This is a genomic window from Leptospira interrogans, from assembly GCF_900156205.1.
Lineage (GTDB): Bacteria > Spirochaetota > Leptospiria > Leptospirales > Leptospiraceae > Leptospira > Leptospira interrogans.
Genome location: NZ_FTNA01000002.1, coordinates 115,344 through 173,014, shown reverse-complemented (window position 1 = coordinate 173,014; position 57,671 = coordinate 115,344). Strand labels below are relative to the sequence as shown.

Sequence of the window (57,671 nt, the reverse complement as noted above, 5' to 3'; positions counted from 1 at the left end):
CTCAACTCGCAACGATGAAGGTAGATATTATTGAAGCCGGATTTCCAGTTTCTTCCCCCGTTCAATTTCAAGCAGTGGAAAGAATCGCAAGAGAAACCGAAGGGCCCATGATCGCGGCACTCGCTAGGGCAATGAAGGCGGATATTGAAGCCGCATCTAAAGCGCTTCAGCCTGCGAAAAAAAGAAGGATTCATACTTTCATTGCATCTTCTCCGATTCACATGAAATATAAACTCGGAAAAGAACCGAAAGAAGTTTTAAAGATGGCTGTAGAAGCGGTGACACTTTGCAGGCAATTTGTGGACGACGTGGAATTTTCACCCGAAGACGCAACTAGGAGCGAACCTGAATTTTTAAGAGAACTTTGTGAAGCGGTAATTGCAGCAGGAGCTACTACGATCAACATTCCTGACACTGTAGGTTATACCACTCCTGCAGAATACGGTGGTCTTTTTAAATTTCTGCTCAGCAACGTAAGAGGAGCCGAAAAAATTATCTTTTCTGCTCATTGTCATAACGATTTAGGACTTGCTACCGCAAATTCCTTGGCTGCGGTTCAAAACGGAGCTAGACAAATTGAATGTACGATTAACGGTATCGGAGAAAGAGCCGGTAATACAGCAATGGAAGAAGTAGTTATGGCAATGCGTACTAGAAAAGATACGTTCGGAATTCAAACTCAAATTAAAACCGAAGAAATTGCCCGCGCCTCTTATCTTGTAAAAACGATTACCGGAATGCTCGTTCAACCGAACAAAGCAATCGTAGGAGCAAACGCATTTGCACATGAATCTGGAATTCATCAAGACGGAGTTATCAAACATAGAGAAACCTACGAGATTATGAAACCGGAAACCGTCGGTCTTTCTTCCAATAGAATGGTTTTGGGAAGACATAGTGGTCGCGCCGGTTTTAAAGATAGAATTGTTAAACTGGGTTTTTCTCCTCAAGTAGAAGAATTGGAAGCCGCTTATCAAAGGTTTTTAGAAATTGCGGACAGAAAAAAAGAAATCTATGATGAAGACATTCGAGCGCTTTTCTCCGAAGAAGCTAGAAAATCAACCGGAGATCGTTTTCAATTAGAAGGTTTTACGGTTTCCACCGGAACCAAAAGTACTCCCACTGCGGGTGTTAGAATTTTAATTGATGGTCATGTAAGAGAAGAGTCTGCAACCGGAGACGGCCCGGTAGACGCAATCTACAAAGCGATTCAAAAAACAACCGGAATGGATCCGGAAGTCTCCAGACTTGTAATTTCTCCGGTTACCGAAGGACAAGATGCAATGGCTGAAGCCTCCGTGACTTTAGAATATAAAGGAGACCGTGTCGTGGGAAAAGGAAGTTCTACAGATATTATCGAAGCCTGTTCAAGGGCTTATATTTCCGCACTCAATCGACTTTGAATATATTCTTATTTAAGAATATATTCAAATAATAATTATATAATATCTAATTACTAAATTTTAAAACTATTTAAAACTACATAATAAAATACTTATTTGATAGTTAACATTTTAATCCTATAAATTCAAAGAAAGAAAATTGGGTCGTTCGAGAAACTCAACATCTCACTCCCTATGGGTCGTTCGATGGGTCGCGTTTTAGTTTTCACATAAGAATCGTTTTCGTATTGTTATATGAAACGGCACTTTATGATAGACATTTAGGTTCTCAATTTTATAGAGATCAGTAATGAAAAAATTTACAAAAATTATCTTTTGAACTCTAATTTGGTTTTTTTAATAAATCTCCTACCCTTTTTTTAAAACGAATCCAGTCTTCGGGATGAGTATTATACCAACGGGGACAATCTTTCCAACCTACAATTCCTTGATGTGTCCATAGGTCATCTATTCCTAAATTGTATTGAGAGCATAATTGGGCCGTAAGTTTCGCCGCGCTGTCTAAGGTTTTTTTTGTAAATTTTCCGATCCTATCTTGAACACATTGTTCAATTCCAATGGTATAAAAATTAGGGCTATCTGGTCCTAAAATTTTTTCTTTTTCAGGAGTATATGTTTTACTCCCGCAATGATAAGCTATTTCATCTAAAGGAATACATTGTACAATTTCTCCTACGAGCCCTACTGCATAATGTGCACTTGCAAATCGACCATCAGGCGCTTTTAGGCTTTCAAAATAATCTCGAATGTTTTGGGCGGTTGCTTTAGGTGAAGCTGTCCAATGTAATACGATTCCCTTTACTTCTTTTATTTTTGTTCCAGGCCTACTGTGTGGATTTGGAGTTAAAAAGTCTTGCTTAATGTTTAAATTGAATGTAATCACTAGGCATTTTCCTATTTAAATTTTATCTATATTTAAAATAAATAATATTCTAAATATAGATAAATTTTTATATAAAAAATTGATATTGAATTTATTTGTATTTATAAAATTTTAATACATTTTAAAATCATTGAAAGTAATTTAATAAAAATAGTTTATCATAAATTACTTAAGTATTATTTTTAATTCTATTTAAGGAATAAGGATTCAAGAAAATAAATTTAAGGATTTTTGTAAAATTTAAAGAAAAGGATTTTTCAAGAACTATACAATAGAATTTATTTACTGCAAAGACATATAAAAATAATACTATGAGTTTGTTCTGAAAGTTAGAACACTATGGTATTTGCGAAGATGTAGAAATTTTTCCAAATATACTTACTCGGAATTTAAGGAAATAATACGTTGTTCATTTTCCAGATTTGTAATAGTTCCCACATTTTGAAAGAATATCCATCCCAATAATTCTCTTGCCGGTTTACCAATCTGTTTTCAACATGAGGAAAAGATTCACTATAAAAAAGGTTTGTTATGAAATATTCCGAAATTTTCCAACCAATTCAAATTGGTTCCATTGTTCTTCCGAACAGAGTCATAATGGGATCAATGCATTTAGGATTAGAAGGGATGCCTATGACCGCAGATAGAATGATCGCATTCTACGGTAGACGTTTTGACGGGGGCGCAAGTTTTATTACTACGGGCGGAATCGCAGTCAACCACGAAGGAAGAGGATCCAATATCTTTTTTAATTTTCAAAGAGAAGAAGACTGTAAAGAGTTATCTGTTGTCGCTAATTCTCTCAAGTCCAAAGGTATTTTTTGCGCACAGTTATTTCACGCTGGAAGATACGCTTATCATAGAGAGCTCGTAGCACCTTCTGCATTGAGGGCACCTATCAACCGTTATGTTCCAAAGGCTCTTTCCGAAGAAGAAGCTTGGAAAACCGTAGAAGATTTTGGAGATTCTGCGCTCAAAGCAAAAGAAGTAGGTTTTGGTGCAGTAGAAGTAATGGGAAGTGAAGGTTATTTAGTAAATCAATTTTTTTCTCCAGTAACCAACCATAGAGAAGATTTTTTTGGCGGAAGTTCCGAAAAAAGAATGAACTTTGCAATCGAAGTGATGAAGAACATACGCAAGAAGGTAGGAAAAGATTTTCCAGTAGTTTATCGTATGTCTGGAATCGATTTGATTCCAGGGAATCCAACTTTTGAAGAAGTGATACTTCTTGCAGAAAAATTAAAAGAAGCGGGAGCGGATGCTCTTAACATAGGAATTGGTTGGCATGAATCCAGAATTCCTACAATTTCTATGCTCGTTCCTAGAGGTGCTTGGGCAAAAATTTCCGGAAAAATCAAAGCAAAAGTCAAGGATATTCCAATCATCGCATCGAATAGAGTCAACATGCCAGAAACCATGTCTAGGATACTCAAAGATCAAGAAGCGGATATTTTGAGTATGGCCAGACCTTTTTTAGCAGATCCTGATATTCTAAATAAAATCAAAGCTAATCAGGAAGAAAGAATCAATACTTGTATTGCTTGTAACCAAGCTTGTCTGGATCATACGTTCAAAGAGCAGATGGTTTCTTGTTTAGTTAATCCTTCCGCAAATAGAGAATTAGAACTTAGTAAGTTAAAAAAAGCGGATAAAAAACACGTGGTTGTAGTAGGTTCTGGACCGGGAGGACTTGAGTCTGCAAGAATCAGTGCAATTCGAGGTCACAAAGTAACCGTATTAGAAGCCACAGATAAAATTGGAGGACAACTCAATCTGGCCGCTCAGATTCCAGGAAAATCTGAATTTTTAGAAACGATACGTTATTTCAAAAATGAACTCAAAAATCTAGGAGTAGAAATTCACTTTGGCTATCAAGCAACGTTAGACAGCATTCTCGCGTTAAAACCAGACGCGGTAATTTTTGCGACCGGAGTAAAACCTAGGGAATTTACGTTACCCGGAATAGAAAAAAAGAAAACAGCTTCTTATGCAGATTATCTTTCCGGAAAATTTCAACCAGGAAACAAAGTGGTGGTTATCGGAGGTGGAGGAATTGGTTGTGACGTGGCTCATAAACTTACAGAAGAAGATTCTTCTACTATCGATTCCTATTTTCATCGTTACAATGTAACGTCTTATACAAACGCACAAATTCAAAAAGAAAAACCGAACCGCAAAGTTTCAATCTTTCGAAGATCCGGAAAAATTGGTTCCGGATTGGGAGCGACTACCGCTTGGGCTTTACTTCAAGAATTAGAATCAAAGGAAGTAGGATTTTATACTTCTTTAAGTTATAAAGAAGTTACAGATCAAGGGCTTGTGATAGAAACTAAAAAAGACGGCGCACAAACGATTGAATGCGATTCTATTATTCTTTGTGCGGGACAACTGAGCGAAGTTTCTCTTTACGAAGAATTTAAGTCTAAAGTTCCGGAAATTCCATCGTATTTGATCGGAGGCGCCAAGGATGCTTCTGGAATTGATGCAAAACGTGCTATGTTAGAAGGATTTGAAGCTGCAATTGAGATCGGAGTCAATTGAATGATTTTTGGGTTAAAGTTTACATCAAAAATAAATTAAGTTTAAAAACAGTATTTGTAAAAATGAGTAAACTATTGCAGATAAGTAAGTTGAGAATATAAGAAAGTATTAATTTTCCTATTTTCGAAAATCGAGCGTAATATGAATTTTTAATAGACTAACGATTGCAAAAAAAACATGGAGAAGCTAAAATTGAATACTTTATTCTATTCGTATTTTATAGAAATACTTAAAATGAGAGTTCGTGAAGAAATTTAAGTTTTTCTTAAAAAGTTGTCTCGAAACCCAAAAATGTAGTAACTACTATGTTTTTGGGTTTTACTAAAAAACATAAAAATTTTTTAAACTTACGGCTGAGTTCCAAAACTCATTTTGCCCTATTGCTTTATCTTTATAAAAATGATACTATTAATTTACTTATCTGAGCACAAAATATTCGTGTTCTATTATATAGTTATGAATAAAAAATTTCTTCAATTGTTTCGCTCAATAGATTTTTGATAAATTAGAGATTTTAAATAGTTCATTCTAAGTCTGAGATTTTTGGTTCAAACTTGCATTAAGAACTTTTCTCAAACCTCAAAGAATTCACGATCATTTCTTTAGAAATTTTGAATCAAATGCAGTAGTTCCTACAAACTAAGTCGCATTGGCAATTTGCGAAATTTCGAGCAGATCTATACTATTAAATTTTCGTAGTAGTTCCTACATTTTTGTGAAATTCAATCTCACTTTATAAGGGTTGTTCGAAAAACTAAAGTGTCTCGCTTCTATGGTCGCTCTGCAGGTCGGTGTTTAGGATTTAGACAAGCCTAATTCACTTTTTTAAAATCAATTTCAAAATTTTTCAAATTCAAGTGCTCCTTCAAACGGTACTAAGAACCGTATAAGAAACAGGAGGAGAATTCCTTGTTTCAAAAAATCATCATTACACTCTCACTCTTATTGTATTACAATTGTCTTTATAAAATCCAAGAAGAAAACTTTCAGGACCTTTCGGGTATATGGGAAGTATACGTAAGTCTTGTCTCGGAAGATTTACAAACAAATAAAAACTTAAAACAGAAATTGGATCGTTGGGAGCCAATTCCAATTCCTTCCAATCTCAAAGACTTTATAAAATGGAATTCGTCTAACGAAGAAATTTTACTTCGAAAACAATTTGATTTTAGAAATGTCGCAGATACATCGTTTTCTATTTCTTTAGGAAAAATTTCAGATCAAGTTCGAGTGTTTTGGAATGGACAGGAACTTTCAGAAGAATTATTTACTGAATATAAAAATTCAATTCCACAAGGTTATGATCGAACTAGAATTTATTCGATTTCTGAAAATAAAATATTCAAAAAAAATGAAATACTAATTTATATAAAACCTTATTTTGATTACGAATACGGAATATTATCAGGGCAATTAGAAATCGGACCTTCGGCGATTATCTGGAAAAGATTTTATCTGCGTGAAATCGGGGGACTTTTAATTTTTGGTTCCTTTTTATTGATTGGAGGTTTCTTTTTGTTTCTTTCTTGGAGAGAAAAAAAATACGGAGAAAATTTTTATTTCGGATTTTTTTTAATCCTATTTGCGTTGTTTCAGGTTTCTCTTTCGGATCTAAAATATTTCACCGGTTTTAAAATTATATATTTAAAGAAAATAGAATATTCATTTCTTGTGTTTTTATTTCCTTTGTTTTGCAGATTCTTAAACTCACTGTTTGGAAAAGCTATAGGCCGATTTCAAATTTTTTTGGAAATTATGGTATTATTTCTATTCTTTTGGATTTTAAATGCGGAAAGCGTTTTTGTCTTGGACGCAATTAATCGATATGCTCTACAAATTTCTTGGATAGGATTTGTATATTTGAGTTTAAAAATTTTAATTCCAAATTTAAAGAAAAGTTTCGAATCCAGAACCATTTTTTTAGGGATCATATTTTTACTGATTTGCGTGGGAATAGACGTACTTTCTCAAAGAGGAATGTTGAAAATGATTCGACTTTCTGGTTTGGGTGTTTCCGGATTTTTAGGATTTTTGACTCTTATACTCGCAAATAAATTTGTGAAGATGAAGGAAAAATTAAAGTCTTGGAATTCCGTACTAGAAACTGCAATTCGAGAAAGAACTAAGGAACTTTCTTCTAGTTTGGAAGAAGTAAAAAATCTAAAAGAACAACAAGACGGAGATTACTTTTTAATCACACTTCTTTTCCAACCCTTTTTATCCAAAAATTTAGAAACTAATTACGCACAAATAGATATACATAGAAAACAATATAAAAGTTTTCAATTTAAGAATCGGTCTTATGAGATTGGAGGAGACGTAGTACTTAGAGAGAGCGTATTTATATCCGGAGTTGAATATCAGGTTTTGATCAACGCGGATGCGATGGGAAAATCTTTGCAAGGTGCAAGTGGAGCGTTGATTTTTTGTTCGATCGTAAAAAGTTTTTTACAAACACAGGATTATGAATTTAGAAATCCTGAAAATTGGCTTTTCCTTCTTTATTCTAATCTTCAAGCGGTTTTTGAATCTTTTGATGGTAGTATGCTCGTTTCTGGAATTCTATCCTTGTATCAAATTTCTACAGGTGATTTATTTTTTATTAACTGTGAACATCCTCCAATGGTTCTTTCTCGTAATGGTAAAACAAGTTATCTAAAAGAAACCGCGGTCTTAAGAAAGATAGGTTTTCCGGGTTCAGATTCTAAAATAAAAGTTGAATATTGTAAACTTTTACCAGGGGACACCATTCTTTATGGTTCAGATGGTAGAGAGGATTTATATATACAAGATCCGTTTTATTCTTCTCAAAAACAAAAGTCTTCGGTTCCAGATCTATTTTTTAAACTTATTCAAAATTCTATTCCAAAACTTGAGGATTTAGAATTCAAGATCCAAGAAAAAGGTACTCTTTCAGACGATCTAAGTTTTTTAAGAATTCAAATTGGTCCTGAAACCGTTTTTAAAAAGAATTTCTCCGAATTCGAGGTTTTGATTCGAAAAGGAAATGAATTCTTACAAAGCGGAAATTTTCAGAAAGCGTGTTTTCAATATGCAAGGGCTTCAATTTTAAATCCAGGGGATTTGAAATTGTCTAGGTCGGTTCTACTTTTGGCCAAAAAGTCTGGAAATTTTAAGCTGATTCGTTTTTTTTCCGAAAAAATTCTTTTAAGAACAGATGGAATTCAAATTGGAAAGCATCCATTTCACAAAACAGCATCATTGAGACTTAAAAGTGCATACAATAACAACATAATCCATAATTTAATCAAAAAATAGAAATTAATACAATTTTATGTAAAAATATTGTTGAATTTATTTCAAAACTATGTAATAATTATATTCAATCCATTCTTTAGCGAAGAACCGGGCTCTTTGCAGGAATGATTCCGGGACAGCATTCTCCTCAAGTACCCTTGTTTTTCCGGAATATCTTTCAAATGCTAGCTCGTTTGCTGGGATAGGGTCCGAATCAAAATCGATAGATGATGGTTCGGATTCCGTCCCGGAATTTTTAGTCTTTTTAGGGGAGGATGTATGAAGATATATTCAGGCGACATTATTTCCTCAAAGCTGGAGAAGCCCTTTTTATTTGTAACAAAAAATGGATTTAAAAAAAAGATTCTAATTCAAGAACCTCGTAAAGTTTTAGAAACTTCTTTGGCTAACAGTTTAGAAAAAAACGTCTTAATTATTTCTTATAATTTACTTTTAGATCATACGGGAGATTCAAAACTTGCAGAAAACGATTGTCTTTCGTTTTCCAATCGATTTCGGGAAATCTTTGCTCAGGATTCTTGGTTTTTTTTATCTAATCGAATTGAAACATTTCTTAAAGAACGAGAACAAGATAAATTCTACTTTCATTACGATTCTAAAATAAAATTCTGATTGAGTTAAACTGCACTCAATTTACTCTGAAACGATTCAGATTCCTACCAGAATTTTGACTTTATCCCCATTTGGAGCTCTCCATGAAATCTAGAGTAGTTACTTTTCATTACACACTTCACGATACTGAAGGCAATTTGATCGATTCTTCCGAAGGTAAGACTCCACTTTCTTATTTAGAAGGGGTTGGAAATATCATTTCCGGTTTAGAAGAAGAGATGAAAAAAATGGAAACAGGCGAAAAGAAAAAAATCAACGTCTCTGCAGAAAAAGCCTACGGCATAAAAGATCCAGATCTTATTTTTGACGTTCCTAGATCTCAATTTCCTCCCAATGAAGATTTACAAATAGGAATGATGTTTCAAACCGACGAACCGGATAAGGTTTTTACCATTACGGAACTCCAAGAAGAGTCTGTCATTGTAGATGGAAATCATCCACTTGCTGGTGTAGATTTAGTTTTTGATGTAGAACTTACAGGAATTAGAGAAGCTACTCAAGAAGAAATTTCACACGGACACGTTCACGGAGAAGGTGGGCATCACCATCATTGAAGTGTCTTGGAAAGAAGAACTAAATCCGGCTCAAATGGAGGCGGTACTGACTCTAGACGGGCCAGTACTTGTTTTAGCCGGTGCGGGTACAGGCAAAACTAAAACCATCGTTAGTCGGTTGGCGCAATTAGTTGCCTCCGGTATCCCTGCTTCTTCTATTTTGTTACTTACATTTTCTAGAAAGGCCGCCAGAGAAATGATTCTCAGGGCTTCTATGATCGGTAATAAAAAATGCTCCGAGGTTCAAGGCGGAACCTTTCATTCTTTTTGCAACGGAGTTTTGAGAAAATTCGCTCCCGTTTTAGACATTTCTTCTGGGTTTACGATTCTAGACGAATCTGATTGTTTGGATGTATTTCAATTTTTAAGAAACGAAAAAAATTTCGGTAAAACTAAATCTAGATTTCCTTCCAATGAAACCCTAGTATCTATCCACAGTGAAATTCAAAATACAGGAAAACCGCTTTATAGTATATTAGAAAAAGATTATCCTTTATTTCTACAAAAAGCAAATGATATTTCTCAAATTTTTGAAGATTATAAATCTTATAAAAAAGAACAATCTCTTTTAGATTACGACGACCTACTCTATTTTACCAGAGAGCTTCTGACCAATCATCCAGGGGTCAGAAACGCACTTTCCGAAAAATACAGATTTATCATGGTGGATGAATTTCAAGATACAAATAAAATACAAGCGCATATAGCGTGTCTTCTTGCTTCAGAACATTCCAATTTGATGGTGGTTGGAGATGACGCTCAGTGTATCTATACGTTTCGAGGGGCTTCCGTCAGAGGTATTTTAGATTTTCCTAAAATATTCCCAAATACAAAAACAATCTTTTTAGAAAAAAATTATAGAAGTACACCCTCTATTTTAAATCTCGCAAATGAAGTACTTAAAAATTTTTCGGAAAAATACGACAAATATCTTTTTACAGATAACGAAAATGGTCCGCTTCCGCAAGTTTTACAATTCGAAGACGAGTTAGAAGAAGCGGAAGGGATTTCTAAAATCCTTTTGCAAAAAAGAGAGGAAGGAATTCCGTTTCAAAAAATGTGTGTTCTTTTCCGTGCTGGGTGGAACTCAAATCAACTCGAACTTGTACTCGCAAAACGGAATATTCCTTTTGTGAAATTTGGTGGAAAAAAGTTTATTGAAACCGCTCATATCAAAGATCTACTTTCTTTGTTAAAGTTGCTCGTAAATCCTCTAGATTCTGTTTCTTGGATTCGAACGTTAAAATTAATTCCAGGAATTGGAAATGCGAAGGCAAATTCTATTTTAGATAAGATTCGAAAATCATCTGGTTCTTTCGAAGTACTTTCTGAAGAAAACGGAACTACAATCGATAAATATATTTCCCCTCTTTATCATCTTTATCAAAAGTATAAGGAAACCCACTCTGAAGTAAAAAAGATGGTTTCTGAGTTTATAGATTACTACCGGGTTCTTTTGGAAAAAAATTACGATGATTCCAAACGAAGATCGGAAGACTTGGATGCGGTTTTAGGATTTTCATTGAAATATAATTCTTTGAGTGATTTTTTATCGGATCTTACAATGGATCCTACTTCTTTAAGTTTAGATAAAATGAAACCGGACGACACAGATTCAGACCTACTCAATTTATCTACGGTTCATTCTGCAAAAGGATTAGAGTTCGATCTTGTGTTCGTTTTAAATACGACCGAAGGTATTTTTCCTTCCAGTAAAAATACGAATATTGAAGAAGAAAGAAGACTTTTTTACGTAGCTATCACAAGAGCCAGAAAGGAATTATATCTAACCAGACCTTCTTTGGCTCAATCTAGATCTGGACCGTATTATACAAAACTTTCTCGTTTTTTAAGTGAAATTCAATTTCCAGAAAAGATTTACGAATTAAAGTTGATGTCTGGAAAATCCGTTTCTAAAAATCCTTTTGCAAATCAAGGTTCTTTTGTAAAAAATACAAACGATTCTTTTTCTAGAATTCAAGATTACTTTGGAAACTAGAAACTTTATGTTTTCTAAGTTTCAAAATCGAACCGAAAAAATCGAACCCACTTTTGTTTTAGACATTTTAGAAAAAAGAATATTTGAATTTTGTAAACTTCCAAACGGAAAGTTTTTGAAAGGAAAAAAATTTGAAATTAAATTTTATCCTTACTCTAATTTAGGAAGTTCGATTCGAGTTTCTTCCGAAAAATTAGAATTTAAAATTCATTCTTCTTATTTAAGTTCTGAACTGGAAAATTTAGAAGCGGTTATCGATTTACTTTTATTTAAATTATTAAAATATCCTATTCCGGATCAATTGGAAGAGACAATCCGGAAGTTTTACGAAAATTATACTGATCAAAAAATAAGCTCGGATAGAAATCGGAAACGAGTTCAACTGTCTTCTTCTCAGAACAAAAAACTGAGAGACATTTTAGAAAAACTCAATGATTCTTATTGGAAGATAGATCTTTCTAATTTGGAAATTTTTTGGGGAAAATATAGATCTACCACAAGACTTGGACACTACGATCCAACACATAATATGATCGTAATCAATCCCATTTTATCCGCCCAATCTGTTCCGGATTTCGTTTTAGAATACATAGTATTTCATGAATTACTACACGTTTACTTTCCGGTTGTCAGAAAAAAAGGCAGAAACATTATCCATGGAAAAGAATTCAAAGAATTAGAAAAAAAGTTTTTGCATTATAGACAAGCAAACTTTTGGCTTAAATCTAAACATTTTAGAAAAATGATTTTGCATTGAAGTTTTTTGAATTTTCTGATTTTATTATATTCTAAAAAAGAGGTAAACGATGCATCCAAAAGTATTCGAAACTCTATATATTCGTAAAAATTACGTGGACGAAGAATTGAGAAAATATTTAAAAGAAGTACAAGGTTTAAACTATCGTTCTTTGAATGACTATGACCGTGGAGTTTACGACGGTTACGTGCAAGCTATTACTGAAATTTTAAAAAAGATAGAAAGAAAATTTTCACAGGCGGGATGATTTGTTTCGAATTTTAGTTTTAGGTTCCGGTGCTATCGCCGGTCTATACGCCGGTAAACTTGTACAAGCGGGTTGTAAGGTTGATTTTTGGGTTCGAAAAAATTCTTACGAATTAAAAAGAAATGGCTTTCAAATTGAAAGCGTTCCTTGGGGAAATTTTCATTATAAGGTAGAAAAGATTTTTGAAAGTATTCCCAAAAACTTAAAAGAATACGATCTGATTTTAAATTGTTTAAAATGTCTTCCTGATATTAACCTGAAAAAAATTCTAGGGGAAAAAATCCCTCCGAATCTACCAATTTTACTTTTACAAAATGGAATTGGTATCGAAGAACCGGTTTCTATTCTTTATCCCGAAAATGAAATTTTAAGCGGACTTGCTTTTGTATGTGCCAATCGGCTTGATGCTGGAAAAATTCTTCATTTAGATTATGGAGAATTGACGATTGGATCTTGGAACAGAAATCCTTCTTTTATCTGTGATCAATTAGTAAATCTTTTTAATAGCGTGGGAGTTCCCACACAAAATACAAATACAATCCGTCAAGCTTGTTGGAAAAAACTGATGTGGAACGCGCCCTTCAATCCTATCAGTGTTCTTTGTGGCGGTAAAAATACTTTAGAAATTTTAGAAAACCCACATAGTTGTAAACTCGTAATTGAAATTATGAAAGAGGTACAGACCCTTTCTAAATTAGACGGAGCGGAAGTTCCTTCAACTCAGATAGATATTTTTTTACAGATGACAAAAACGATGAAACCTTATAAAACTAGTATGCTTTTAGATTTTGAAGCGTAGGCCTATGGAAATTGAAGCAATTCTTGGAAATACAATTCGGATTGCTGAAAAAAATAATTTAGAAATTCCGCATATTCAAACTATCAACTCTCTTTTGAATTTATACGAAAGCTAATTTATAGTTTTTAGTGATTCTATCCTATTGAATATAAAATTTTTATCGCAAAGCTCTGTTTCGGCGCAAAATATCTGGAACTTTAATTATTGATATTACTACTCGGATGCATAAATAGAATAAGGTTAGATTGTTTCAAAAATTTAAATGTTTTGTATTTTGGCTTTCCTCTAAAATGCTGCAAATCCCGAATTTACGGCATTTTTTAAATGCAGCTATTTTTTTCGCAAATTCTACCGTTAATAGCTTGTCACTATTTTTATGCGTGCAAGTAGTAAGCTACAGCTACAGGAGTTTTTATAAAATCTAAAAAGATTATCTTCTAATTAAATTCTACATTTGATATATTAGAATATATAACTTTTTTAATTTTAATTAATTAGTTTTTTGATTCCTTTTTCTAATCCATCCAAAGAAAGAAAATACATAGGAACCTGATTTCCAATTTCCTGGATTGTAGGCGCATCCCAATACTTTATAGGTTCTGGATTTAACCAAATTGAATCCCTAAAATGTCTTCGAATTTTTTTTAAAGAATCTAGACCAGATTCAGGATTTTCAGGAAGTCTAAAGTTCATCCGAAATCGACTATGATAATATCCGTATGTAGAATCTAACAATTCATACGGGGCCATATACGCATCCCCAATCAGAATCAACTTTGTATCTTCACTATGTTTTTTAAACATCCTTTGTAGAGAGATTGGAGTTCTCATATTTGCCTTGGGGTATACCGCGTCATATATTATATTATGAAAGTAATAATAATGAAATTCTTTGAAGTGATTGATTTGATGACTTGCCGAAAAGAGTTTATTGACTCTTTCTGCGTGAGAAGTCATACTTCCTCCAGTGTCCATCAATAATAAAACTTTCAACCCATTCTTCCTGGAACGTTCAAATTCGATCTGTATATCTCCCGCATTTTTACAAGTAGAGTCGATTGTTTTGGGAAGATGAAATTCCGAAACCCCTTCCTTTCTTAGATTTCTTAACTTTTTGAGAGCGGTTTTGATCTGACGAATGTCCAATTGTTCATCGGTTCTATATTCTCTATAACGTCTTTCTAATGCTTGAAAAATAGCAGAACGATTGCCCGCCTCCCCATCTATTCTAACCCCCTCTGGATTTTTTCCTCCATGTCCAAATGGAGAAGACCCACCCGTTCCTACCCACTTATTTCCTCCGTGATGTTCTCCTTTTTGTTCTTCGAGCCTTTTTTTTAATTCTTCCAAAAGTTGATCTGGAGGAATTAAAGAAGGGGGAAGTTTATTAGGATTATCGAATATTTCATTTAACCAGTTAAATAGTTCTTGTTTGAGTTCCGGTTTTAAAGCGCCCCTTTCTCCAAATATTTCGGAGAATACTAAATCAAATGCGTCAAAATATTTTATATCTTTTACCATACAAGCTCTGGAAAATCGATAGAGTTCATTTAAACCGATCCACGCTTTTTTATGAGTTGTATAGTAATCAATGAACTTTAGAAAATCTAAAAATTCTCCCGTAGTAACAGGAATTCCTTCCGCTTTGAGTCTGTAAAAAAACTGGATAAACATTTTAGTTTCTGAACAACCTCAGATCCTCCTCGTTTTTGATAAGCGCTCCTAAAAATGGAATTCGAACTTCTTCTTTTAAAACTGCTCCTTGGTGTACTAAAATTTGTATCCAATCTAAAAGTTCGCTTGTTCCTGGTTTTTTCTTGAGATCGTCCATTCTACGAATGAGATAAAACATTTCTAAGGCTTTGATTAATAGAGTATGCCCTATACCGGGAAAATGGGAAACTATGATCTTTTTCATAAATTCTGGATCTGGAAATTCTATATAATGAAAAATGCATCTTCTTAAAAATGCTGCAGGCAATTCTTTTTCGTTATTAGAAGTGATAATTGTCAAAGGGCGATGTTGTGCTTGAATTCGTTTGGAAATCTCAGGAATATAAAATTCCATTCGATCTAATTCTAAAAGTAGATCGTTCGGAAATTCTATGTCCGCTTTGTCAATCTCATCTATAAGTACAATCGACTTTTGATTTAATTGAAATGCTTCTCCTAACGCGCCAAGTCGTATGTAATTTTCTATATTTTTTACTTTTTCGGAATCTTCTGAAAAACGAGAATCGTTAAGTCTAGAAACTGCATCATAAAAATACAAACCTTCTTTGGCTTGGGTGATGGATTTGATGTGCCATGTATAAAGAGGTAGTTTTCTTTGATCTGCTAAATATTCTGCTAAGAGAGATTTTCCAGTTCCTGGCTCTCCTTTTAATAGTAGAGGACGAGAAGTCACTTCGGCAAGTAGGATTGCCTCTTCTAATGCAGGAGATAAAAGATACGTTTCAGTTGATAGTTTCATAAGAATTCCAATATTGATTTTAACCGGAAGCTGGTTTGCTGCAAGATAAAAACTATCTCACTTCAAAAACGACACTGTCTATGATTTTTCCGTTTTGATCTTGTAAAGAAAGTATGTGAAATCCTTTTTCCGGTTTCCAAAATACTTCTTTTTCTTTTGCTTCTTGAATTGACTTTCCGTCTAAAATCCATTTAAATCCAGAATCAAATTGAGAAGCATAAAAATGTAATTTCTGTCTTCCTTCTGGTATATCCGGATCGAGAGCATAAATGGTTTCGTTTCCAGGAATTAAAATTTTAGGAATCTTTGACAATTCTGTAAGTTGACGAGCTGGAGGAATATAAGAATTCTTTAAAGTTAGATTGTTTGACTGTTCTTCTCTTTCTTGAAGTAGATTGATGACTGTATTCCAAATTGGGGCGGCCCCGGTAACTCCACTTACGTCCCACATCGGTTTGCCGTTCATGTTTCCTACCCAAACCCCTACTGTATACTTTTTAGAATACCCTATACACCAATTGTCTCTCATATCTTGAGAAGTTCCAGTTTTAACCGCAGTAAAAAATCTTGTACTAAGATAGTTGTTTAATCCAAAAGATAAGGAGCGGTATTCTCGATCAGATAAAATTTCGCTTAACGTGTCTGCAGATTTTTTAGTATAAACCCGATTCCAAAAATTTCCTTCTTTAAAATTTTCTTGAACTGTACGTTTGGCTTCGAATGGAAAAAAGGTTGGTTTTGAACTGATTCCCCCATTTGCAAGAGTTCTATAGGCATTCGTTAATTCAAAAAGAGTAACATCTGCGGTCCCTAAAGCCAGAGAAGATCCGTAAAAATCAGCTCTCTTTAGACCATTTAAGCCTAGTTCTTTTAATTTATCTACAAAATCTGGAACATTCACAAGATCTAATACTCGAATTGCTGGTATATTCAAAGAGGATGCCAAAGCATATTTGGCCTGTACATTTCCATGATATGTATCGCTATAATTTGAAGGTTTATAAATTCCGGAAACCGCATTCCATTCTGCAGGACTGTCTTCTAAAATAGAATTTGGTTTTAATATTTCTTTTTCAAACGCAAGTCCATATAAAAAAGGTTTTAAAGTAGAACCTGCTTGTCGTTTTGACTGGATCGCGTCCACATAAAAGGAGTTACTATCTTCTAAATTTCCTATATAAGCTAAGACGGCCCCAGATATATTATCTAAAACTAAAATTCCAGTTTCTGAGACGTTTTGTTTTTTTAATCCGTATAAATTATTTTTTGCAATTTCTGTAATTTTCCATTGAAGATCAAAATCGATTGTCGTTTTAATTTTTCCGTCTATAGAAAAAATTTCCGGATTTTCTCTGAAAATTTTCAGTGCGACGTGATATGCAATTCCTTCGGTGGAAGGTAAATTGTTTATTTTGGAAGTGGCTTTTTTTGCTACACTTTCAAAATAATCGCAGAGTTCTTCTTTTTGGATTTTTTTTGCTAAAATACAACTTCGTTTTGCTAGTACTTTATAACTCGCTCCAGGATAGGGCAGCATTGCAACTAATAGAATAGACTCTGTGTCGCTTAACGTAGAAGGTTCCTTTTGAAAGAGGCCACGGCTCGCGGCTCTAAGCCCTCTCAGTTCTCCTCTAAATTGTGTTAGGTTCAAATACGCGGTAAGAATTTCATTTTTAGTCCAGGTTTTTTCTATTTTTTGAGCAGTTCGCATTTGCTCCCATTTGTCAAAAATGTTTCTTTGTCCCGGTTTCGTTCCTAAAAAAATTCCAGCGAGTTGCATAGAAAGAGTACTTGCACCCCGTCTTGAATTTCCAAAAAGTCGGTCCTTAATAGAACCTAAAATTGCAATCCGATCTACTCCTGAATGTTCAAAAAAACGTTTGTCTTCTTGTAAAAATAAGGCGAGTAGAAAAGTTTCTGGAATTTCTCCTTCTTCCGTCCAAGAAAGTTTTCTTTCTCTAACATTCCATCGTATGGTTTGTAAAATTCTTCCGTGATGATCTAAAATTACTCCGTCGGATGGCCGGTACGAATTTCTAATTTCTTTATAAGAAGGAATTTCTGTATTTTTTTCTTCTTCTGAAAAAAGTAAATTTGTATATAAGAATATACTCAATAACCATAAAATCAATCGTATCATTTTAGGCATAATTCTTATTTTAATAAAAGTTCTTTGAATCATTTCTGAATTTTAAAAACTCTATTTGCTCAAGAACCATATAGAAGAGTATCTAAAATTTATTATCAAAGTGATGTTTTCTGATGAAAATTGATGATACTCAATTTTATAGGATCAAGCGAACTATCACATTTTTATTTTAAAAAAATAGTGTTCAATCTAAAACCTATTCCTTGGTGATCATTTGATCCGAATTTGGTAATTCTGCAAATTGATCCGGAAGATACATCGCTTCTACCCTAGTAGGAGGTAATATAAATTTTCCAGTTTGGTTAATTCGATATACGTATTCTAAAGTCACAGACCCTGCGGGTAAATATTCAAAGTATGCGGTATAACCTTCCCATTTTCTTTCTATAAAAGTAGGAGATGACCACCAATTTTCTTCTTTTGTCAATTCCGATCCAGAACGAGAATCGTTTCCAAGTCCGGAGCCTAAAATACTTGCTCCCGCAGGAATTGGATCTCTGACTGCAATCCAAGATAGATCAGATTCGGTATAAATTTTTAAACGTACACGAACAATATCTCCTTCTTGAAAACTGGTCTTTTTATTTCCGGATTCATTTAGAATTTCTTTTTCCAATCTCATTCCACTTTCTAGTTTTTCTTTTAAAGGAAGTGCGGCCTTTGTATGAATTACAACGTACGGTTTTCCGTTTCCATTCTGAACGAATTCTAAATTTTGAGCGTTATGCGGCATTGGAAGCGTGAGTTTATTAGGTTCTTTTTGATTTTTCCATTCCAATGTATTTGAATTGTTTTCTAAAGTAACCACAGTAGTTCCTTCTACAGAATCTTTTTCAAATTGTTTTGAATAAGATTGGAAGGCTAAAATTCCGAGCGCGTTTGCGGGAGTAATATCCCAATGTCCTTTGAATTGTCTAGAAATTGCTCCTCGAATTAAACGAGGAAGATCTTCCTTCCAATTTGGATCTTTTACAACCGAAAGAATAATTCTCATTACGGTAGAATCGTTGGAAGATAAAAGCCACCAAAGGCCAGTTTCATCTACAAAATTGTAAGAAGTTCCTTGGACTCTGAATCTAGATTTTAGAAGTATATCTAATTGAGAAATTTGATTTTTATATATTCTAGATTTTGAATATATATTTCTCAAACTGATTAGAATATCTGTAGGAAGAATTTTGGGATCGACTTGAATGCTACGAATTACATCGTCTCCTACCGTTTGAAAACGAGATAGCGCGTCGAGCACGATAATTTTTTTCAGTAGAAAATCAGTATTAGAGATATAACTATTTCTGTAGATCAATCCGTTGGTATAACGATTCAAAGCTTCTAAAAGCGTATTCTGGATTTCTTCTGGAATTTTTTTATCAGATTCCGAAGAAAGAATCAATACGTAGCTGGTTAGTATTTCGCTTCCATACAAAGACATAGGAAAAAATTTTAAAAGTCCATCTCCGTCCAAATAGGTGTTTAATTGATTCATGATTTGATCCCAATCTTTTTCGGATGAAATTGCTTTGGAAAGTTTTTGTTCCAGACAAGAGTAAGGATAACGATTCATATATTCTTTTGAAGAAAGAATCGCTCCACCCGTAAGAGAGGATTTTAGACTGACTTCTATTTGTCCGCTTCCGGCAATTGCTTCTTGATTTTCTTGGATTGGAAGGCTAAGTTTACCATCTTCTAATCTTCTAAAAGTAGACTGTAAAACTCTGACAGGAATTGATTCCCCAACTTTTTGACGAAAACGAACCGAATCTGTAAAAGTTCCATTGGTTTCTTTGGTTTGAAACTCGTATACAATTTCTTCTTTTTGAATAGGGATTGATAAGTTCCAATAGACGTTTGTAGATTCCCCCGCTTTTAATTGAATATTCTTAGTTTCTAATTTAAGATCTGGTGATGTTCTCGGACTAATCTCTAATTCTAAATTTCTTTCGGTAGTATTTTTAAGAGAAATTCCACTTAGAATTTCGTCTTTTTCTCTGGCAAAAGGAGCAATGGAAGGATAGATGAGTACATCTTTTGTAGTTCGTATCTGTGTAGAACCAGAACCAAATTTATCTTTTCCTGAATGGACGATTGCAACTATTTTAAAAGAAGTTAATGAATCGTTTAAAGGGATTTCTACTTCTAAAAATCCGTTTTCATCCGGTTTTAAATCCGGTTTCCAAAAAAGAAGAGTGTCAAACAATTCTCTGGTAGTAGCTCCACCACCTCCTCCTCCTGGAGGTAGGCTTTTTAATCCGAAATGTCTTCTTCCTACAACATGAAGTTGTGCCGTGGAAGTTTGTACTGAATTTCCACGTTGATTCATCATTGCCTTGAGTAGATCCCACGTATTGTTAGATTTTAATTCTAAAAGACCTTGATCAACAGCGGCTAACGTTATTTTAGAATTTTTCTTTACTTGTATGGAAGGATGATCGATCTGAATTTTTACTTTTGCTTTTTGTCTTGTTCCATAAACAGTTTTATCCGTTTCTATACGAACCGGAACTTCAAATGGTTTCCAACCGACTCGAATCTGTGCCATACCTAATCGAAAAGATGGTTTCGCCAAATCAACGAGCGCGGTTTCTTTTGGACTATCTACCCTTCCTCTAACTGCCAAAACTGAAACAAATACGTTAGGCGCAAAAGAACTTTCGATCGGAACTTCAATGACAGGTTCTTTACCACTTAAATTTCTAATATAAGAATTTAGAATTCCTTCTCTTTCTACAGTAACAAGAGCGGTTGCTTCTCGAAAAGGCATTCTTACTTGAAATTTTGCTTTTTCACCGGTTTGGTATTCTTTTTTTTCTGGTATAAGATCCATACGATCGTGATCGCTCGCGGCAAACCAAATATCGTCTTTTCCAGTAATCCAAACTGAGGAATTTGCCTTTATTTCTTCTCCGGAAAGAGAGGCCTCAAAATAAATTTCGCCTGTTGTTTTTAAAGAACCATTACAATAGAATAATCCTTTTGAGTTTGTTTTACCGGAACAAAACTCGCCTAACTCTTTTACTTCGGACTTATGTTCGTAACTATAAAAACCACCTACTAGACGTTTTCGGTTAGAATAGTATTTTTTAGTAAACGCAGTTACGTTTACTTTTTTTCCTTCTATTGGAGTTCCTTTTAAATCTAAAACGGCAACTTTTAATTTTACCGAATCTTGAACCGCAGCCCAACCTTCGGAGGTAATTCCAATATGATACTGAGAAGGATAAATTGGAAAAGATCTATAAACGCTTTGAATTTCGCCGTTTGGATCTCTATACTCTAGTTCGGTTTCTAATTTTTGAGTTGTATCGGATTCTGGAATTGATCGAACCGTACTTTCAAAAAAACCTTTTTCATCCAGTGTAAGCTGGGTTTTCGTAAAACCGGTGTTAGACTCTTCGCTGATTTCTTCTTGATTCACCTTGCCGTTGCTAAACGAAAATTCAGAATAATCCGGAAAATACGCGCCACTTTCTAAAGTAACTCTGGTCCTTAAAAGAACCGGAAGTTTACCGGCTCCTCCTCCAGAAAGATAACGAACGCTTCCAGTAATTCCAAGTTTAGACGGATTAATATTAGAACCGGAGATTTGTATTTCTGCTTTCATCAGAGGAACCCTAAATTCTTCTACTCTGAATTCTCCGATGGAACCCTCTCCTGGTAATAAAATTTGATAAGTTCCTAGGTTAGCTTCTTTTGGAATTTTAAATTGAAAAGAACTGGTACCTTCTCCATTCCACTTTAAAGAAATGGAATATTCTTTATTACTTCCAGAATGGACTAATTTCGCAAACGCAGGATATTCATTTTGACTTGGAATTTCAAATCCAAAAGATTTTTTAATTCTAGAAACAAGTTTTATAGATGCGATTTCTCCGGCGCGAAACAAGGTTCTATCTAAAATAGGATGAAATACTACGTTTTCATTTCCGTAATCTCCCGAAGGTAGATTAAATCTCCAATTTTCAATTCCGTTTTGCCAGCCAGTATGTGTGAATGTAAAATCGTCTTCAAAAGAGGCGGTCAAAAACAAACCATTTTCGTAGGATTTCCACGAACAATGTGGAATTTTATTTTTACTTAAAATCCCTTTGGTTATAAGTGTTCCGGAAGGTCCGGTTTTACCTGTAAAAATCTTTTCATTCTTACAATTAAAAATCTGTATGTCTGCGTTAGGCACTGGTTTGGAATCGTTTAGTTTTGTAACCCAAACCAAGGAGGATTCGCTCCCCCATTTAAAGTGAAGCGCAAGATTAGTTACCAAGACGGCAGTCCTAACGTAAAAAGGTTGATTGATTCCTAATAAAGAATTTCCTAATACATCTGATTTCATTTCCACTACATGAAAACCAGATTTTTTTAAAGGAATTCCAACTACTTCAAAACGACGAGCGCCGTGATTGCTTTGAAGTTTTATATCATTGGTTGTAGGCTGATTTTGAGAAGGATCAAAGATGGATTTATTAGAATCTAAGTTTTCTATCGTTTTGAGATAACGAAGAATTTCTGCGATTTCTCCGGATCCTAAAATCAATTCTTTTCCAGTGAATTGTTTAGGTGGATTTGATTTTTCTTTTTCTTCTTTTCCGATTGCCCAATTTAAAATTTCTTTTCCTTTTTCTTTTAACTTATCGAATTGTTCTTTGAGTTTGTCTTGTGTGTCTGGACTCGTTTTTACTTGATAGAGACGAACTGGATTCTCCGCTTCTAAATTTCGGATTGTAACTGGAAGAACCGCTTCTGGAAATCTTTCTAAAATTCCAAACGTAGAAGCAAACTTTAAAAGAGGAGGATAATCATCCGTAAATACCGTGAGAGGAAAAGAAGATTGGTTGGAAAGAGTTCTTCCAGAATCATCTTTGATACCAGGAGGCAAAAGAATTTGAAACTTAGACTTAGGGGAAAGAGGAACTGGAAAACTTACGTCGTATTGGTGGTCTCCATTTTCGGAAAAAACTTTTACAGGAATCGTCTTTCCATCGTTTGTCTGAAGTTGGATTTTTTTAAGAATTTCTACCGATACGGGAGAATTAAATCTTAAAGTTAAGGGTAAAGAAGGAATACAAGCCGCCTTTGCGTTTACACGATCACAACTAAATTCTGCTCTAAATGCTTGTCTTACTGAATATTCAATTTTTCTTGTAGAACTTCTAGGAACTCCGGATTTAGATTTTAAACCTTTTTCTAAAACGAGATAAACTTTTTGACCGCTTGGAAATTTCTGATCCGGTTTGATTAAAATCATACGATCTGTTTTTTGGATGGTTCTGACTTTTAAAATTTCTTTTTCTACAGAATCTTTTACATAACTAAAACCTATTTTATCTTTAAGACCTTCCACCACAAAGTAGATGTGATCGTTTGCAGAAGAGCGATCTATATCTGTATCCAAATTTAAAATAAAAATTTGATCTTCGTCTATATATACACCTTCATAAGGAAAGGTATGATTTTCTTCGATCTCAGGACCTCCAGTAAAAAAGGAAAACTTTTCTCCTTCATTTAAAAAATTTCCAGCAACAGACTTTATCTTTTTAGTTTCAAATGTACATTCAATTCCGCCTGGAAGTAATTCCGGAAATTCAAGAACCCAATTTTTATCGTCTACCCAACGTTGTGTGCCTTGTAAAGGACAACGGATCTCAAAAGGAAACAAGGAAAATTTAGGATTTCCGAGAGGAATCATCGATTCGGAAAAACGAGCTCTGATTTGAGAGGGTTTTTTAACTTCTCCAGTTGGAGAAAATTCTATTTTTATCTGTGCGTTCAGTGTGGAAAATGCAAAAAAGAAAAGAAGACTACCACAGACAAAAGCATTTTTTTTTACGAGTTGATTCCAAATATAAAATATAAAAAAATTAACTTTTTGAAAAAAGTAAAAATTGTTTTTCAAAGAGTCGATTTTTATAGATCGTAATTTTAGATAAAACGAAATTGAACTTCGGGATAAGATAAAAGTGAATGAATTTAATAATAAAATCAATTTAGTTTGAAAAAGATGGTTCAAAGGGTTTCTCCCGAGAAGAAAGATATAATTCAGAAATAAAACACTAAACCTAAAGAGGAGGCAAGCGAAAACTTTAACCGGCTATACTTGCCTCACGAATTAAAATATCCGGAATCTTAATCGAAGAATAAGAATCGTTGTATTCATTGGAAATTCCATCAATCCTAAACAGTAGATCAAAAAAATTCAGATTCATAGTGATATTATCTACTGGATGAACTGGATTCCCATTTTTATAATAAATTCCTTGAACCCCGATGGAAATTTCTCCGGATACAGCGCTACAACCGGAACCACCTTCTAATTTTAAAATATAAATACATTCGGGAACACTTTTTAATAATTCTTCCAAAGTTTGATTTCCCTTTGGGACCACATAATTGTTAAACGAAGTACCCACCCTTCCACCATAAGAACGAACCGCGTTACCGGTAGGAGAGACACCAGCCTTTTTAGCAGATTCTAAATTGTATAAATAGGTTTTTAGAATTCCGTTTTCGATAATTGCTTTTTTTCTGGTCAAAACTCCTTCCGCGTCTAAGAGTCTGGAACCTGGATAGTCACTAATATGTGGATCGCAAAACACATTCCAATTTTGTGATGCGATTTGAGAACCTACTTTTCCATCTAGTCTAGAAAGACCTTTTTGAACGCTATCTGCGGAAAATGGAGAAGAAAACATTCCAAAAATTTGAGGACTAATACGGTTAGAAAGTAGAATTGGATAAGAACCACTTTTTACTGGTTTTGCGCCTAACAGGGCTAAAGAACGTTCTGTAGCAGTAGACACAATGAGCTCTGGGTTTATTTTATCCAGATCTAAACCGGAACGAGTGTAACCTCCCATTTTTTTGGTCTTACCGTCTGTTGCGACTAACGCAACACCCGCAGAAACTAGGTTCGATTTTTCACTATGATAAAGATCATTCGAGTTTGCTAATATAAATCGACTCCAGGTTTTTCCCGCATATGAATAGGGAACGTTTTCAATTTTACCACCTACTGACCAAGCCAAATCGTCTAACTTCTCTCCAGTAGATCTCAGCCATTCAAAACCTAAGGATTCTAAAGATTCCTCATAAGAACGAATTTCTATTTTAGGAAGTTCAGTAGGACCAGGTAAATCAATATCAAGAGGATCTGAAATTTTAGACTGAGAAATTGCGTCTTCTACCATTTGAGACAAAGCTTCTTCTGATAGTTTTTCGCTGTAGGAATATCCAGGTTTTCCAGACCTGATCAAACGAATTCCGATCCCTCTGGAATTGGAAAGTTCAGTATTGCTGACCCTTTTTCTAAAAAGTTCAATTCCTACATCTTTAGACTCGGAAGCAACTAAATCAAAACCGTCTAAACCTTTCTTTTTACAAACGTCTAACACGTATTCTACGGAATGTTCCAGATTCATGAACGACCTCCTACCAGAATCTCGTCCACTTTTAAAGAAGGTTGCCCCACCGTAACCGGAACAGAACCGGAAGCCGCACCACACATTCCAGCTGCTAGTTCTAAATCTTTTCCTACCATACTAATCTTTGGAAGAATTTCGTCTCCTTTTCCAATCAGAGTGGCTCCACGGACCGGCTCCGCTATCTTTCCGTTTCGGATAACGTATCCCTCTTCCACAGAAAAATTAAATTCTCCCGTAGACGGATTGACTGAACCTCCTCCCATTTTTTTGGCGAAAAGTCCGTAATCAATCCCAGATAACATAGAATCGAAAGAGTCTTTACCTGCAGCGATATAAGTGTTTCTCATTCTGGAAACGGGAGCATACATATAACTTTCTCTTCTTGCACTTCCTGTTTTTTCAACTCCTACTTCTTGAGCGCCTACTCGATCGGAGAGATAATTTTTTAGGATTCCATTTTCAATTAAAATGGTTTTTTGAGGAGCAGTACCTTCGTCGTCTACGTTGATACTTCCCCAAGAATCTGGAATGGTGCCGTCATCGATTGCGGTTAAACAGGACTGTGCGATTCTTTTTCCGAGTTTATCTACAAAGGGAGAAGACTTTTTACGAATTGCTTCCGTTTCCAAGGGATGACCACATGCTTCGTGAAAGATAACCCCTCCGAAGCCGTTTCCCATCACTACAGGCATTTTTTTTCCTTCGATGTAACCTGCGGATAACATTAAAAGAGATCTTTCCGCCGCTGTTTTAGAAAATTGTTCTACTGGAAGATCTCTGAAAAATTCAAAACCTTTTTGGGCTCCCGGATTTTCGGACGCAACAAAACGTTCTCCTTCCTTTTCGGCGGTAACGTTGATACTAAAACGACTTCGAACTCTTAAATCTTCTAAAGATAAACCTTCCGAATTGTAGATTCCAATTCGCGAAACCGAGTCAAACGCAGAAACGCCGACTTGTACAATATTAGAAGAAACGTTTCTAGCCGTTTTATCAGCTTTATATAAAATGTCTAACTTTTGATCTGGGGAAATTTTTCTAGGGTCTATGAGATTCGTAGAAAAAGAAGGAATTTTTAAGTCTCCTTTTAAAACTAAAGTTTGACTTTTTTCTTTTGTGGCACTTCTGGAATCTGCTAAAATATCTATTAGAGAAATCAAATGTTCTAAATCTTCATTATTTGTATGTGCGTATAAAACATCCGTTCCATAGATCAATCTAATTCCAATTCCATAATCGATTCCGGCAAAACTTTGTTCTATTTTCCGATCTCTTAAACTTACGGAAGAAGATCTTGTTTCTTCTTCAAAAATTTCCACAAAATCGGCCTTTCTAGAAAGGCCGGCTTCTAAAATCAGTTGAGCTTTATTTATATTCATTCTATTTTTTTAGACTTAGAAACACTTTCAAAGTCCATAATATTTAAGTTAAGGTTTTTTAATTTTTTCTCTATATTTGATTGCGTGTGCAGTTGCTTTCCATCGGATTCGATTCCAAATGACCAATAAAATACTTGTTTCTTCTATTTCAAAACGATAATTGATAATTTCGTCTCCTCCAAGAGCTTTGGATTTATCTAGTAACTCTTTATAACCTGTCTCACCAGTTACCCAGAGTAATAACCAAGAAGTATAAACTCCCTCTGTTTCTACGGTTCCTAAAATTTGAAAATCCTCCGAGTTCAAAATATACTGAGTGTAATTCGTACTCAACCCAGGAACTCGAATATCTCTATAAATACAACTTCCAAATAAAAAAGAAACGATTCCTATAAATAGTATAGTTTTAAATCTCAAAGTTTTCATGAACCTATCTCCTTTATATAAATCCTACAAAAAAACATTATAAATCTCGAATAGATTGATCTTCCAACAATTTACCTTGTAAAGCGAGTTTGATATAATCGATTCCTTTTAGATCGTCGGAATATCTTGGAATTAAATGAAAGTGTATATGTGGAACCATCTCGGAAACGGTTACAGTATAAATTTTAACAGGAGAATGATTTTTATAAATCCAATTTGTGGCAAATTCAAGAGCTTTTCCGAAATCTAAAAAGGATTCTTGAGACCAATCTAAATACGAAGTCCAATGGGAACGAGGTTCTATATAAAGATAACCTTTGAGTTTTTTTTCTTGTTCACTGTGACGTACTGAAAACTCTCCAAATCGAGCTAAAATTTCAGAAGAATCGCAGGACTGATGAAAGTTACAAATAGTACAATCAGACATAGTAAGAACCGAATAGTAGATAAAATCTGTAATGATTTTAGAGATTCTTATCTTGTATAGGAGAAAACGAAATAGCGAACGAATAAAGATCCAATTGTAATAACACAATCTAATTACTTAAATAAGAATCTAACTTGAAATTACCCAGACTTTGAATCCATTTTTTAAATATAGAAACTTTAAGATTTATACGAAGGTTATTTTTTTATAAATGAAATTTATAAAAACGCTTTAAATATTAAAACCTACCAATATAATAATTAATTTCAAGTAAATAGAATATACTCAATTTAGAATTCGATTTAAAATCATATTTGGTATGATTGAAATTCGAATATTCCAGAATTATCTGAATTCGTTTGGAAAAAATAGAATTGTTGAAAAAATCTATATCTACAAAAGATCTTGTTTATTCTTTGTAACAAAAGAAAATTAATTTTTACAACTCTGTGGAAACTATTTTATAGTTACTAATTTCTTTTCAGGAATGAAACAAAAATTTTAGGTGTTACTTAGACTTGATGCTATTCGAATGTATTAAAATAGTATAAAAAGTGAATGGTCGATTTTACCAAAAATGCATAAGTTCTTAAAAATTACGTCAGCCCAAAATTGTTAGTTTTCTGAAGGAAATCCTAGGTTTTTAAACAAGTTCAACATAGTAATTATTTTCATACTTCCAAGTAGTATTAGATATAGATTTTTGTTTTAAAACCTGTAAAAAGACAAAAAGAATCGATTATAAAAATAGTCTATTCGAACCATATTGAAAAATTAATTCTCCATCTGTTTCTATTTTATGGAAACGGGCAATTGAAGCAGTCTTGTTAATCGGAACTAGGGAATTTTTCAACAACTCTAATATAAATATTGCGGTAGAATAATTCCTATTGCACAAATTCGATTATAACAAGTTCGTTTGTAAATTATACGAGCGAAAAAGGCTTGAAACAAAACTTCAAACGTTTGCAATATAAACTCATACAAATATTTTTAGAACTATCAATGTAATTCTATTTAAATTTTTTTAGATGTGGAAACTATTCTGTGCATTTTTAATTTAGAATCTATTGAACAGTTCTAAATAAGATAGAGTTTGAAAGATTAAATAAACATTTTTTTTCAAATTTAAGAAAAAATTAAACTTATAGAATATGAGGTTTTTATGAATCGTCTTTTTTTTGTATTTTTTCTTTTTCTATTTTTGAATCAATCGATAAAAGCAGAAACGTATACAATTACAGAAATAAAAAGATTCTTAAGGGATCCTGCAATTGTAGAAAAATACTGGCTCCTGGAATCAATTCCTGTTTGGCAAAAAGAAGAAGAATCTAGATTAGAAATCTATTTAAAAAAAATACTTTCTACCCAATTACAAAAACAAACTTTCCCTAAAAAAGAGATTCTTAAAACAGAATTCAAAAAAGTTCCAAATCTTGGAGGAATCCGAATTCGAAATCAAAAGTCTACTCTGTTTTCTTTAAAGGATGGATTTCCAAATCTCTCTCAAATTCGTAGTTTTAAAATCCAAGATTATTATATTGATTTTTATTTAGGAAGACAGATAAAAATTTTCCCTGTTGAATTCTTAAAAGCCGGTTTAGTTTGTTCTTTTTATTATTTTTCGGAGGACGAAACTCTTCTTTATTCTCAAGAATCTTCAGAATGGAAAATTACTACAGATAAAACTTTGGGAGAATTGAATTCTTTTTTCAAATTGAAAAGCACATCTTGTAAAGGTTGCGAAAAAATCAGATTGGCAAACGGCACGTTATTCTTCTTTCCTTCTCAATTGACAATTCCCTTTTGGATTCGTCTTGGGATTGGTATTTTGATTTTTATTTTTGCATTAGTGCTTACGTTTTTTTTCTTTCTAAGTTTTTGGATTCGAAATCGAGAAACTCTTCGAAAAGCGATTCAAGCTCAAAAAACATTGGATCAGGAAAAAAAATCGATTCTTTCTCAATAATACTCAAATTTTTGCTATACAAATACTTAGATATATTTTAATTTTGTTCTCAGAAAACCAGGTGACATAAACCTGAGTTTTTGAAAAAAATTGAAATCGATTCATTTTTTTAGATCTCGAAACCTAAATTTGTCCGGATCGGGAGCTATATTAAAAAAAGATCGCCGCTTTTAGATACGCGGTGGCATCGCCAAGAACCGTTAAGGTAGGAGGCAAAAAATATGGGAGAAAGTATCATGAAGAAAGCAAAAGAAGATGCTCCGAGCGTAGATGATTCTAAAAAGTTAGCGATCGAGCAAGCAATGGGCCAAATTGAAAAACAATTTGGAAAGGGTTCGATTATGAAATTAGGATCGGATTCTGCCAAACAAACCGTTCAAGTAATTCCTTCCGGTTCTTTGGATTTAGACATTGCACTGGGTATAGGTGGTTATCCGATCGGTAGAATTGTAGAAATTTACGGACCTGAGTCTTCTGGAAAAACTACTCTCACACTTTCTGCAATTGCAGAGGCTCAGAAAAGAGGTGGTGTGGCTGCGTTTATAGATGCAGAACACGCTTTGGATCCATCTTATGCCAAAAAACTTGGGGTCAATATAGACGAACTTTTAGTTTCTCAACCGGATAATGGAGAAGAAGCATTAGAAATCTGTGAATCTTTAGTTCGAAGTAATGCAATTGATTTAATCGTAATTGATTCTGTGGCGGCTTTGGTTCCCAAGGCTGAAATAGAAGGAGATATGGGAGATTCACACATGGGTTTACAAGCAAGACTCATGTCCCAGGCGCTTAGAAAACTAACTGGTACCATTGCAAAATCCAAAACCGTAGTAATCTTTATCAATCAAATTCGTATGAAAATCGGTGTTATGTTCGGTTCTCCTGAAACTACAACTGGCGGAAATGCTTTGAAATTCTATTGTTCAGTTCGTTTGGATATCCGTAAAATAGAAACGATCAAAGAAAAAGAAGAATCTGTAGGAAACAGAGTACGGGTCAAAGTAGTCAAAAATAAGTGTGCTCCTCCGTTTAAACAGGCTGAATTTGACATAATCTTTAACGCTGGGATTAGCAGAGAAGGTTCTCTGGTTGACCTAGGTGTAAAGCATGATATTATTCATAAGGCCGGAGCTTGGTATTCTTACAATACGGAAAAAATTGGCCAAGGTAAGGAGGCCGCTAAGGAATACTTGAAAAACAACCCTGAAATTGCCTTAACCATCGAAAATATGGTCAGAGATCTAAATTCTCTTCCTTTGTTAGTTCAGGAAAATAATAAAAAATCTCGTAAAGAGGAAAAATTAGAACAGGCCGCAGGCTAAACAAACTGGCTTTCTTTTTAGGAACCCTTGACCGCCGAATGAGAAATCATTCGGCGTTTTTTTTAGTTACAACATTTTACATAGATTAAAATCTTTCTCTAAAGAAACTACGAAGAGAGTTTGTTTTAAATTTTTTATAAGATAAATACGCGGGAGTTCTCACATTTTTTTAAAGAATTTTGTTTTTGTGTGAGTTCCTACATCCTCAAGGTTTAGTACAAAATTCTAAATAACGATTATAGTTAGGATTATGGCAGAGATTAGTATTTTAGGAGCTGGGGGATTAACCGGAAAGGAATTACTTTTACTTTTCTCCCGCCAAAAAGAACATGAAGTAGTTCATATAACAAGCGATAAACTTGCAGGTAAAACAATTTCAGAAGTTTTTCCCGAAGTGTCGTTTCCCAAAAATCTAGTTTTTAAAAAACACGAAGATATTGTTCCTCTAAAATCTTTAGTCGTACTTGCAGTTCCTAATGAAGTTTCTGTGGAATCTGCTCCTAAGTTTTTAGACGCTGGACATAAGGTCATAGACCTTTCTGGAGTTTACAGACTTCATAATCAAGAAATATTAGAAAAATATTATAAACTAAAACATACTCGTTTTAATTATATAAACAGGGCAGTATTTGGTATTCCTGAAATTTTCAGAGATCAATTGAAAAACGCGGATTTTGTTTCTAATCCTGGATGTTTTTCTACCTCTGTGATTTTACCTATATTTTTACTAGGTCAACTTAGAAAAAATCTTAGACCTAGAATTATAGTCGATTCCAAATCAGGGGTTTCTGGCGCAGGAGGAAGGACAGAAGATTCAGGTTATTCTTATACAAGCGTATATGAAAATTTTAGAGCATATAAAATTCTTTCCCACCAACACGAACCGGAAATCCGGGAATATGTTTATTCTAAATCTGGACTTTCCGATCCGGAGGTAATTTTTACTCCTCATTTACTTCCTGTTTATAGAGGGATTCTTTCCACAATCGTATTAGAATTTGATTCTGAACCAGAGCAAGATCTTATTTCTATTTTAGAAAACTCTTCTTTAAATGAACCTTTTATTCGTATTTTAAAAACTCCCGAAGAGATTGAATTAAAAAAGGTGCAACATACAAATTTTCTAGACATTTCGCTTCGTAAAAGAGGAAACACGTTAGTCGTTGTTTCTGCACTGGATAATCTAGTAAAAGGTGCCGCGGGTCAGGCTTTACAAAACATCAATTTAATGACTGGAGCCAAAGAAACCTTGGGGTTACTTCCCTAATCTCTATGGAAAAAACAAGTCTATATCATCTAATCAGAGACGTAGCTTCCGTTTATTCGGATAGGCCCATGTATTGGATTCGAGAAGAATCCGGAGATTTTAGAGGAATCTCTTATAAAGATTGGTATGAAAATCTAAAAAATCTTTCTACATTTCTAATCGATCTAGGAATGCACAAAGGAAATACGGCCGGACTTATCTGTGATAATCGATACGAATGGTCTCTGTGTTCCCTTTCGTTAGTTACGATTGGATGTGTAGATGTACCTCGCGGGTGCGACGCGACAATAGAAGATCTGAAATATATATTAGAACATTCTGAAGCTAAGATTCTTTTTTTAGAAAATGAGAAAGTACTAAAGAAGTTATTAGAAAATAAATCCAGTCTTGCCAAAGTGAAAACGATTCTTCTTATAGACCCTCCTACAAAATGGAAAGACTTAGAAAATTCTCGCGCATTACTTTCCGGAATCCAATTTTTATTTTTAGAAGACGCACTTTTGGAAGGAGAAAAATCTAGAATCAAAAAGGGAGATAAAACTTATGATCAAAGAGGTGAATCTTTAGGCGGAAAAGATTTAGCAACGATCATTTATACTTCTGGAACAACGGGTGCTCCGAAAGGTGTAATGTTAAATCATAGAAGTTTTACCTGGGGAATTCATCAAATCCAAGAATTCATTCCTGGTTCCTACAACGATAGAACCATCCTATTTTTACCGCCTTGGCATATTGCAGAAAGACTTTTAGAAACAACCCTCATTGCCTGGGGAGCTTCAATGGCTTGTTCTTCTATCCCGACGATTCCAGCGGATATGCAAAAAGTAAAACCTACGGTTTTAGTTTCTGTTCCTAGACTTTGGGAGGGTCTTTATAAAAGAATTTATGATACTGTCAGAAAATCCTCTCCTTTCAAACAAAAACTTTTTCACTTTGCGGTTAAAATGGCCGAGATTACCACAAGCCTTCAAGATACAATTCGAGATTCTTATGCTACCACGGAAACAGAAAACCCAAATCAGAAATTGTTAGATCGTTTTATTGCGAGTGTATTTTTACTTTCCTTGGTTCCGATCAAAATCCTTTCCAATAAAATTTTAGAAAGAGTAAGAAATCTATTCGGTGGTAAAATTAGATTCGCGTTATGTGGTGCTGGGGCTATGCCTTCACATATTCAATTTTTTTTTCGAAGTGCCGGAATCCATATCATCGAAACCTACGGAATGACTGAAACGACCGGAATCGGAGCTATTGGTGAATTTCCAATTCCAAAAAATGGAGCCATCGGTGCTCCGTTACCCGGAACCGCAATCAAACTTGTAGGAGAAAACGGTAAAGTTGTTACAACTCCAGGCGAAAAAGGAGTCGCTTGGCACAAAGGTCCTCACGTAACAATGGGCTATTATAAAGAACCTGAAAAAACTTCCAAGGCATTACAAGACGGATGGTTGGATTCAGGAGATATTCTTACTTGGACTCATACTGGAGAATTAAAATTTGCAGGAAGAGCAAAGGATACGATCGTTCTTTCCGGTGGAGAAAACTTAGAACCTGCTCCGATCGAGGCAAAACTTACAGAATCAGAATTTATCAATCAAGTGATCGTAGTTGGTCAGGATCAAAAAAACCTGGGAGTTTTAATTGTTCCTTTTTTTGATCGTGTTCAGGAAGAATTTCAAAACCAAGCAGTAAAAATTCCAAAAGATCCGACTGAGTGGAGTTCTTCCAAAGAAGTCACCACGTTTTTTAAAAACATAGTTAAAGATAAAATTTCCACAAAAGCGGGTTTTAAATCCTTTGAAAAGATCGCTCATGTTCATATACTTTCTAAGGAGTTTGAAAAGGGAAAAGAAATGACAGAGACAATGAAACTCAAACGAAACGTTATTTTTGATTTATATCAAGATGTAATTCAATCTTTGTACGATCATGATGAAGATTAAACTTCCAAAAACCACTCTAATCTGTTCTGCGATCAAAGAAGAAGTAGATCAGATTTTAAAATTAGAAAAATTTACGGTTTTTGTTTGTGGAATCGGAAATTTAGAAGCAGGTTTAAATCTTCAAAGATTTTTATTAGATTGTCTAAATAATAAAAACTTAATATTCCCTACTCAGGTTTTATTTATAGGTTCCGCAGGTGTATACCCTTGGTTACATTCTAATTTTTGGAAAAATAAATTTGGATTTTCGTTTCAGTTTGAAAATCAGGAACTTGCCAAAATAGAAAGAAAAGTTAGAGTTCCAGAAACGGTTCCGGATGAATATGAGTTTTCCCATTCTTTCGAGTTTAAATCCGTAGAAGAAATTTTAATTTCAAAAACGAACGCTACCGGTTCAATCACAATAGACAATGTTTCCGGAAAATCTTTAGAATACTTAAGAGAACACGACTTAGGTTTTGAAAATATGGAATGTTTTGGACTTGCAAAGGTTTGTAATCATTTTCAACTTCCTTTTTATTCTTTTTTTGCATTAACAAATACCGTTGGACCTCTAGGAAGTGAAGAATGGAAATTCAATTATAAAAAGGAATCCGCAAAACTTCAGGAATTTCTTTTATCTTTTTTTCTTTAAGAATTTTTTTCCTGGATAAAATAAATCGTAGATTTCTTCGAGATGTTTTTCTGCTTCTTCTTCTCCTTTGCGAATAATTTCCCTAAACTTATTAAAATCAAAAAAGGAAAATTCTTCTATATGAAGATTGATAAATAAATCCATTTTATCTTTTCTAAGTTTTGTGATCTCCCTTCCTTCTAACGTGATTGCTCTTCCCATAATTTTGAGGATAGGCGGATATTTTAAATCTTCCCAAAGATTCTTAAAAAAAGATTTTCCTGTGATCTTTCTATCTTCTAAAAGTCTTACAATTGCCTCGTCTCTCAGAGGAGAAACATTTACGGATAAAATAATATCTGCTCCTTTTTGTCTAATTAGACTTTCTGGAACGTTATTGATCACTCCCCCGTCTACGAGCAGATGATCTCCGTGAAAGATAGGAGGAAACATTCCAGGCAAACTCATCGCCGCAGCTAACGCTTCCCAGACAGGTCCACGATCCATCACATATTCCTCTCCACTATGAAGATCTACTGCGGATGTTACAAAAGGGATTTTTAAGTCTTCAATCAGCGTCGAACCGAACGCTTGTTTCAACATTCGAATCATTTTTTTACCTTTAAAAAAGGAAACAAGTGGAATTGTAGGATCAAAAGGTTTGTCCAATCCTCCAAAAAATTTATAGATCATTTTATAGATCGTTTCCGTATTTTCTCCACGAGCATACAAGGCTGCAATTACTGCTCCAAAAGAAGCTCCAGAAACCACGTCGACTTTAATATTCTCTTTTTCTAATGCTTTTAAAAGCCCGACATGTGCAAGAGCTCTTGCCCCTCCCCCTCCTAAAGCGAGTCCTCTCATTCTGGACACAAGATATCTAGAGAAAGTTTCTTCTTTATGAAATATTTTTTGATGTTTTACACTGTCTTCTGGTCGTATAGAATTGACGGAATCTACATAACGAATCGTTCTTCCCGCAAAATTACGGATTCTAGATCGGAAATAAGATATAATTTCAGTTTTTTTCTTTTGGTTACGTTCTGGATTATCTTCCCAAAAAACAATCTGATCCGCTTGCAAAAGTAGTTTATCAAATTCAGGTTTTAAACCTACTTGTTGAAAATATAAATGAATAATTGGAAATTTATTTCTGAGTAAGGATAATTTTCGAATTGCGTCTTGTAGGCTGACCTTTTCGAAGGACTCCATGGGAACTAAAGTCATCTTTCCAACGTGGGAATAACCTCCTATCTCAACGATCGCATCTAACTTTTCTTTATAACCTTGTACTTCTTCCAAAGGAACATGACAAATCATCCTTCTGGGAAGGGATGTTATTTTATTATCTGGTTCTAGATGTTCTCTAAATCGATTGCTCATCAAACGAATTAAATTTCCGGAAAGAATTGGTTCTTTTTGGGCTAGCTCTAAAAAAAAATGTCCATCCAAAACATAAAGTAAAGTATCCATCACAGCAATCGCAGAACCTGCGTGTTGTGTTCTGGTCATGAGACTATTTTCTGCAAAAAATTCTCCCTCACCCAAATACTTTACTGATTTTCCAGATTCTCCGAAAGTAAGCATTACCTCGCCATGTCTGACTATAAAAAGTTTATCTGAAATATCTCCTCTATAATAGATTACATCATGATTATATATGTTTCTTTCTTCGATATTTTGATAAATACGAGTTAGAACAGCTGGGGATAATTTTTGAAACAAAGATATTCCAGAAAGAAACTTTAAAATTTCGGGATGAATTTTTCGTGCCATAAAACTCAAATGACTCTATTTTAATAAGACGAGAAAGTAAAGAATTTCTCAATAGATCATTCTACAATCACGTTTCTTGATGCGCTTTTCTCTTGATTTTCTGGCTTGTCGTCCAATGTTATACACAATGGCTTTACAAGCGAACTCCGTCGTATCCATTTTCAGACAATCCGTGGTAAACTGGCATAATAAAGAAACGGCCAACCCTTTTCCACCTGACAGTGTAGAGTCGATTCTTTATAATAAAAATCAAATTGATACAATCCAGTGGCACGTAGAAGATGAAATCCGCAGACCCGATTTGCCGGATAAAGAATTAGTCGGTTTTAAAAGACAAATTGATAAACTCAATCAGGAACGAACTGATCTAGTAGAAATTTTAGACGATCGTATTTCTTCCGAATTTCAAAACGTTCCTAAAAAATTTGGAGCCAGAATGAATTCGGAAACTCCAGCTTGGTTGATAGATCGAATGAGTATTTTAGAACTCAAAATCTATCACATGGAAGAACAAACTCAGAGAAAGGACGTAAATGAAAATCATATTCTCGCTTGTAAACGTAAACTTGAGGTACTTTTAGAACAAAGAAAAGATCTTTCCCAATGTTTGGATGAACTTTTGGAAGATTTAAAAAACGGTGATAAATTCTATAAAGTTTATCGTCAGATGAAAATGTATAACGATCAAAATTTGAATCCTTCTCTTTATTCTAAAAAATCATGAATTTATTAGTCATGAGGTTTTCTGCCATGGGGGACGTCGCTCTTATGGCACCTGCAATCATAGCAATCGCGGCAAAATATACAAATATCCAACTTACTATTGTTACACGAGGAAATTACGCTCCTTTCTTTTATAATATTCCAAATGTAAACGTAGTTGGTTTTAATTTAAAACGGTATCGGGGAATTTTAGGTCTTTATAGACTTTTCCTGGAAATCAATAAGTTAGGCCCTTACGAAAAAGTAATCGATCTTCATTCTTCCGTTCGTTCCAGATTGATCAGCCTTCTTTTTTCCATTCGCGGAATTGGAGTATTTCGGATCGTAAAAGGAAGAAAAGAAAAACTCAGACAAATTCGTCAGAAGAAAAAAATCCTTACTCCCCTTCCTCATACAGTAGACCGTTATCTCAAAGTTTTTGAACACGCTGGTTACCCCGCTTCTGCAAGAAAAGGTCCTTGGATCAACGTAGATCCAGAATCCAAAATATTCGCAAAGGAATTTTTCGAATCTCAGAATATTCAAAAAAAAGAAAGTCTTTGGATTGGCTTTGCTCCGTTTGCAGGCCACGCCCTAAAAGAATGGTCTAGGGAAAAAAGTAAAACTCTACTTAAACTTCTTTTAGATGAATTTACTGGGGTCAAAATTTTTCTTTTTGGTTCTAAAGAAGAATCTAAAATTCTTTCGCAGTGGGGACAAGGTCTTGAGGAATCCGTTAAAATAGTTTCTGGAGGTAAGTTGGGAATCCGAGGTGAATTAGGAATTATGGAAAGAATGGACGTAATAATAGGTATGGATTCGTCTAACGTTCATATAGCGGCGCTTCTCAAAAGACCCGTGATCGGAATTTATGGAACCACACATCCCTATTCCGGTTTTGCTCCTTTTGGTCAAGAAGATTCAGGAGTATTACAAATAGATCATTTACCTTGTAGACCTTGTAGTATCTACGGAAACACCACTTGTTACCGAAAAGATTTTGCTTGTATGGAATGGATTCAGCCCGAAGATGTAATTAAAAGAATCCGAGTCGTTTATAACATAAACACTTTGTTTTAATAGATCTGAATTTTTTACACGCTCTGTTTTTAGCGTAAATTCACTGTTAAAAGATTTGTTTTATAAAACCTGATTTTTCTGTAAAAATAAAATGTAGTAACTACCGCAAACATCTATATTTTACGATTAAATTTTGAAAAATTCCATAGTGAAGATTTGTAAAATTGCTTCAATTGTCCATTTCAATACAACGAAAACAGATCAAGAATTAATTTTTCAACAACTCTATTTTATTTTTCTTACATTGTTTGTCGCAACACGCACTTTATAAAAGTATAATATTTATTTAGTCCGCCCACAAATTGAATTTGCAGTAAAAGGCCGTTTTGACGTTTCTTCGGATTCACAAACGGTTTTAGTAAAATTTAAATTTATAATGAATCGTAAAAAAATATTTCAAAAATCTTCTGTTTATTTTGAATAAGTTTTATATGTATTTATTCAAAATATCTTAAGAACTGATCCAAAGGGTCTGGAAGGGAAAAAAGCATATTGATAAGTGTATTTCTTTTTTTCTTATTTTTAACGCTAGCGATCGTTTTATAAACTTCTTCCATTTTATCTACACACGAGTTCATTTCATGACTTTTAGAGATTTTGAGGGACTCTTTCGAAAATTTTTCATAAAGAACCGGATCTTTTAAAATCGAAATCGCTTTTTCGGCAATTCCCTTTATGTCAAAAGGTTTTGCAATATATCCGTTTTTTCCATCGTGAATGAGTTCCGGAATTGCAAAAGAATCCACTCCTACCGCAGGAAGTCCACAGGCCACAGATTCTAAAATTACAAGTCCTTGTGTTTCCATTGTAGAAGCGGTCAAAAATAAATCGTACTTAGGGTATTCTTCCGGAAGTTGTTCCCTTTTGATAAAACCAGTGAAAGTCACAAAGTTTTCCACTCCTAAATTCTGAGCCTGTACTTTCAAAGAAGGAAGTGCCGGGCCATCTCCGATGATCGTAAGTGTGGAATCTGGAATTTCATCATGAATCAATTTGAATGAATTTAAAATTACATCGCAATTTTTTTCGTAAGAAATTCTTCCTACGTGTAAAAGTTTAGGTGCAGAACCCAGTTGTTTTATGCTTCCCTTGAAGCTAGTCAAATCGAGTCCATTGGATATAACCGCAATTTTAGTTTTTAAACCGAATTCGCGGAGTTGTTTTTCAATCAAATGAGAAGGTGAAATGATAAGATCACAACGTTCGTAAATATTATTTGAAATTTTAAGAATGATCTTTTTGCGTATATTAAATTTATCAAATTTTTCTATCTTTCCTAGATCTTTCATCTTTAACTTTTTATTCGATTTACTAACTCTTAAAAAAAGTTTATCTAATTTTAAAAGTCTATAGAAGGAAAGATACATTTCTTGTTCGGACATCAAAGTATGATATGTTCCGATTGTAGGAATTCCGTATTTTTCAGTCGCATTAATTCCATAAAGACCCAACAAACCAGGAGTATGAATATGCACCAGATCCGGTTCAAACTCCTTAATGATCCTTTTGATTTTAGTGGGAGAAGGAAGAACCACTTTAATGTCAGGATAACTTGGTAGGTAACCGCTTCTAAATCTTTCGACCCGAATTCCATCTCCTAAGGAATCGAAATCCCCTTCTCCGTATTTAGGACAACAAATTGCAAAGGTATGACCTCTTTTTGCCAGAAGATCTGCGAAATTTCTCATAGAAATTGCAACACCGTCCACCTTCGGAAGAAAGGTATCAGAAAAATAAAGAATTCTCATTAAAGATCTCCCTCGTTACAGGATTCATTAAAATCCAAAGTTACCCTTTGGGTGGAAATAAATATCGAATTTACAATTCCCAGGTTTTATAAAATCTGGGTTTCAATCGATTAGAGAAGATGTCCGAACGTCTTAGAAAAATCACTCTTTTTTTATTTTGCTCAAGTATCATAGCAATTGGCCTATCCGTATCTATCAGCCAAGGATTTTTAGTACTCGCTTTTTTATTTTCTCTATTCTCATCAAAAACTTCCGGATTTTGGAAAGAACCTATCATTTTGATCGGATTTTTATTTTTCAGTTGGTATCTAGGTGATTTTTTAATTCATTCTTTTAGAGAAGAAAATTTTAAAATTTACTCTAAAACAGCATTTAACTCAGAACTTAAGGATATTTTTCTTTTTATCGGTTTATTACTATCTTGGAATTTAAGAAAAGAAGAACTTCCCACTGTTCTCAAAGCTCTAAACGTGTTGTTTTGGGTTCTACTTGTAACTGGTTTTATTTCTAGTTTTTCTCCGGTTAGACTTTCCAGACTTATCAGCGATTTATATAGAGAATCTTCTAATTGGAAGTTTACACATCCAATGGGCCAAATTGGCGGAGTATCCATTTATCTACCAATCGGTTTGATGAATACGCATCTAACCTTCGGAGGACTTCTACAGTTCTTTTTTACGATGCCTATTTTTCTTTTTTTGAAATCCTTATTTGATAAAAATTTCAAAAAAGCAGGAATTTACGGGATCATACTTTTGTTTTTTCTTTATGTAGTTTTTTTAAATAATGCCAGATCATCTTTGTTAGGTGGTCTATTTTCTTCTACTACCGCATTGATTGTGTTAGGTGTTATTCGTAAAGAATTACCTTTTACAAAAATTATTCTTTTTACAATTGGGATTTTTACTTTTTTACTTTTTGTAGGAATTGGACTTTCATTTACACAAGCAGGACAAAAAATCACGGATCCTCTTTTTGGAAAAGAAAAACATACAGACGCAGGAAGAGCGTTTATTTGGGACTCTACATTTCCTTTGATCGAGAAAAACCCGTTTACCGGAGTTGGTCCGGGCAATTATAATCGAGAAATTGGAAAGTCTAGAATCGAACATTCCGAAGAATACAGAGAACTTTATTATTTTTATGAAACGACTCAAAGAGGACACGCGCACAACGACTATTTTCACCTTTTAGCCGTTTTTGGAATTCCATCCTTTTTACTTTTTCTTTTATTAGGAACTGAGTTATACCGTAGATTGATAACTACAAAACTTTCCTATGAACATTCTTTGTATTTTTTTGGTTTATCTGGATTTTTTATTTCAGGGTTATTCCAATGTTATTTTCAAGACGACGAAGTAGTGATTTTATTTTGGATTCTTTGTGGGCTTTTTTTAAGGCTTTCAAAAAATCAATCTGATTTCGTTGAAGTGGCTTAAACACAGCTTTTTTCCCTGTTTCAATTTTATTTTTTTTGTTCATTTTATGTTTTACTGATTTTTATAAAATTGAGTAGTGCAAACTTTTAGTACAAGATTATGTTTTAATACAAAATGTTAGTATTTTTGTATATAGGCATTAGTAATATCTATAACAATACGTTCCCAAATTATTAACTTGATTGATTGGAACTTTCTCAGCTGGTAAATACTCTTTAGACAGAAAAACACTTTCTCTAAAAGAAATAATTTCGTGAATCAATTCTGCATATTCTATTCCTTTTTTTGAATATTCGTGAAAACAAAATGCAAGAAACAAAGAATCATATTCAAAAAATAAAATTCCCTCGGTAGAATTAGGAACAACCGAGATAGAGTTTTCAGAAGTATTCCAAGGGATACGAATTGGCCCGTTTCCTCTTTGATAAAGGAAAATAGAATTCGGATTATTAAATTCTTCCAGACTATTTGGAAATAATAAATTTCCAGACTGAATGGAATAAAATATCGGCATAAATAAATAGACAGGTTTTCTTTCAAAATCTGGTAAAAAATCTTCGGATATACGTTCCGAAGAAATAAACATTAAGTTTCCTTTTTTAGATCTTAGAATTCCGTTTTCTCTAAAACGCCTTGTTTGAACTGGATGATTGGTTTTTTTTCCGGAAAATCCGCTACTAGAAGAACTAAAATCAGAAACTTCCTTACAAAATTCTGTAGGAGAAAAATCATATTCTAAAATAGAAGTAAAAAATGATTTTCCGGATTCTAAATAAAAAGATTCCTCTTTTGAATTATCACTTCTACAAATTGTCTGTTCTACCGAAATTGAATCTTCAGAATAACCAAAAAAAACTTGATTAGAAACTTCTTCCACATGAAACGGAATTGGTTTATACGGAATTGCGTTCCATCGAATTCGTTCCCATTCTTTTGAGTAAGAGTCGATCAAGTATGGATCTTTTGTCTTAAAAAGAATTTCACGGTTGTTATCTCTGGCGCTGATAGAAAAGTTATACGAACCTGAAATTAAAACCTGATCATCCAATATCATTGTTTTATGATGTAATAAACCTCCTTTTCCAAAAGAATCTAAAGAAATAGTTTCTTCGTTTCCGTCTCCCGCAATTTCAGAACTCGGGTTCCTAAAAACGTTCGCTAAAAATTTTCCTTCCGTGTCCACAGGAGAATCATAAATACCTTTTACTTTTATACCTTTAAGGTCAGCCAAAGCCAATCTGGAAGTCAAAACGGAATCAAAATGATCAAAGATCAAATATTTAATTTCGCTTTGTGAATGGTCCACTTCTCTTAAAATAAGATTTTGAATCAATCTTCCTTTTGCAGGAGAAATATAAAATTCAAAAGGAGGAATGTTCAGAGAAACAAATTTTTCTTCTAAAAAAGAATAAAAATTTTCTATTTCAGAATCGAATAGATCAAAAGAAACATAACCGTTTAAATCGTTTTCTAAACCGTACCATGTGAAATTTCCGGAACCTAAAAAAACTTTTTTACGATCTACAATGAGTATTTTAGAATGTTGTAAACCTGATTTTTCCCATTTCCGAAACCACCCCAGGCTTTTTAATTCGAGAGGGTATTCTTTTTCCGGATCTGCAAGTATTTGAATTGTAACTCCTCGTGCATTTGCATTTTTCAAAGCGTCCAAAATTTCTAGATCATCGAAGGAATAAATCCAAAGGTCGATTGAAAATTGAGAACTCTCTATAAGTTTTAAAATTTTATCCCTTACATTCCTTTTTTTGAAAGCAGGAACAAAACGTCCTGAAAACGAAAAATGAGTTTCTACTTTTCGTAATCTTCCCCACTCTAACCAAAATAAGTCAGAATCATTTTGATTGGAACAAGCAGCTAAACAAATAAAAATTAAAATATATAAAGAAAGCTTTAGAATCATAAGACGACTCCAGAAGAAATTTGAAAAAACATTTCTTTTTTAGAATTTTCTAAATCACTCCAGGAACCACCCAGCGAAAGTTTCCAATAGTAAAAATTAAATTTAGAGTTTTCAGAAGGTACATAAATCCAAGTTTGAATCAAAAATTCTCTGAGAAAATCTTTTCTAAAACTATCTCTGGAAACAGTAAGCGCTCCGGAGTTTCCTTTTGTGTCCGAAAGAAAAAAGTAAGAAGCCATATAAAAACGAAATCGCATTAATGATTCTTGATATTCTAGATTAATACCAGTCCAAGCAGATTGACGTTTTCCACCTTGAATTCCGGATTGTTTTTCCAAACCTTTTTCCGTAATCCAAGCAGAAGGATAAAAATCCAGACTTTGATTTGTACTAAATACAGGAGAAGGAGAAGAACCAATTCCTATAAAACCTAATTCCAGAATCTCTCCGTTTTCACTTATTTTATCTCGATCCGGAAGAAAACCAAAGACATCAAATTTCCAAAAATTTCGAGAGGCACCAAAAGAAATCAAAACGGCTTCTCCTGAAATAGGAATCATACTTGTATTTCTAATTCGATTCCAACCAGTTTTATCCTGTCCTCTAACTAAAATCCCAGATAAAAAACAATAAAACCAAACGTATTTAATTTTAAACTCTATCGTAGAATGAGTGAGATAATCCCTATCTCCAGAAGAAACGTTTTCAATATTTAAGTCATTTGTATATCTACCCCAATTTTGAAGATTTAAATATTGAAAACGAAATCCGGTTTCTAAAAACGTAAAATCGTAACGATAACTAATTCCACCTCTATAACGATTTTTGAATGTATTTGAAAAAGAATTTTTGGCGTCAATTTCACCAATAGGTTTTTTTGTGTTTAAAATTTCATTTTTAAGTCCGTTCTTATCAAAAACGGAATAACCAGAATAAAAATCAAACAAATCAAAACGAACACGTCCTGATTTACCCAAGTCAGCTTTGACTGAAATTCCATCTGTTCCATCTAACCAATCCGTAAACGCAGATGTTTTAAATTCCTCCCGAACTCTTCCAAAAATTAAAAAAACGTTATCTTTTTTAAGTTCTAAAAATAAATTTTTACCTGCAAAAAAGTATGCCTTAGATTCATTAGAAGCACTTAAATCAGCCTCTAATTGAATTTTCAAATCGGATGTTTTTAAACTTTGATTGATTCCTGAATGAAATAAAAATGAGTTCATTCTCAATTCTTTATGAATTTTTTCTTTCTCTAATTCGGAAAGGTTCTCAGTTTTTTGAATCGTTGCCAATCCCCAGCCCATCCAAGAAATTTGAGTCCAACCTTTATTTTTTTCCGAAGAGTAAATAGGAAAAAACATTATAAAAAAGGAATATATGAAAATTTTTTTCATAAACGTTCCTTCTTTTTAATTTCATAATCGGAAATAGAATCTCCAGTTCGATTTTCTTTAAGAAGAATCAGATCGTCTGTTTCTGCATCAATTGCAAACGGAAACGGAGAAAGTTGATTCCCATAACTGTGAATATGAAATAGAACACCTTGAATTTCCTGGAATAAATCTAACCCTTCGTTTTTACCAATTCCATTTCCAATGGTGTTCGTTTTATCGATTGTAAAAATTTTACGAAATGTAACAGAACTAAATGGAACGGATTCGTTTTTAAAATTCGGAGAAAGAACATAACCACATTCTCCGGAATTCAAAAAACGGTCTCCAAACGACCAAGTAAACGTAGAAGGATTAAAATCATTCCAGCCGACTGGAAGATTGTTTCCGAAACGAAATGAATATTCAACCAAACGATCTGCAGAAGAACTGTCTCTAATTTCTAAACTGCGAATGTCAACAGAACCCGAACCTAAATTGCAGATCGAAAACCATTCGTTAGTTGTTACGGAGGGATTTGGATAAATACCTGAAATTAAAATTCCAGACGACCCTGGAATTCCTATAAGCCCTTCTCCTCCTAACGGAATCAGATAGGTCATTGAGTTTTTTAGAATATCTGTATTTTCTAAAATTTTAATATACAATTCACTCCATAAACTTAAAAATTTAGAAACGTTTAGATGAATCGAAAAATTCGGCTGATATTTAAACGTTTCGATGACCCCTGCCTGATTCTGGGTAAAATTGAAACTGATCCAAGGGTCTAAAATAGAATTTAAATTTTCTGAATATTCTTTATACAAAAATGGAAATGTTCTATTTTCATATCCCGGACTTGCTTCCGTGCCTACACAACTAGATTTACGTTCTAAAGAATCAGAAAGAGCGCTGTTTTTCCAAACGCTTTTACCGGACAAAGTTTTTACTTTAATCACGGACCTTCTCAATTTTTGAGAAGTGGAATTGATCCCCATAGAATCCCAAATAACCCAATCACTCCCGTTTTTTTCATCAGTGGAAAGAAGTCTGATTTTTCCTATATTCGATAAATTGAATTCAGGAACGATCCAAGTCTCCACATTTGGAAAACAAATCAATTTACCGATGGAAAAAACGTTTTTTCCTGGTTGTAAAGAAGTTAAAAAGCGATAACTTTTTGTTCCTGAAATAATTTCTAAAATTTGAGAAGAAGCAGACCCGGAATCTATTTCTATAAACCGATCCGCGCTTATGGAAGAATTTCCATCATAAGAACCCATCCAAGAAATTTCAGAAACTTCCGCAACTTTGTTCCAAGAAGAATCTGAAATTTCAGTTCTTTTACCTGGACTCATAAAATGAAAATCAGATATTTCGGAGAGAAAAGAATCAGAAGTAATTCTAGGATGTGGAATTTTGATTCCGTTTCGAAATAAAATTGAAAAAACGGAACCATCGATTCTTTTTAAAATTGGAGTTTCTAAAAAACCGTTGGAAAGAATTTTTATTTTTTTAGAAATTCTATCCTTTAGAAAAATAGTATTTTTATATTCAAAATCCTTTAAATCTACTTGAGAAAGTAAAATTTCTCCTTTGATAAAATCTCTTTTTCCTAAGGTTAAAATTTCCCCCGGTTTTAGAATTTTTGTATCCAACCAAATCGGAATTTCTTTTTCTCCGCTTTCTAAGGATAAATAGTTTGGGTTGCATATATTATTTCCAAAATATTCTAAATCTATAAATTTATGTTTAGAATTTAATTTTCCATCCAAAAATAGACCGGTAAGATTAGCTTCTTCAATTTGAAAATTATCTAAATTACAAAAACTTAAATTACTTTCAGAGTTTAGATCTCCAGTTTCGTTAGAAAACGAAAAACCTGGATTCATACAAAATCTTTTTAAAGAATTAGAAACAAAAAAATCGGAACAGGTAGAATAAAAGTCATTCTGAGAAGAATAATATCTTTCTCCTTCTAAAAAATTTTTTTCTGAATTTTTATAAATCTGTAGTATTTCTTTGGACTTTAAAGTTAAATTTCCCTTTTTCTTTAAATCCAACCAAGAAAAGTAACTCAACTCTGAACCCGGAAGAACACTTCCAGATTCGGTTTTAAGAATAGTTTCTCCCGGAATTAGAAATTGAGTTCCAGAAAATATAGAATAAGATCCGGAAATTGTTTCTAATTCTAAATCTTGAAAACAAATGGGTTCTTTTTTAGAATTCGAAAATTCTAAAAATCTTCCCACAGAAGATTCAGTTCCACCAAAAACTTCGCTTAAAACGGGAAGATCGTTTTTACATAGATTTATAATATTTAGATTTTGTTTTTGAATTTGAGAAAAAAAATCGGTGAGCACAGATTCGTTACCTGGAATTTCCAGGACCAACGAACTTGTAAAACTTACAAAATCTCTAGAAGAAAAAAGAATCCTAACTTTTCCTTTCGTAGCCAAAACGCTAAAACCCATAAAAGAGTTTGTAGAATGAGGTCTTAAGATAGAATTTTCAGAAAAGACACTGATCCAATTTGTTTCCGGAAATTTTTCCTTTTTTAACATTCGATCCAATTCCTTAGAACCGGAAAGAACAAACCAATCTTTGTTTATATCTTCTAAAAGATTCTTATTTAATTGAATACTTATGCTGGCTTGATCATATAAAGAATAATCTAAAAATTCTGGTTCTAAACCTGAATTCTGATGTGTACTCCAGAAATTTAAAATATTCTGTAATTCTAATTCTGTATTTCCGTTTTGATCCGGAAAACAAACGGATATTCCAAAAACAGAAACCGTCCCGCTAAACAAACATACAATTCCAGGAGCAGTATGTATTTTAACGCTTGGATTTTTCCATTCTTCCAGGATTTCTTTTTGAATTTCTTGATTGAAGGTATTTTCGGGTTCGTAGAAAAATTTAAATTCTCCTACATTTGTAATCGGAAATAAAAACGCAGAATTTCCTTTTCCACGGCAAGAATCGAGTGTAAAAAGAAGAAACGAAGCTACAAAAACGAATTTGAATTTCATGTTTCCCTCCACCTGATACGGTTTAGGGAAAATACGTTTCGTTTTGAATTTTAGAGATTTTTTATTCTTTTTTTTGAAGTTGTTTTAAAATTTTTTCGGCGAGATTTTCTCCAATTCCAGGAACTAAAAGTAACTCTTCTTTTGTAGCTTCTTCGATTTTTTTTTCTCCCGAGAAATGTTGTAAAAGTAACTTACTTCTTTTAAAACCTATATCTGGAACCTCTTGAATCAGAGAACGCATCGTTTCCTTATTTCTACGGGATCTATGATGGCTGACTCCAAACCTATGAGCTTCATCTCTGAGATGACGCAAAAGTTTCATTCCGGGAGAATTCATATCAAATATAAACGGTTCGTTTTCGCCTGGAAAAAAAATTTCTTCTCTTTTTTTAGCAAGACCTACCATAGGAATTCCCTCGGCCCCCGCTTCCACAGCCGCTTCGCAAGCCTTTGTTAACTGAGTTAGTCCTCCGTCGATCACGATAAGATCCGGAAACACTCCTTCTTCATTGATGATTCTTTGTAGACGTCTAGAAATTACTTCATGAATCATTCCAGGATCGTTGATCCCTTCGTAACCTCGTATATTATATTTTCTGTATCCTTGTTTAAATGGTTTTCCTTCTACAAACATCACACCACTTGCAACCGGTTGCGAACCTTGAAAATGGCTAATATCATAACATTCTATAATATGAGGAAGACGTTCTAAAGAAAACATTTCTTGAATTTCTTTTAAAGATGCCGTTTGATCTCTATAATGAGTTGCGAGTAATCTTTCTGACAATCCAAGTTCAGCATTTTTTTCAGCGATTTTTAAAAGAGAACGTTTATCTCCGCCCTTAGGAAATTTGATTTTAGGTCTAAATCCAGTTTTTTCCTGTAGAACGTCTATGACGGGAATAACTTCATCTTGAATATCCGCAGGAATAAAAATACAAGGCGGAACCAAAGAGGCGTTTAAATAATAGTCCCTAAAAAAAGCTCCTAAGATTTCCGAATTTTCTGCGTCTAAAACTCCTTGAATTGGAAAAGACTTTTTAGTTTCTAATCTTCCACCTCTAATTTCTAAAAGAATCACTTGTCCTTCGTCTTGTTTTCTGGCAAAACCAATTACGTCTTCGTCTCCTCCTTCCAAGCTAACAACTGTTTGTTTTTCTCTAAAATTTTGGATTCTCTGGAGCATATCTCTATAACGCGCCGCCTTTTCAAAATCCAATCGCTCAGAAGCATTAGACATCTTTATATTTAAATCACTTACAAGAGATTCTTTTCTACCCTCTAAAAATTGAATCACTTGATCTATTATAACTTTATAATCTTCTACTGGAATATTTCCCTGGCAAGGCCCTAAACAACGACCCATATCAAAATTTAGACACGGTCTTCTAGGTCTAGGTAAAGGAAGAACTTGTCTAGTTTTACGAACCGGAAAAATTCTCAAAATAATGTCTAATGTTTCTCTAGTCGATTTAACGTCTGAATAAGGTCCAAAATAACGATCTCCGTTATCCTTTAGTTTTCTAGTAACATAAACCATCGGATAAGGTTCCGACAAGGACACACAAATATAAGGATATTTTTTATCGTCTTTAAGACGAACATTAAAGCGAGGATTGTGTTTTTTAATCAGAGTCGCTTCTAAAATCAAAGCTTCTTTTTCAGTTCCGGTAGCGATCCAATCTAGATCGAAAATTTCTCTTTGAAGTACTTTTGTTTTTACATCCGGATGATTTTCCTTAAGATAACTTCGAACTCTTTTGTCTAAATTTTTAGCCTTACCTACATATAAAACTTCTCCTTTTTTAGATTTCCAAAGATAACAACCCGGAGAAGCTCCTAAGTTTTTTATTTTTTCTAAAATTAAAGTATGATTTAAAATTTCAGGCATATTGTATTTTTTTAATATAAGTTTAAATTGGAATCCCTAAGATCTTAAATTTTATAGGAACTCTTACAAAATTTTATTTTTTCCGTAATTCTATATTTATATCCTTAAAAATGTATGAGTTCCTACTTCAATTCAAACTCTGAGTCTATCCCAAATCTAAAGTTTGCTGAGTATTTCGAGCACTTAAAACGCGACTCGTTTTATTGAGTTCAAACGCGAACTAGAAAACTCAGTGAATGCCTCTCTAAGGATCGGCATTCAGAAAGCGAGACACTTTCATTTTACAAAACTGTAGGAAACTCATACAAAATTATAATAACAAAAAGAATTCTAAAAAGCTATAAATCATACAATACACTACAATTCATTCTAAGATTTTGGAACAACTCCTGATACAATCATATATTAGAGTTGTTCCAGAATCCCATAGTGGCAATTGACAAAACTGTTTTAATCGACCGTTTTCATAAAACAGAAACAAATGAAGGATTCATTTTCCAACAACTCTATTCATTCTAATCTTTATCAATCAGGTTCCGTCGAACGTCTTTCTTCTTCGTTTTTGACTTCTTTCCATTCGACTTCAAAATTTTTATCCTCTTCTAAAGAAACAGTAGAAAAACTCTGATTTTTTCTAGAATACTTTTCTTTCTTTCGTTTAGAATCTTTTTGTTTATTACGAATCAATTTTTTTTGATCTTCACTTATAATCCCCAAATTCTTATGATTGAAATCTTGAATTTTTTCACAGAGAATGGCTCTCGCTTTATAACGATTTAAACCTTGAGTTCTATAAAGGGAACATTTAACTTCGATTCCGGTTGGTTTGTGTCTGAGATGAACCGCTGTTGAAACTTTATTTACGTTTTGTCCGCCCTTACCCCCACTTCTTGTAAAACTTTCTTCTAATTCGGTTTCTTTGATTTGAAGAATTTCCATGAGTTCAAGAAGTTTGGATTCTTTTTCTACAGAAACCGGAAAACGAGAAGCCATAAAAAATTACTTCAAATCCTGAAGTTCAAAATGATCTTTAAAATAAGGAAACGGTTTTCCATTTTCATCCAGACAAACATAAGTAATCTTACAATCTATAATTTCTTTCAGCTCTTTTCTACTTTGACTTTTACCAATGGAAGTATTTCGAATTGTGATCGAACTATTTCCTATTTTATCGATTTTAGAAAAAATCTGAATAATATCGCCTAACAAACCGGGACTTTTAAATACGACGTCTGCCATACTTACGGTTACTATGTTCGAATAACGTATTTTTTCCATAACAAACATGGCACAACCTTCGTCGATCCAGGCAAGCATTTGCCCTCCGAAAAGAAAACCGTGTTGATTTAGATCCCTGGACATCACGATATGTTGAGTAGCAAGTTCCATTCCTTCTAACTTCTGATCGATAAATACTTCCATAATATTCTAAACTCCTGATATAATAGAAGACGATGGGCAATCTTTTTTTAAGATACAATCCTCGCAAAATCTACGATGCGCCTTACAACTTTTTCTTCCTAAAAAAATCAAATACAAAGAAATATCCCTCCAATATTTTTCCGGAAGAAGGGACATTAAATCCTTCTCCACTTGAACCGGATCGTTTTTAGTAGTAAGTCCTAGAACTTTTGAAAGCCTGTTTACGTGAGTATCTACTACAATTCCTTCTACAAGTCCGTGAACTTCCGATAAAACCACATTTGCAGTTTTACGACCAAAACCAGGAAGTGTGATCAGTTCTGGAATTGTTTTTGGAATTTTACCGTCGAAGTCGTTTAACAATTTCTTTGCAAAACCTTGGATAGACTTTGCTTTATTTCTATAAAAACCCGTAGAAAAAATGAGGGTTTCAATAGTTTTTAAATCGGAACTGGCAAAGGATTCTAATGTAGGAAAGGCTTTAAAAAGGGCGGGAGTAACTTGGTTGACTCGTTCATCCGTACATTGAGCGGATAAAATGACCGCAATCGCAAGTTCATAATCTTTTTGAAAGTGAAGAGGTGTAGAGACTTCCCCGAATTCTTTTCTTAAAAGAGAAAAAATTCGGGAAAACCATTTTAGAAACGCAGGATCAGGCTTTTTTAGGTGCCTGTTTTGTGATTCCTGCGTATTTTTTCGGAGCAAGAACGCCCAAGGATCCACCATTATCTTTGATGGCGGCCTTAATTCCTTTTTTTCTCAGAGTTCTAAGAGCTCTGGTAGAAAGACGGATTGTAACCCAGCGGTTTTCATCTTCCAAAAAAATTCTTTTTTTGATCAGATTCACCTTCCAGGTTCTTCTTGTTTTGATATGGGAATGGGAAACATTGTTCCCAGAGACTGTGCCTCTCCCGGTTACTTCACATCTTCTGGCCATAGTAAGGACAGAATTGATGTTCTCTCTTACCTGTCAATCTTTCTGCCGATTTTCTGGCATTTCCGCTGAATTTTAACTGACTTTTTTCTTTTTTCAGTGGAGAATCTTCCCACTCCTAAAAAGACTGCCAAACAAACTTGTCTCGATGTTCAATATTTTTCTTACAAACTTTCAATTTCGGTTAGATCGAATTTGGAATGTCAACGTTCTCCCTTTTTTTCAAAGTAAAAGGGTTCGAATCGAACGAAAACTTCAACCGATTTTAAACGAAGAATTTACCAAGGAACAAATCGTAGATCCAAGACAGTTTCAGCATCTTCTCTACGAAACAAATCTTCCCTTAAAAAATGGAACTCCTTCCTACTTTACATCCGATATGGAAATAGAATCGGCCTCATTTGCAGGAGGAAAAAAAAAGATTCTTATGAGACAAACGCTTCGTTCTCGTTTTCCAGGACAGACGAAGTATCCATTTTGGAAACTTTTTAAAAGTTCATTACATATTTTGAATAAAAAACCTTGGAAAAAAATTTTTTCTAAAGAAAAACCCAATACAAATGATTTGCAAAATTCCACTGATCTACTAAGCGCAGCATCACCCAACCCATATCGTTTGTATCTACATTCTTTGATCTATTGGGAAGAAACCTTTCCCTGGGAAAAATGGAAATCTTCACTTCCTCTTTTTTGGATTCCTTTTGGAGGTTCTCAAAAAATTAAACTTCGGTTTATAGCTGCAAAGGCGTCTTCTTTTTCTAAACAAGAATTTTATGAAGAAACCTATTCTCCAGAAATAGCTTTTTGTGACCTTTATGCCCTGGGTTATTTAAGAGAAACTTCAGATAAAAATATAGATTTGGAAAACCCTGAATTGTATTATTTAGGCACATTCTTTCCTTCTAAATTAGAAAAAAAGAATCTTCCACTTTGGCTGAAAGAACGCAATTTATTTCCAAGCGAATTTCAATGGAGAAGTTCTTCTAAAGAACAAGTTTTTAAAATCTTAAATAAGGAAATTCGCTTTAAAATCGAAACCGAAACCCAAGAACTTCTCAATTCTGAACTGATTCAAGTAGGTGGAAAAAAATTTAGTTTAAAAAGTCAGTTTTTAAACGCACAATTTTTTCAAAGAGCAATCTTAACATATCACCCAATTATTTTGGCAAATCGAGTTTTGAAAGGATTTTAAAATTTAACCATTTTAGATTCACGAAAGTTTGTATGTTTCTATCAGTTATCTAAAAAATGTATTAGAAAAATTACTACTCGGACACATGAATAGAATACTCGGGTTAGATTGTTTCAAAAATTTGAATATTTTAGCCCTGCTTTAAAATGCCGTAAATCCTGAATTCGTAGTATTTTTAAGTGCCACTATTTTTTTCGTAAATTCGGCCGTAATAACTTTAGTACTATTTTCATGCGTCCGGGTAGTAAAATCGGCATTTTAAATAAAAATAAAGTATTGTCTAGATAGATTCTAATTATTTTTAAAAAACTTTGAATGAAAGCATTCGCATCAAACTTCATTAGAATTGTTGAAAAATTAATTCTCCATCTATTTCTATTTTATGAAAACCGGCAATTGAAGCAGTTTTATTAATCGTCACTATGGAATTTTTCAACAACTCTATTTAAAAAATGAACTTATAAAATCTAAAAACCCAAAATAAAGTTCTACATAAAATATTAATAAATTAAAATTCCTTTTATAAAGGTTTTCTTGAGAATCATTCACTAATAGAACATTTTTTAATATTTCAGAAAAATCACCAGGGATATGTTAATTTTAAAAAGTTTTTAGCTCATTTTAAAATAAAAAATCAGATATTGTGTCTAATGTTATAAATATGTAAGAACGGAAATTATCATAACAGTTTATAGTATATTTTCAAAATAACATCTATCGTTTTTTGTTCCTCTAATTCATGATTTAGTAATGAACATCCTTCTAATGGTATACCTTCTATAGGTATTTCGAATTTAAGAAATCAGTAATAATTTCGTCTAATGCTACCAGTTTGATTTCAACATTAAAAGGTGGTATTTTGTGTTCTGCAGAAATACAATTGAATCGAAGTTGAGCAGCTTGTTCATCAAACCAAACGTAAAATATCATACGCCTATTAAAATAAGGTTCTAGTTGCTTTTTCCTATTCTCGACTAACTTTTTAAAAAAAACTAAAAAATCGGATACTTTACACTCTTTAGCAATTTCAAAAGATATGCTTATTGTCAGCATATTCTCCCTTCTCTCGCTTTCAAAATCAATAATACCATTACCGACAAATATTGATTCAGTAATCAATTTATCGAGATCTCTAAAGTATTCTGTTTTTACTAAGTTCATTTAGTTTCAATGTGACTTCAAATAAATCAGTAACGACTTTTTACTTAGGACTATATAATAAAATATCTAGTTTTTACATTAAAAACAGGTCTTTATAATAAAAAATTTATGGCACTCAATTTTATAAAGATTAGTAAAAATCTAGCCCCTATATTTTAAAAATTCAGAACAAATTTTCAATTAAAGACGTAAAGTAAATATTACTTTTTAGAAAAAATCTAAGATTCAATTTTAGTTTAATAGCATATAGAAATATTCTTCAAAAATTTTAGCTTTGACACTCTTTCAATTGGGTAAAAAAAATAACATGAATTCAATTCCAAATTTTTTAACAATTAAAAGAGAAAAAATCCCTAGAGGTTTTAGTTACCCGCTGAAAACTTCCGAATTGATTGCGGCCTACGATTCTGCAGAAATCAATACTGAAACCATTCTTAACTATTCTTTCAATCCCGCCAATTTTAGGATTCATTTTTGGCCTCCAAACGTAAATATAAATCATGAACGACTTTATATCGTGATAGGAGCTGTTCCAACAGAATCGGCATATGCTGCAGGGGAAATCATAAAATCCAAAACCGTTCCTGAATTTATAAAATGGATCAAAAACTTACTTTTACTTCCTGTCAATTCACCAATGCGAAACCAATCCCAACTCTGGGAATTTGAAATTTCACACATAATCTCAAACTCAAAAGAATCGATTTAAATTTTATTTAAGAATAGAGTTATTGAAAAATGAATTTCCGTTTGTTTCTGTTGTATTGAAATGGACGGATTGAAGCAGTCTTGTTAGCCTACTATCAAATTTTCAAAAACTCTAATATACTTCTCATTACAAACTCAAACTTTTCCATCTTTCGATTCCGGCTTGAAAACGTTCGTTGGTTTCTCCAAAACCGATTCGAATCCAACCTTCACATTCAAAATCACATCCAGGAAGTACAAAAACCCCACACTGATCCAATAAAAGATCCGCATAACGAGAAGAAAAAATTCCTTTTTTTAGTTTTACAAAAGAAACCACTCCTCCTCCAGGTCTTGTAAAACATTCTAAACCGGGAAGTTGTTTCCAAATACTTTCAAAAAAACGAATATTATTTAAAATAGATGTTTTGATAGGATTAACTAAATGTGTTCGATTTTGTAAAATTTGAAGGGTCAAAAACTCGGAAATTGGAGAAACCGTATGAGTTAGATAATCTTTGAAGGATCTCGCTTTTTCAATCAGTTCTTTGGGTCCGGTCATCCAGCCGATTCTAAGCCCCATCACTCCAAAACATTTTGTAATCGAACCAGTACTTACCGTGTGTTCCGTAAGCCCGGCGCCAGTCCAACCGAGATCATTTTGAAAATCTAAAAACCGATAGTGTTCATCAAAAAGAATCCAACCTTTATGTAAATGCGCCATTTTACGAATTGTTTCGATCGAATTTAAATCCAAACTTAAACCACTAGGATTTTGCGGATGATTGAAAATTACTAAATCCTTTCCTTTTTCAAATAATTCGAACACGGAAGAGTCTAGTATGGAATTTTTCTCTAAATTTTTTAATAAAGAGACTGGTTCGAGTTTTGCCCCTATCATCTTAGGTATTTCGTATAACGCTTGAAATGCGGGAGAAAAATAAGAAACTACGGAATCTTTTTTACAAAGGATATGAAATAAAATGTAAAGTGCTTCTCCGGTTCCAGTTGTAACCAAAACACGATCCGCGTCTAAACCTGGATAAAGTTTTGCAATTTCACTTCTAAGAGTAAAATCTCCTCGATTGGGAGAATCTTCTAAAGAAATAGAATTTAAAACGTCAATGGAAAGATTTAAATTAGAAAGCAATTCGCCTAACGTGACATTTCGAATCCCACTTTCTCCTAAATTGCAGGGAGCAATCTTTCTATATTTTTCGAGCCTTTCTTCGATCCAAAATTCACTTGGTTCCATTAGGATACAATGACAAGAATGGCCCCTCCTAAAAGAAATAGAATTGCAAAAAATCCAAAAGAAATCTGAATCCAAAAATGAATCCGTAAACTACGAAGACCGATTTGTAAAAAATCCAAATCTTCTCCTTTTGTATCCGTGATTCTTTGAAAAGAAATCCCAGCGCTATAACTCCAAATCCCAGACAGTAAAAATAAAATCCCTGGAACCAGAAACAAAACCAATTTGCCGGTTTCGATAGAAACAAACGCAGAAAAAAAAGCCACTCCGGAAAGACTAAAAAAAGAAAATGATGCAAGCTTTAGAACTCTACTCAATCTCAAAAATTCTCTGTTTTCATCCTGACCAAATTCGTAAGATTCCATACTTCTAAGATCGGCTAAAATTAAGGTTGAACCTCAAAAGAAAGCCGATTTTTATGAATTTTAATCCTCTTAAAATATTAAATCGGAATTCTTTTAAATTTTATGAATCATCTCGAATCTTTTATTCTTCCTTGGACTCAGGAGCCTTTTCCAAATACGGTTCGCAAAGAAGCAAATCTTGCACTTGAAAAATTTTCTAGAGGAGAGTCTGGTCCAGAAGTAGAAGCATTTTCAATTCCTCTCGAATTTGGAACCGGAGGAATGCGTGGAAAGTTAGGCAACGGAATCGGAAGGATGAACGAATTTACCGTTGGTCGTGCAGCACTTGGATTTATAAGTTATCTTTCTAAAAAAAACAAAAAGGCTTCTATCGTAATCGCCTACGATTCTAGAAGAAGATCTAAAGAATTTGCGGAAGTTACCGCTGGGATTGCAGCTTACTTAGGAGTCAAAGTTATTCTATTTAAAGAAGTAACTCCCACACCGATTCTTTCTTATGCAATTCGTTATTACAAAGCAAGCGGAGGTGTAGTAATTACCGCCTCTCACAATCCTCCAGAGTATAACGGTTTTAAGGCGTATCTTTCAGACGGAGGTCAGCTTGTTCCTCCAGACGATCAAAAGATCATTTCTAAAATAGAATCTATCACCGATTGGAAACAAATTCCAATTCTTTCTACAAAAGATCCAATTTACAAAAAAATGGTAAAATTTGCCGGAAAGGATTGTTTTACTTCTTATAAGAAAGATCTTTCTAAAGCTGGAATTCTTTCTATTTCCCTAAAACCAAAAGATCGTACTGCTTTGAAAATCGTTTATTCTCCGTTACATGGAACTGGCGGAAAAAGCATGCAAGAACTCTTAAATAGTTTCGGATATAAAAACGTATTTTTAGTTCCAGAACAAAAAGATCCAAATGGAGAATTTCCTACGGTTAAATATCCAAACCCAGAAGAAGCAGAAGCGATGGAACTTTCCAAAAAATTTGCGATCCAAAAAAACGCCCACGCTTTTATCGCGACCGATCCAGACGCAGATAGACTTGGAATCGGCGTCAAAAACGAAAACGGAGAATACGTTTTGTTTAATGGAAATCAGATCGGTTCCATCATGGCCGCTTATTTATGCGAAGCTTATTCCGCAGGTAAAAAAAAGAAAAAGGCAGTTTTAGTAAAAACGATCGTTACCACAGATTTACAAGAGAACATTGCTAAAAAAAACAAGGTAAAATATAAA

The 57,671-nt window shown here is 33.7% G+C and carries 42 protein-coding genes and 1 pseudogene (2 of these 43 cut by a window edge); 20 read left to right on the top strand and 23 right to left on the bottom strand.

Features of this window, described 5'->3' with window-relative positions; genetic code table 11:
• A protein-coding gene (locus tag BW942_RS02340) for a 2-isopropylmalate synthase (protein WP_000116258.1) crosses the window boundary here: on the top strand, positions 1-1,403 show its 3' portion. The gene continues 184 nt to the left of window position 1, outside the view; 1,403 of the gene's 1,587 nt are visible here — the last part of the coding sequence; the start codon falls outside the window, past its left edge; its stop codon occupies positions 1,401-1,403.
• A gap of 322 nt (positions 1,404-1,725) precedes the next feature.
• Here BW942_RS02340 and BW942_RS02335 read toward each other — a convergent pair whose 3' ends face one another.
• Positions 1,726-2,286 (bottom strand): peptidoglycan recognition protein family protein, encoded by a 561-nt coding sequence (locus BW942_RS02335; protein WP_000627663.1) that lies wholly within the window; start codon positions 2,284-2,286, stop codon positions 1,726-1,728.
• Between the two features lie 531 nt (positions 2,287-2,817).
• Between BW942_RS02335 and BW942_RS02330 the strand changes: the two genes are divergently transcribed.
• From BW942_RS02330 to BW942_RS02290, 8 genes and pseudogenes are all read left to right on the top strand, one after another.
• Positions 2,818-4,827, top strand: a complete 2,010-nt coding sequence (locus BW942_RS02330) for an oxidoreductase (protein ID WP_000877551.1) — start codon at positions 2,818-2,820, stop codon at positions 4,825-4,827.
• Between the two features lie 909 nt (positions 4,828-5,736).
• A complete protein-coding gene (locus tag BW942_RS02325; RefSeq protein ID WP_002145474.1) occupies positions 5,737-8,106 on the top strand; it encodes a SpoIIE family protein phosphatase in 2,370 nt (789 codons plus the stop codon).
• A gap of 258 nt (positions 8,107-8,364) precedes the next feature.
• Positions 8,365-8,718 carry an LIC14007 family protein gene (locus tag BW942_RS02315; RefSeq protein ID WP_000708679.1) on the top strand — a complete coding sequence of 118 codons (354 nt, stop codon included), beginning with the start codon at positions 8,365-8,367 and terminating at the stop codon, positions 8,716-8,718.
• Positions 8,719-8,801: 83 nt separating this feature from the next.
• Entirely contained in the window at positions 8,802-9,272 is a 471-nt protein-coding gene (locus BW942_RS02310) for an FKBP-type peptidyl-prolyl cis-trans isomerase (RefSeq protein ID WP_000842388.1), read from the top strand.
• 1 nt (position 9,273) lies between these two features.
• Entirely contained in the window at positions 9,274-11,271 is a 1,998-nt protein-coding gene (locus BW942_RS02305) for an ATP-dependent helicase (protein WP_001982183.1), read from the top strand.
• Between the two features lie 7 nt (positions 11,272-11,278).
• Positions 11,279-12,028: a SprT-like domain-containing protein gene (locus tag BW942_RS02300; protein WP_000491603.1), complete on the top strand. Its 750-nt coding sequence runs from the start codon at positions 11,279-11,281 to the stop codon at positions 12,026-12,028.
• Positions 12,029-12,077: 49 nt separating this feature from the next.
• A complete protein-coding gene (locus tag BW942_RS02295) occupies positions 12,078-12,275 on the top strand; it encodes a hypothetical protein (RefSeq protein WP_000553425.1) in 198 nt (65 codons plus the stop codon).
• A gap of 1 nt (position 12,276) precedes the next feature.
• Positions 12,277-13,189: pseudogene (locus BW942_RS02290) on the top strand (ketopantoate reductase family protein).
• A gap of 371 nt (positions 13,190-13,560) precedes the next feature.
• Here BW942_RS02290 and BW942_RS02280 read toward each other — a convergent pair.
• The 8 genes from BW942_RS02280 to BW942_RS02245 form a co-directional block, all read right to left on the bottom strand.
• The gene (locus BW942_RS02280) at positions 13,561-14,748 is read right to left on the bottom strand and encodes a hypothetical protein (RefSeq protein WP_000470536.1); all 1,188 of its coding nucleotides are present in this window, start codon (positions 14,746-14,748) and stop codon (positions 13,561-13,563) included.
• 1 nt (position 14,749) lies between these two features.
• On the bottom strand, positions 14,750-15,547 hold the full coding sequence (locus BW942_RS02275; protein ID WP_000778163.1) for an AAA family ATPase: 798 nt from the start codon (positions 15,545-15,547) through the stop codon (positions 14,750-14,752).
• Positions 15,548-15,599: 52 nt separating this feature from the next.
• The gene (pbpC, locus tag BW942_RS02270; protein ID WP_002145395.1) at positions 15,600-17,687 is read right to left on the bottom strand and encodes a penicillin-binding protein 1C; all 2,088 of its coding nucleotides are present in this window, start codon (positions 17,685-17,687) and stop codon (positions 15,600-15,602) included.
• 205 nt (positions 17,688-17,892) lie between these two features.
• A complete protein-coding gene (locus tag BW942_RS02265) occupies positions 17,893-23,697 on the bottom strand; it encodes an alpha-2-macroglobulin family protein (protein ID WP_001015936.1) in 5,805 nt (1,934 codons plus the stop codon).
• A gap of 73 nt (positions 23,698-23,770) precedes the next feature.
• Complete coding sequence (locus BW942_RS02260; RefSeq protein ID WP_001047263.1) at positions 23,771-25,105, bottom strand: TldD/PmbA family protein; 1,335 nt, start codon at positions 25,103-25,105, stop codon at positions 23,771-23,773.
• Positions 25,102-26,487 (bottom strand): TldD/PmbA family protein, encoded by a 1,386-nt coding sequence (locus BW942_RS02255; RefSeq protein WP_001024549.1) that lies wholly within the window; start codon positions 26,485-26,487, stop codon positions 25,102-25,104. The genes BW942_RS02260 and BW942_RS02255 overlap by 4 nt, the downstream gene beginning before the upstream one ends.
• Positions 26,488-26,535: 48 nt before the next feature.
• Complete coding sequence (locus BW942_RS02250; RefSeq protein WP_000854884.1) at positions 26,536-26,913, bottom strand: LIC11742 family lipoprotein; 378 nt, start codon at positions 26,911-26,913, stop codon at positions 26,536-26,538.
• Between the two features lie 37 nt (positions 26,914-26,950).
• Positions 26,951-27,340, bottom strand: a complete 390-nt coding sequence (locus BW942_RS02245; RefSeq protein WP_001278382.1) for an HIT family protein — start codon at positions 27,338-27,340, stop codon at positions 26,951-26,953.
• A gap of 1,165 nt (positions 27,341-28,505) precedes the next feature.
• On the opposite strand from BW942_RS02245, the gene BW942_RS02240 reads away from it, so the two are divergent.
• From BW942_RS02240 to BW942_RS02220, 5 genes are all read left to right on the top strand, one after another.
• Positions 28,506-29,309 (top strand): hypothetical protein, encoded by an 804-nt coding sequence (locus tag BW942_RS02240; RefSeq protein WP_001080755.1) that lies wholly within the window; start codon positions 28,506-28,508, stop codon positions 29,307-29,309.
• Between the two features lie 221 nt (positions 29,310-29,530).
• Entirely contained in the window at positions 29,531-30,631 is a 1,101-nt protein-coding gene (recA, locus tag BW942_RS02235) for a recombinase RecA (RefSeq protein WP_017861766.1), read from the top strand.
• Positions 30,632-30,881: 250 nt separating this feature from the next.
• The gene (argC, locus tag BW942_RS02230; RefSeq protein WP_000808030.1) at positions 30,882-31,898 is read left to right on the top strand and encodes an N-acetyl-gamma-glutamyl-phosphate reductase; all 1,017 of its coding nucleotides are present in this window, start codon (positions 30,882-30,884) and stop codon (positions 31,896-31,898) included.
• A gap of 5 nt (positions 31,899-31,903) precedes the next feature.
• On the top strand, positions 31,904-33,841 hold the full coding sequence (locus tag BW942_RS02225) for a long-chain fatty acid--CoA ligase (protein WP_000416252.1): 1,938 nt from the start codon (positions 31,904-31,906) through the stop codon (positions 33,839-33,841).
• A complete protein-coding gene (locus BW942_RS02220; RefSeq protein WP_000694669.1) occupies positions 33,831-34,475 on the top strand; it encodes a nucleoside phosphorylase-I family protein in 645 nt (214 codons plus the stop codon). Before BW942_RS02225 ends, BW942_RS02220 begins: the two co-directional genes overlap by 11 nt.
• On the opposite strand, the gene BW942_RS02215 is transcribed toward BW942_RS02220, so the two are convergent.
• The gene (locus tag BW942_RS02215) at positions 34,458-36,230 is read right to left on the bottom strand and encodes a patatin-like phospholipase family protein (protein WP_000101415.1); all 1,773 of its coding nucleotides are present in this window, start codon (positions 36,228-36,230) and stop codon (positions 34,458-34,460) included. The two genes, BW942_RS02220 and BW942_RS02215, sit on opposite strands and share 18 nt — an antisense overlap.
• A gap of 127 nt (positions 36,231-36,357) precedes the next feature.
• Between BW942_RS02215 and BW942_RS02210 the strand changes: the two genes are divergently transcribed.
• Positions 36,358-36,954 (top strand): DUF4254 domain-containing protein, encoded by a 597-nt coding sequence (locus tag BW942_RS02210; RefSeq protein WP_001207830.1) that lies wholly within the window; start codon positions 36,358-36,360, stop codon positions 36,952-36,954.
• Positions 36,951-38,012 (top strand): glycosyltransferase family 9 protein, encoded by a 1,062-nt coding sequence (locus BW942_RS02205; protein WP_001051003.1) that lies wholly within the window; start codon positions 36,951-36,953, stop codon positions 38,010-38,012. The genes BW942_RS02210 and BW942_RS02205 overlap by 4 nt, the downstream gene beginning before the upstream one ends.
• A gap of 437 nt (positions 38,013-38,449) precedes the next feature.
• Here BW942_RS02205 and BW942_RS02200 read toward each other — a convergent pair whose 3' ends face one another.
• Entirely contained in the window at positions 38,450-39,760 is a 1,311-nt protein-coding gene (locus BW942_RS02200) for a glycosyltransferase (RefSeq protein WP_001222086.1), read from the bottom strand.
• Positions 39,761-39,830: 70 nt separating this feature from the next.
• Positions 39,831-40,037 (bottom strand): hypothetical protein, encoded by a 207-nt coding sequence (locus BW942_RS22045; protein WP_001980200.1) that lies wholly within the window; start codon positions 40,035-40,037, stop codon positions 39,831-39,833.
• Between BW942_RS22045 and BW942_RS02195 the strand changes: the two genes are divergently transcribed.
• Positions 39,937-41,199, top strand: a complete 1,263-nt coding sequence (locus BW942_RS02195) for an O-antigen ligase family protein (protein WP_390888614.1) — start codon at positions 39,937-39,939, stop codon at positions 41,197-41,199. The two genes, BW942_RS22045 and BW942_RS02195, sit on opposite strands and share 101 nt — an antisense overlap.
• 139 nt (positions 41,200-41,338) lie before the next feature.
• Here the strand turns inward: BW942_RS02195 and BW942_RS02190 are convergent, their stop codons facing one another.
• The 8 genes from BW942_RS02190 to rpmB all read right to left on the bottom strand — a co-directional run bounded on the left by BW942_RS02190 (position 41,339) and on the right by rpmB (position 51,778).
• Positions 41,339-43,120, bottom strand: a complete 1,782-nt coding sequence (locus BW942_RS02190; RefSeq protein WP_000601250.1) for a phospholipase D-like domain-containing protein — start codon at positions 43,118-43,120, stop codon at positions 41,339-41,341.
• Positions 43,117-44,517 (bottom strand): LA_2168 family protein, encoded by a 1,401-nt coding sequence (locus BW942_RS02185; protein WP_000718083.1) that lies wholly within the window; start codon positions 44,515-44,517, stop codon positions 43,117-43,119. The genes BW942_RS02190 and BW942_RS02185 overlap by 4 nt, the downstream gene beginning before the upstream one ends.
• Positions 44,514-47,528 (bottom strand): LIC11755 family lipoprotein, encoded by a 3,015-nt coding sequence (locus BW942_RS02180; protein WP_000669302.1) that lies wholly within the window; start codon positions 47,526-47,528, stop codon positions 44,514-44,516. Before BW942_RS02180 ends, BW942_RS02185 begins: the two co-directional genes overlap by 4 nt.
• 61 nt (positions 47,529-47,589) lie before the next feature.
• Positions 47,590-49,419 (bottom strand): excinuclease ABC subunit UvrC, encoded by a 1,830-nt coding sequence (gene uvrC, locus BW942_RS02175; RefSeq protein WP_001114131.1) that lies wholly within the window; start codon positions 49,417-49,419, stop codon positions 47,590-47,592.
• 525 nt (positions 49,420-49,944) lie between these two features.
• The gene (locus BW942_RS02170) at positions 49,945-50,412 is read right to left on the bottom strand and encodes a peptide chain release factor family protein (protein WP_000168246.1); all 468 of its coding nucleotides are present in this window, start codon (positions 50,410-50,412) and stop codon (positions 49,945-49,947) included.
• 6 nt (positions 50,413-50,418) lie between these two features.
• Complete coding sequence (locus BW942_RS02165) at positions 50,419-50,841, bottom strand: acyl-CoA thioesterase (RefSeq protein WP_000451642.1); 423 nt, start codon at positions 50,839-50,841, stop codon at positions 50,419-50,421.
• Positions 50,842-50,847: 6 nt separating this feature from the next.
• Positions 50,848-51,546: an endonuclease III gene (nth, locus tag BW942_RS02160; protein WP_001982194.1), complete on the bottom strand. Its 699-nt coding sequence runs from the start codon at positions 51,544-51,546 to the stop codon at positions 50,848-50,850.
• Complete coding sequence (gene rpmB / locus BW942_RS02155) at positions 51,494-51,778, bottom strand: 50S ribosomal protein L28 (RefSeq protein ID WP_000113840.1); 285 nt, start codon at positions 51,776-51,778, stop codon at positions 51,494-51,496. Before rpmB ends, nth begins: the two co-directional genes overlap by 53 nt.
• 145 nt (positions 51,779-51,923) lie before the next feature.
• On the opposite strand from rpmB, the gene BW942_RS02150 reads away from it, so the two are divergent.
• Positions 51,924-52,967 carry a hypothetical protein gene (locus BW942_RS02150; protein ID WP_000481833.1) on the top strand — a complete coding sequence of 348 codons (1,044 nt, stop codon included), beginning with the start codon at positions 51,924-51,926 and terminating at the stop codon, positions 52,965-52,967.
• 777 nt (positions 52,968-53,744) lie between these two features.
• Here the strand turns inward: BW942_RS02150 and BW942_RS20720 are convergent.
• On the bottom strand, positions 53,745-54,128 hold the full coding sequence (locus tag BW942_RS20720) for a hypothetical protein (protein WP_001055033.1): 384 nt from the start codon (positions 54,126-54,128) through the stop codon (positions 53,745-53,747).
• 307 nt (positions 54,129-54,435) lie between these two features.
• Between BW942_RS20720 and BW942_RS02140 the strand changes: the two genes are divergently transcribed.
• A complete protein-coding gene (locus BW942_RS02140; RefSeq protein ID WP_001084748.1) occupies positions 54,436-54,837 on the top strand; it encodes a hypothetical protein in 402 nt (133 codons plus the stop codon).
• Between the two features lie 126 nt (positions 54,838-54,963).
• Here the strand turns inward: BW942_RS02140 and BW942_RS02135 are convergent, their stop codons facing one another.
• On the bottom strand, positions 54,964-56,070 hold the full coding sequence (locus BW942_RS02135; RefSeq protein WP_000433715.1) for a pyridoxal phosphate-dependent aminotransferase: 1,107 nt from the start codon (positions 56,068-56,070) through the stop codon (positions 54,964-54,966).
• Entirely contained in the window at positions 56,070-56,336 is a 267-nt protein-coding gene (locus BW942_RS20715) for a hypothetical protein (protein ID WP_223809831.1), read from the bottom strand. The genes BW942_RS02135 and BW942_RS20715 overlap by 1 nt, the downstream gene beginning before the upstream one ends.
• A 201-nt stretch (positions 56,337-56,537) precedes the next feature.
• On the opposite strand from BW942_RS20715, the gene BW942_RS02120 reads away from it, so the two are divergent.
• A protein-coding gene (locus BW942_RS02120; protein ID WP_001015901.1) for a phospho-sugar mutase crosses the window boundary here: on the top strand, positions 56,538-57,671 show its 5' portion. Its footprint extends 630 nt past the window's final position; the window shows 1,134 of its 1,764 coding nt (coding positions 1-1,134); the start codon lies at positions 56,538-56,540; its stop codon lies off the right edge, out of view.

What these genes read in the sequence shown, in the direction of transcription:
- BW942_RS02245 (WP_001278382.1), bottom strand. Translation starts at nt 27,340, where the DNA reads ATGTCTGATTGTACTATTTGTAACTTTCATCAGTCCTGCGATTCTTCT.
- BW942_RS02260 (WP_001047263.1), bottom strand. Translation starts at nt 25,105, where the DNA reads ATGAATCTGGAACATTCCGTAGAATACGTGTTAGACGTTTGTAAAAAG.
- recA (WP_017861766.1), top strand. Translation starts at nt 29,531, where the DNA reads ATGGGAGAAAGTATCATGAAGAAAGCAAAAGAAGATGCTCCGAGCGTA.
- rpmB (WP_000113840.1), bottom strand. Translation starts at nt 51,778, where the DNA reads ATGGCCAGAAGATGTGAAGTAACCGGGAGAGGCACAGTCTCTGGGAAC.
- BW942_RS02310 (WP_000842388.1), top strand. Translation starts at nt 8,802, where the DNA reads ATGAAATCTAGAGTAGTTACTTTTCATTACACACTTCACGATACTGAA.
- BW942_RS02215 (WP_000101415.1), bottom strand. Translation starts at nt 36,230, where the DNA reads ATGGCACGAAAAATTCATCCCGAAATTTTAAAGTTTCTTTCTGGAATA.
- BW942_RS02225 (WP_000416252.1), top strand. Translation starts at nt 31,904, where the DNA reads ATGGAAAAAACAAGTCTATATCATCTAATCAGAGACGTAGCTTCCGTT.
- BW942_RS02190 (WP_000601250.1), bottom strand. Translation starts at nt 43,120, where the DNA reads ATGATTCTAAAGCTTTCTTTATATATTTTAATTTTTATTTGTTTAGCT.
- BW942_RS02140 (WP_001084748.1), top strand. Translation starts at nt 54,436, where the DNA reads ATGAATTCAATTCCAAATTTTTTAACAATTAAAAGAGAAAAAATCCCT.
- BW942_RS02280 (WP_000470536.1), bottom strand. Translation starts at nt 14,748, where the DNA reads ATGTTTATCCAGTTTTTTTACAGACTCAAAGCGGAAGGAATTCCTGTT.
- BW942_RS02180 (WP_000669302.1), bottom strand. Translation starts at nt 47,528, where the DNA reads ATGAAATTCAAATTCGTTTTTGTAGCTTCGTTTCTTCTTTTTACACTC.
- uvrC (WP_001114131.1), bottom strand. Translation starts at nt 49,419, where the DNA reads ATGCCTGAAATTTTAAATCATACTTTAATTTTAGAAAAAATAAAAAAC.
- argC (WP_000808030.1), top strand. Translation starts at nt 30,882, where the DNA reads ATGGCAGAGATTAGTATTTTAGGAGCTGGGGGATTAACCGGAAAGGAA.
- BW942_RS02170 (WP_000168246.1), bottom strand. Translation starts at nt 50,412, where the DNA reads ATGGCTTCTCGTTTTCCGGTTTCTGTAGAAAAAGAATCCAAACTTCTT.
- BW942_RS02275 (WP_000778163.1), bottom strand. Translation starts at nt 15,547, where the DNA reads ATGAAACTATCAACTGAAACGTATCTTTTATCTCCTGCATTAGAAGAG.
- BW942_RS02210 (WP_001207830.1), top strand. Translation starts at nt 36,358, where the DNA reads ATGGCTTTACAAGCGAACTCCGTCGTATCCATTTTCAGACAATCCGTG.
- BW942_RS02240 (WP_001080755.1), top strand. Translation starts at nt 28,506, where the DNA reads ATGAATCGTCTTTTTTTTGTATTTTTTCTTTTTCTATTTTTGAATCAA.
- BW942_RS22045 (WP_001980200.1), bottom strand. Translation starts at nt 40,037, where the DNA reads ATGATAGGTTCTTTCCAAAATCCGGAAGTTTTTGATGAGAATAGAGAA.
- BW942_RS02255 (WP_001024549.1), bottom strand. Translation starts at nt 26,487, where the DNA reads ATGAATATAAATAAAGCTCAACTGATTTTAGAAGCCGGCCTTTCTAGA.
- BW942_RS02220 (WP_000694669.1), top strand. Translation starts at nt 33,831, where the DNA reads ATGAAGATTAAACTTCCAAAAACCACTCTAATCTGTTCTGCGATCAAA.
- BW942_RS02330 (WP_000877551.1), top strand. Translation starts at nt 2,818, where the DNA reads ATGAAATATTCCGAAATTTTCCAACCAATTCAAATTGGTTCCATTGTT.
- BW942_RS02135 (WP_000433715.1), bottom strand. Translation starts at nt 56,070, where the DNA reads ATGGAACCAAGTGAATTTTGGATCGAAGAAAGGCTCGAAAAATATAGA.
- BW942_RS02200 (WP_001222086.1), bottom strand. Translation starts at nt 39,760, where the DNA reads ATGAGAATTCTTTATTTTTCTGATACCTTTCTTCCGAAGGTGGACGGT.
- BW942_RS02185 (WP_000718083.1), bottom strand. Translation starts at nt 44,517, where the DNA reads ATGAAAAAAATTTTCATATATTCCTTTTTTATAATGTTTTTTCCTATT.
- BW942_RS02205 (WP_001051003.1), top strand. Translation starts at nt 36,951, where the DNA reads ATGAATTTATTAGTCATGAGGTTTTCTGCCATGGGGGACGTCGCTCTT.
- BW942_RS02165 (WP_000451642.1), bottom strand. Translation starts at nt 50,841, where the DNA reads ATGGAAGTATTTATCGATCAGAAGTTAGAAGGAATGGAACTTGCTACT.
- BW942_RS02300 (WP_000491603.1), top strand. Translation starts at nt 11,279, where the DNA reads ATGTTTTCTAAGTTTCAAAATCGAACCGAAAAAATCGAACCCACTTTT.
- BW942_RS02295 (WP_000553425.1), top strand. Translation starts at nt 12,078, where the DNA reads ATGCATCCAAAAGTATTCGAAACTCTATATATTCGTAAAAATTACGTG.
- BW942_RS20720 (WP_001055033.1), bottom strand. Translation starts at nt 54,128, where the DNA reads ATGAACTTAGTAAAAACAGAATACTTTAGAGATCTCGATAAATTGATT.
- BW942_RS02315 (WP_000708679.1), top strand. Translation starts at nt 8,365, where the DNA reads ATGAAGATATATTCAGGCGACATTATTTCCTCAAAGCTGGAGAAGCCC.
- BW942_RS02150 (WP_000481833.1), top strand. Translation starts at nt 51,924, where the DNA reads ATGTTCAATATTTTTCTTACAAACTTTCAATTTCGGTTAGATCGAATT.
- pbpC (WP_002145395.1), bottom strand. Translation starts at nt 17,687, where the DNA reads ATGATACGATTGATTTTATGGTTATTGAGTATATTCTTATATACAAAT.
- BW942_RS02250 (WP_000854884.1), bottom strand. Translation starts at nt 26,913, where the DNA reads ATGAAAACTTTGAGATTTAAAACTATACTATTTATAGGAATCGTTTCT.